Below are 57671 nucleotides of genomic sequence, written 5' to 3'. Positions count from 1 at the left end.
CGAGAGCACCTGCCCGTCCTCGATCGGGGTGTACGGCAGGTCGGTGTAGACCATCTCCCACAGCACCTGGTCGGCCGGGTGAAGCAGGATCGGCGCGCCCGTCCGAGCGGCGAGGTCGGCCGCCGCGTCGATGTGGTCGTTGTGCGCGTGGGTGCAGACGATGGCCTTGACCTTGCGGCCACCGACCCGCTCGGCGATCGCGGCGGCGTCGTGCGCGGCGTCGACGACGAGGACCTCGCTGGCCGAGCCGACGATCCAGACGTTGTTGTCGACGTCCCACGTCCCGCCGTCCAGCGAGAACGTGCCGGAGGTGACGACCCTGTCGATCACAGGACCACCACCGAGCGCAGGACCTCGCCACGGTGCATCTTGGCGAAGGCGTCCTCGACGTCGCCGATCCCGATCGTCTCGGAGACGAAGCGGTCGAGGTCGAGCCGCCCCTGGAGGTAGAGGTCGATGAGCATGGGGAAGTCGCGGCTGGGCAGGCAGTCGCCGTACCAGGAGGACTTCAGCGCGCCGCCGCGGCCGAAGACGTCGAGCAGCGGCAGCTCCAGCTTCATGTCCGGGGTGGGCACCCCGACCAGGACCACGGTCCCTGCCAGGTCGCGGGCGTAGAAGGCCTGCTCGTAGGTCTCGGGGCGGCCGACCGCCTCGATGACCACGTCGGCGCCGTTGCCGCCGGTGAGCTCCTTGACCGTCTCGACCACGTCGGAGGTGCGGGAGTTGACCGTGTGGGTGGCGCCGAAGTCCTTGGCCCAGCCGAGCTTGCGGTCGTCCACGTCCACCGCGATGATCTTCGAGGCGCCCGCCAGCCGGGCCCCCAGGATGGCCGCGTCACCGACGCCGCCGCACCCGATGACCGCCACGCTGTCACCGCGGGTCACCCCGCCGGTGTTGATCGCGGCACCGAGGCCCGCCATCACGCCGCAACCCAGCAGCCCGGCCACCTGCGCCGGCGCCGCCGGGTCGACCTTGGTGCACTGCCCGGCCGCGACCAGCGTCTTCTCGATGAAGGCGCCGATGCCCAGGGCCGGGCTGAGCGGCGTGCCGTCCTCCAGGGTCATCTTCTGGGTGGCGTTGTGGGTGTTGAAGCAGTACCAGGGACGGCCCCGCAGACACGCCCGGCAGTCGCCGCACACGGCCCGCCAGTTCAGGATCACGAAGTCACCGGGCGCCACCTCGGTGACGCCCTCACCGACCGCCTCGACCACCCCGGCCGCCTCGTGGCCGAGCAGGAAGGGGAACTCGTCGTTGATGCCGCCCTCGCGGTAGTGCAGGTCCGTATGACAGACGCCACAGGCCTGAACCGTCACCACGGCCTCGCCAGGGCCCGGATCGGGCACGATAACGGTCTCCAGCGATACGGGCTCGCACTTGCCACGCGCGACCACGCCTTGCACGGTGTACGGCATGTCCTGCACCTCATCTGTCATGGTTTCGACCCTCGCGGGCCCGCTTACCGGTTGAACGGTCCTGGGGCGCCCAGTCTCAATGATTACCAGCCCGGCGCAACACGTACGGCTGCACGACCCCCAGGCCGCGGGCCGGCCGCTGGCGGATGCGGCCGACCTCGACGCCGGGCGCGTCCTTCAGCGCCTCGGCCAGCCTGTCGTCGACGACGACGCTGCCGGGGCGGGCGATGGCCGTGAGCCTGGCCGCCAGGTTCACCGTCGTGCCGAAGACGTCGCCCATGATCGGAAGCACCGGGCCGTACGCCAGCCCGACCCGCACGTCGAGCCCGTACTGGCGGACCGCGCCGATCAGGTCCAGGGCGATCACCGCGGCCGTCCGCGGGTCGGTCGCGGTGAAGAACACCTCGTCACCGAGTGTCTTGACCATCCGCCCGCCGTGCTCGGCGACGACGTCGGAGGCCCGCGACTCGAAGCCCTCGACCAGCTCGGCCAGGCCCCGCTCGTCCAGCTCGCGGGAGACCCGGGTGAAGGAGACCAGGTCGGCGAAGCCCACCGCGAGGGTGAGCCGGGCCGGCACGATCTCGTCGGTGATGTCGGCGAGCGTCAGCAGGCGGGTCCCGGCGGCGGCGAGCTGGGCGCGCCAGACGTGGACCAGCACCCGCTCGAAGTCGGGGAGCAGCCGGCGCGAGGTCTCCATGACCGCCGCCAGGTCCTCGTCGGTGGGCCGGCGGCCGGGGTCGAGCATGGCGCCGATCATGATCTCGGCCTGCCACTGGGCGAGCCTCGCCGTCGTCTGGCCGAGTGCCCTCGCCATCCGGATGACGGTCCGGTCGTCCAGCAGGCCGCTCTCCATCATCGCCCGGACCCGTTCCAGCGCGGCCACGTCCGCGTCGGTAAAGGCCACGGTGTCGTCGGGGAGCGTGGCGAACCCCAGCGCGCGCCAGATCCGCTCGGTGAGCTCCTGCGGCAACCGGGCCAGGCTCGCCACCTGGATCCGGGTGTAGCGGGGAGAGGCGCCGACGAAGAGGTGCTCGATCTGCCCGGCCGTCGGGCGTCCGGCGGGAACCTCCGTCTCGTCCCCACCCTCCGCCGGGCCCAGGAGGTCAGGCCCCATGGGTCACCGCCCGCCGGGTTCCGAGGGCTCCCCGTCCGCCGCGTCGTCGATCGCGCGGAACAGCTCGGCCCGCACCTCCTGGATCCGGGGGATGTCCCGCAGCGTGATCCGGCCGTGGTCGCCCGCCGACTCGACGACCAGCGTGCCGCAGCCGAAGAGCCTCTCCAGGAGGGTCTGGTCGGCGCTGACCGTGTTCACCTTGGTCATCGGGATGTCGTCGACGGACGTGTTCAGCACCCCGGTGCCGATGGTGAACCGGTGCGAGGTGAGGACGTACGAGGTGTTCTTCCAGCGCAGGTACGGGATGAAAGACCACACGGTCAGCAGGCCGACGGCGACCACGGCCACCGCGACGAGCGCGTGGAACCGGTACTCGAAGTCGGGCATGAAGAAAAGAGCGGCGCCGGAACCCACGATGATCAGGATCAACGCGAGGAACGGGCCGATAAGTCGCTTCCAGTGAGGGTGGAACGACCTGATCCGTCGCTCCCCCTCCGTCATGTGATGATCGGGTAGACCCATGGGGCAAATCGTGGCACGCCCGCATGCCCCACGTCATGAGCTGTGAGGTCGAACATGCACGACGTCGCCCGCGCTGAGCGTGTGCTCCTCCCCCTTGGAGCCGACGAGCAGGCGCCCGGCGCGGTCGACACCGGTGGCGGTGCCGGTGAGCACCCGCTCGCCGGGCAGCTCCACCCTGACCTCCCGCCCGACCGTGGCGCTGACCGCGAGGTAGGCGGCCCGCAGGCCGCAGGCCTCGACGTCGCCGTTCGCCTCAGACCACTCGCGGTAGTGGGTCTCGATCTCCCGCAGCATCGCGCGCAGGATCGGATCGCGGTCGACGCAGGCGGCCTCCTCGATGGCCAGGGAGGTGGCGGTCTCCACCGGCAGTTCCTCGGGGCGCACGCTCACGTTGAGCCCGACACCCACGATCACCGCGCTGTCGATCCGCTCGGCGAGCACCCCGGCGAGCTTGCGCTCGCCGATCAGCAGGTCGTTGGGCCACTTGAGCCGTACGTCGACCTCGGCGACCTTCCGCACGGCCGACGCGACCGCCAGGCCGACGAGCAGGGGCAGCCATCCCTGCTCGGACAGGGGCGGGTCGGGGCGCAGGAGGATCGAGAACGTCAGGCCCGCGCGCGGCGGGGCGCTCCAGACGCGGCCGAGCCTGCCACGTCCGGCGAACTGGGACTCGGCGACGACGACGGCGCCCTGCCGCGCGCCGTCGCGGACGGCGTGCGCGAGGTCGGCGTTGGTCGATCCGGTCTTTTCGACCACGGAGATGCTGGACCAGAGTCCACCGGGACGGACCAGCGCGCGGGTGAGCGCCGCCTGGGAGAGCGGCGGGCGGTCGAGATCAGTGAAGGGCGAGTCGAGCACTTAGCCATCTTGCCTCCACTAACGACCCCCTGTTACCGAATTAATCCAATGACCAGGGAATACTGTTGTCGAAGTCTGGGGCGGCGGGCAAGGTTCGGCTTTCGGCCGGGGTGAGAACCCGTTCAGACGGTGTGAGAAACCGTTCAGACGGCGGCGAAAAGAGATGATGAACGCATGAGCAGACATCTCCCCGCACGGAACGGCACCGACGTGGAGGACGCCCCGGCCTCCGGGACGGACACGGGCTCCGAGGCGGACACGGGCTCGACGGTGAATCCGGGTTCACCGGTGGACCCGGGCTCAGAGGTGGACCCGGGCTCAGAGGTGGATCCGGGCTTCGAGGTGATGGAGGTCGCGCGGAGGCCGGGGCCCACCACCCGGGCGCGGGTCGGGCAGATGCGGTCGGGGACGATCCATGAGCGCCGGGACGACCTGGCCACCGAGGAGCCGCTGGAGATCCGCATCCAGGCGGGCGAGGAACGCCGCACGGTCGCGATCACCATGCGCACCCCCGGCCACGACTTCGAGCTGGCCGCCGGATTCCTGTACGGCGAGGGCGTCGCGGCACCGGCGGACATCGCCTCCATCGCCTACTGCACCGACGAGGACGTGCCGCCTGAGGCGCGCTACAACACGGTGACCGTGCGGCTGCACGGCGGCGGGCTGCCCGGCCTGCCCTCGCTCGACCGGCACTTCATGACGTCGAGCGCGTGCGGCGTCTGCGGTACCGCCAGCCTCGACGCCCTGCGCGGCCGCTGCTCGCCGCTGCCCGGCCAGGAGGAGGTGTTCGTCTCCCCCGAGGTCCTGTACGGCCTTCCCGGCAGGCTGAGAGGCTCCCAGGGGATCTTCGGCAAGACCGGCGGGCTGCACGCGGCCGGCCTGTTCACCGCCGGGGGTGAGCTTCTCGCGGTCCGCGAGGACGTGGGGCGGCACAACGCGCTGGACAAGCTGGTCGGCTGGGCCATGATGGCCGGGCGGCTGCCGCTGGGCGGGCACGTGCTCATGGTCAGCGGGCGGACCAGCTACGAGATCATGCAGAAGGCCCTCACCGCGGGCCTGCCGGTCGTCTGCGCGGTCTCGGCGCCCTCATCCCTCGCCGTCGACCTCGCCAGGGAGTTCGGGATGACACTGGTCGGGTTCCTGCGCGAGGAGCGCTTCAACGTCTACGCGGGGGCACACCGCATCGGCTGCTGAACCCCCGTTCCCCCCAGACACCTCCCACCGGCCCTGAGCCGCCCGCTCCGGCCCTTGAACGTCCTCCCTGGACGGGAAGTCCACTCGTGTCCCGAATCGCCGGTATTGGCCGCTGAGCCGTCCGCCCGCGACCGGAGGGCCCCGGGCGCCGCCGCACGGCTCGGCGGCTCGGCAACTCAGCGGCTCAGCGGCTCAGCCGGTGTTCTGCAGGCCCGCGGCGACGCCGTTGACCGACAGGAGCAGCAGCGTGGACAGGCGCTCGCGCTCCTCCTCCGACAGCCCCTCGTCGGCGCGGAGGGTGGACAGGGCGCGCAGCTGCAGGTGCGAGAGCGCGTCCACGTACGGGTCGCGGAGCTGCACCGCGCGGGACAGGACCCTGCGGTCCTCCAGAAGGCGGGTGTGGCCGGTGATCTCCAGGACCAGCCGGCGCGTCAGGTCGTACTCGGCCAGGACCTGCTCGACGAAGTCGTCCCTGGCGCCGAGCGCGAGGTAGCGGGCGGCGATGTCGCGGTCGGTCTTGGCCAGCGACATCTCCACGTTGTCCAGCAGCGAGGCGAACAGCGGCCACTCGCGGTAGGCGGCGCGCAGCTCCTCCAGGCCCGTTTCGGAGATCACCGCCTCCAGGCCGCTGCCCAGGCCGTACCAGCCCGGCAGGTTGACCCGGGTCTGGGCCCAGGCGAACACCCACGGGATGGCCCGCAGGTCGTCCAGGGACCGGGGCGCGCCGAGGCCGCGCCGGGCGGGGCGGGAGCCCAGGCGGAGTGAGCCGATCTCCTCCAGCGGGCTGACCAGGGAGAACCACTCGGGGAAGCCGGGCGCCTCGGTCAGCCGCCGGTAGGCCTTCTCCGAGGCCGAGGCGACCCGCCCGGCCACGCCGCGGAAGCGCCCCGCCGCGTCGGCCGTACGGGCCTCGATGGACGGGGTGGAGGCGAGGAGCACCGCCGAGGTGACCTGCTCCATGTGGCGGCGGGCGATGGCGTCGTGGCCGTAGCGGGCGAAGATGACCTCGCCCTGCTCGGTGACCTTGAACCTGCCGCCGACCGAGCCGGGGGCCTGCGCGAGCACGGCCCGGTTGGCCGGGCCGCCGCCCCGGCCCAGGGCGCCGCCCCGGCCGTGGAACAGCGTCAGCGGCACGCCGTGCTCGGCCGACCAGGCGGCCAGCGCCTCCTGGGCCTCGTACAGCTTCAACGTCGCGGCGGCCGGTCCGAGCTCCTTGGCGGAGTCGGAGTAGCCGAGCATGACCTCCAGGCGCCGGTCGGCGGCGAGCCTGGCCTGCACGGCCGGGATCTCCAGCATCCCCGACAGCACCGTGGGGGCGGCGGCCAGGTCGGCGCCCGACTCGAACAGCGGGACCACGTCGAGCAGCGGCGCCCGGTCGCCCAGCGCGTGAGCGGCCAGCGCGTGGACGGCGGCGATGTCGTCGGCCGAGCGGGTGAAGGAGACGACGTAGCGGGAGCAGGCGGTCACCCCGAACCGCTCCTGGATCCAGGCGATCGTGCGGATCGTGGACAGGACCTCCTCGGTCCGCTCGGAGGTGCGCCCGGCGGCGATCTCCTCCAGCGCGGCGGCGTGGACCTGCGAGTGCTGGCGGACCTCCAGCTCGGCCAGGTGGAAGCCGAACGTCTCCACCTGCCAGATGAGGTGCTGCAGCTCCCCGTACGCCTGCCGGTTCGCGCCGGCCTCGACCAGCGAGTCCTGGGCCGTCCGCAGGTCGGCCAGGAGCTGCTCCGGCGAGCGGTAGGCCAGGTCGAGGCCGCGCTGGCGGGTGGCCGCGATGCGGGCGGCGACGAACATCAGCCACTGCCGGTGCGGCTCCCTCGGGGAGCGGGTGGCCATCTCCGAGACCACGTCGGGGTGGTCGTTCACCGCGCTCGACAGCGCGGCCCGCAGCCCGGCGGAGGCGGGGGTGTAGTCGGCGGTGAGGGTGAGGGAGCGGCCGATCCTGAGCGTGGCGTTCTCCAGGGCGATCAGCACGTGCTCGGCCTGGATGAGCACGGCGTCCCTGGTCACCTTGGAGGTGACGTTCGGGTTGCCGTCGCGGTCGCCGCCGATCCAGCTGCCGTACCTGATGAAGGCGCGGGCCCGGGGCTTGCCGGTGCCGGCCCCTCCGCCGAGCGCGGCGTCCAGGGCGCGGTAGACCTGCGGGACCACCCGGAAGAGGGTCTCGTCGAAGGCCGCCATCGCGGTGCGCACCTCGTCCAGCGGGTCGAGCTTGGTGGACCGCAGCTGGGCGGTCCGCCACAGCAGGTCGATCTCCTCCAGCAGCCGCCGCCGGGTCTCCGCCCGCTCGGCCGCGCCCCTGTCGGAGCTGTTGTACGCGGCGAGCTGGCCGCTGATGCGCTGGATCGCGGTGACCACGGCGCGCCTGCGGGCCTCGGTGGGGTGCGCGGTCAGCACGGGGTGCAGGCGCAGTCCCTCGACCAGGTCGGCGACCTTGTCGTCGCCGAGCTCCTGGACGGCCTGCGCCAGGGACTCGGGCAGCGGCTCCTCGCCGGTGTCGCGGACCCGCAGGGTGCGGATCCTGAAGTGCTCCTCGGCCAGGTTCGCCAGGTGGAAGTAGCAGGTGAACGCGCGGGCGATCTGCACCGCGCGGTCGATCGGCCACTCGGCCACCATCGCGGTGATCTCGTCGACCGACACCTGCTTCCTGCGGGCCCCGATGACGGCCTTGCGCAGCCGTTCGACATCGGCGAGCAGGTCATCGCCGCCATGCTCGGCGATGACCTGCCCCAGGAGCTCACCGAGCAGTCGCACGTCCGCGCGCAGCTCGTCGGGCATCTCGGTGACAGCGGTGGAACGCTCTGCCTGATGGGACACGGTGGCGGGCATGCCCGCCAGCGTACCCAGTCCGTTTTGTCGAACGGAGACCGGTCTCACCCATTGGACTAGACCATTGGAGAGGCCGTTCACGGGCCGTCCGGACGGCTTCCGGCGGGCCGTCCGGACGGCCCGCCGGATGATCGTCAGGTGGCCGCGGAGGTCGCCTTCAGGAGGGCCGGATACCTGGCGAAGGCGATCTTCCCCGCGACCCTGCGGCCGCCCCAGGAGACCAGCAGCCCGTACGCCACCGCCGGCACGCCGACCCAGGTGAGGCCGAACAGGACCGGCAGGACGATCGGCAGCGCGAGCAGGCCGGTGCCGATCAGCGCGGCGAACGACCCCGCGAAGGCGATGCCGCCCTGCCCGGGGGCCGCGCCGGTGAAGGCGTTCAGGCGCTCGGGCACGGTGTAGGGCATCAGCACGCTGGTCAGCGCGCCCACGCCGAGCCCGGCCCCGAGGACGCCCCAGGCGGTGAGCGTGGCCGGGACCGCCCAGGCGACGTTCCCGGCCAGCAGCGCCGCGACCGTGGCGAGCACGAGCAGCAGCGGGACCGCGATCGTCGCCACGGCCAGGTGCCGCCCGGCGATGTCGGTGCGCCAGTCGCGGTCGGTGCCGTAGGCGACGGCGTTCGTCCACAGGGAGCGGCCGTCGATGCCGAAGGCGTTGCACCCCTGGATGCTGATCATCAGCGCGCCGATGCAGGCGGGGAGGATCGCCAGGAAGCTCCCGGCCGCGCCGTCGTTCTCCCCGTACATCGAGAAGGCCATGATGCCGGTGACCGCGACGGCGGCGAACCAGCCGACCCTGCCCCGCGGGTCGCGGCGGGCGTACTTGAGCTCCTTGCCCGCGACCGCGGCGAGCGGGCCGTCGGGCAGGATCCTGGCCAGCAGGCCCTGGGAGTTGCGCACCGACGCGCCCTGGGTGGAGGCGTCGGAGGAGACCAGGGCGCGGCGCAGCGCGGCGATCCACAGCCATCCGACCCCGGCGACCAGGGCGGCGAGCAGGGCCACCCCCGCGACCGCGAGGAGGCCCCCGTCGGCGATGGAGCGGGCCGCGACGCCGGAGGGGGTCCAGCTCAGCACCGAGGCGAGACCGTGCAGCACGGCCATGGGGTCGGCCGCCAGGCCGCCGTTGAGCAGCAGGTTGGGCAGCTGGGCCGCCAGGATGAAGAAGATCACCGAGACGGCGAGCACGTCGCGGCCCCTGCGGGTGCGCAGGATCCCCGACAGCGACGTGGTGATCAGCCGGGAGAGCACGACGCAGAGCGCGAAGTGGAGCAGCACCGCGACCAGGCCCAGGATCACCCCGCCGACCCCGGTGGCCAGGCCGACGACGGCCCCGGCCATCACGGCCAGCGAGGCGAGCGGCCACACGCCGGTGACCGAGGCGGCGAACATGCCGGCGGCCAGCCGGCCGGTCCCCAGCGGGAACAGCGCCAGGCGCGACGGGTCGAGCGTGTCGTCCAGCCCGAACGCCAGCAGCGGCACGACCGCCCAGCCCACCAGGAAGACGGTGAACACCACGGTCGCGACCTCAAGGGCGACGCCGGCGGGCGCGAGGCGCAGCGTGGCCGTCAGCAGGAACCCGAGGGCGCCGAAAACGAACGCGGCGATCGCCGTGAAGACGAACCCCAGCAGGCGCTGGGGGCTGCCGCTCAGGTTCCCGGCGACGAGCCGCAGCTTGAGCCGTACGAACACCATGGGCCCCACCCGCACGGCACCCGCGCCTCCCGCGCCTCTCGCGACGGCGTCTCCCCGCACGCCCGCGCTCACCCCGTCGCCCCTTCCGTCCCCCTGCCGCCCGGTCCCGTCCGGCGCGCTCACGAGGGGGTCGCGCCCAGCCACGACAGGCCCTCCCGTCCCTCCGGGCCGTCGCCGCCCCGGGCGCCGACCAGGCCGAGGAAGGCCTCGTTGAGGCCTCGGCCCGCCCTGACCTCGTCCAGCGGCCCCTGGGCGACGATCCGCCCGCGGTCCATCACCGAGACCCAGTCGCACAGGCGCTCGACGAGCTCCATGACGTGACTGGAGAAGACCACCGTCGACCCGGAGGCGGTGTAGCGCCTGAGCACCTCGACGAGCGTGTTGGCGCTGACCGGGTCGACGCCCTCGAACGGCTCGTCGAGGAAGAGCACCGCGGGGTTGTGCAGCAGCGCGGCGGCCAGGCCGATCTTCTTGCGCATGCCGGTGGAGTAGTCGACGACGAGCTTGTCGGCCGACTCGGTCAGGTCCATGACCTTCAGCAGCTCCTCCGCCCGCCGCCCCACCTCGTCCCTGGGGATGCCGCGGAGCTGGCCGTTGTAGGAGAGCAGCTCCCTGCCCGACAGCCGCTCGAACAGGCGCAGCCCCTCGGGGAGCACGCCGATGCGGCCCTTGACCGCGACCTGGTCGCGCCAGACGTCGGCGCCCCCGATGTGGACCGAGCCGTCGTCGGGGCGCAGGAGGCCGGTGACCATGCTGAGCGTGGTGGTCTTCCCGGCGCCGTTGGGGCCGACCAGCCCGGCGAAGCTGCTCTGCGGCACCACCAGGTCGACACCTCCCACGGCCACCTGCTGCCCGAACCGCTTGAGCAGCCCCCGCGTCCTTACCGCCTCCGTGACGTCCGGCATGGCGCCTCCCCTTCCGCGGCCCGCGCGATCGGCCGCCTCGCACGGGAAACGAACGATCGCCCCCGATAGTTCGCGATGTGAGACGACGGTTACCCTGCTGGGATGAGCGAGTCCCTGAGCGCCGAAGCACTGGATTCCGGACCCGACATCCACACCACGGCCGGGAAGCTGGCCGACCTGGAGCGCCGCCTGGGCGAGGCGGCCCACGCGGGTTCGGCGCGCGCCGTCGAGAAGCAGCACGCCGCGGGGAAGATGACCGCCAGGGAGCGGGTGCTCGCCCTCCTCGACGAGGACAGCTTCGTGGAGTTCGACAAGCTCGCCAGGCACCGGTCCACGAGCTTCGGACTGGAGCGCGAGCGGCCGTACGGCGACGGGGTCGTGACCGGGTACGGCACGGTCGACGGCCGCCCGGTGGCGGTGTTCGCCCAGGACTTCACCGTCTTCGGCGGCTCCCTGGGCGAGGTCTTCGGCGAGAAGATCGTCAAGGTCATGGACCACGCGCTGAAGACCGGCTGCCCGGTGATCGGGATCAACGACTCCGGAGGGGCGCGCATCCAGGAGGGCGTCGTCTCGCTGGGCCTGTACGCCGAGATCTTCAAGCGGAACGTCCACGCCTCCGGGGTGATCCCGCAGATCTCGCTGGTCATGGGCCCCTGCGCGGGCGGCGCCGTCTACTCGCCCGCGCTCACCGACTTCGTGTTGATGGTGTCGGAGAAGTCGCACATGTTCATCACCGGCCCCGACGTGATCAGGACGGTCACCGGCGAGGAGGTGACGTTCGAGGAGCTCGGCGGGGCGCACACGCACAACTCCCGCTCGGGCGTGGCCCACTACGAGGCGTCCGACGAGGCCGACTGCCTGGAGTTCGCCAGGGCGCTGCTGTCCTACCTGCCGTCCAACAACATGGACGAGGCCCCGGCGTTCGACGCCGATCCGCCGCTGGAGACCACCGACTCCGACCGCGAGCTCGACACGCTGATCCCCGACTCGGCGAACCAGCCCTACGAGATGCACACGGTTCTCGAACACGTCCTGGACGACGGCGAATTCCTGGAGGTGCACGCGCAATTCGCGCCCAACATCCTCGTGGGTTTCGGCCGGGTCGAGGGGCGCTCCGTGGGGATCGTCGCCAACCAGCCGATGAGTTTCGCCGGCACGCTGGACATCGCGGCCTCGGAGAAAGCCGCGAGATTCGTCCGTACGTGCGACGCCTTTAACATTCCCGTCCTGACATTCGTCGACGTCCCGGGATTCCTGCCGGGCACCGACCAGGAATGGAACGGGATCATCCGGCGCGGCGCCAAGCTGCTCTACGCCTACGCGGAGGCGACCGTCCCCCTGGTCACGGTCATCACCCGCAAGGCGTACGGCGGGGCGTACGACGTCATGGGGTCCAAGCACCTGGGCGCCGACGTCAACCTGGCCTGGCCGACCGCGCAGATCGCGGTGATGGGCGCGCAGGGCGCGGTCAACATCCTCTACCGGCGCGAGCTCGCCGCGGCCGAGGATCCGGACGCCCAGCGGGCCAGGTTCGTCACCGAGTACGAGGACACGCTCGCCAACCCGTATCTCGCGGCCGAACGTGGGTATGTGGACGCCGTGATCCGCCCTTCCGACACCCGGGTCCAGATCGTCAAGGCGCTGCGGACCCTGCGCAACAAGCGCGCGACCCTGCCCCCGAAGAAGCACGGGAACATCCCGCTATGAGACATTTGAAGATCATTAAAGGAGATGCGACACCCGAGGAGATCGCCGCGGTGGTGATCGCCCTCTCGACGCGCGCCGTACCGGCGAGTCCGGCGTCGAAAGCCTCGCAGACGTCGAAATCCTGGAGCAATCACTCACATCGCATGCGAAAAGCGCTTCCTGTCGGGCAAGGCGCATGGCGATCGAGCGCACTGCCGAGATAGATCCCGGGAACAGGGTGTCAAGTTGCGCGAGAGTTGGGACCATCTAAGAAATGGGCGCATATAGTCAGCCGATCAGCTAGTTCCGAGGCCTGGAGGACGACATGACCATCCTGGACCTCACGTCACGTCCCATCGCCGCGAAGTACGCCGTCCTGGTCGACGTCGGTTATCTGTACGCGGCGGCCGGGGAGGTGCTCCTGAGCGCCAAGGAGCGCAAGGAATACCGGGTGGCGGCCGACGAGCTGATCCAGGCGTTGCAGAAGCACGCGGAGGAGCGCATCCACGGCGAGCTGCTCCGGATCTACTGGTACGACGCCGCCCGCGACCGGGTGCCGACCGTGGACCAGCGGGTCATCGCCCAGCTTCCCTGGGTCAAGGTGCGCCTGGGCAACCTGAACGCGCGGGGCCAGCAGAAGGGCGTGGACGCGCAGATCAGGAGCGACCTGGAGGCGCTGGCCAGGCACCACGCGGTGAGCGACACGATACTGCTGGCCGGGGACGAGGACATGGTCCCCGCCGTCGAGGCCGCCCAGGCCTACGGGGTGCGGATCCACCTGTGGGGTGTGGAGCCCCCCTACGGCACCAACCAGGCCGAGCGCCTGGTCTGGGAGTCCGACACCGTCGAGATCATCAGCGCCGACTTCCTGCGGTCCTTCTTCAGCCGCGCCCCCGCGCCGGTGCCGGTGCCGGTCCCCCCGATCGCCCCCTCCCCCGCCCAGGTCTTCGCCGGGCGCACCGCCGCCGCCAAGCCCAAGGTCCCGGCGGGCCAGGTCACCAAGCTGGGTCCGAGCCGCCCGCGCGTCGAGGAGGTCGGCGAGCACGTGGCCCAGAAGTGGATCCTCACCCGCGGCCGCGACAACATCCGCGACCTGCTGCCGGGGCCGATCCTGCCCACGGTGATCGACACCGAGCTGCTCATCGAGGCGGAGAAGGAGCTGGGCCACTCCCTGCGCCCCTACCCCGAGGCGCGCGTCTGGCTCCGCGACGGATTCTGGGCCCGCGTCTACCGGGAGTTCGAGATCGGGGTCGGCGTCTCCTCCAAGTGAGGGTGGCGACGGCCGCCACGGCCACGTCCGATTCCCGCCAGCCGTACCCCGTGCGCCGCGGGTAACGTCGTCGGCGTGTCCGTGAAAGAGCTCGACTTCGACTCCTGTTACCGCGCGGTGGCCGCGAGGGACGCCCGGTTCGACGGGCGGTTCTACACGGCGGTCACCTCCACCCGCATCTACTGCCGGCCGATCTGCCCGGCACGCACCCCGTCCACCCGCAACGTGCGGTTCTACCGCCACGCGGCCTCCGCCGAGGCGGCCGGGTTCCGGCCGTGCAAGCGCTGCCGGCCGGAGCTGAGCCCCGGCGATCCCGGCTGGGACCACCGGGGCGACCTGGTCGGCCGGGCGCTCCGGCTGATCGACGAGGGCGTGGCGGACGACGGCGGGATGACCCGGCTGGCCGGGCGGCTGCACATCACCGGACGGCACCTGCACCGGCTGTTCACCTCGGAGATCGGCGTGGGCCCGCTGGCCGTGGCCAGGACCAAGCGCCTGCTGCTGGCCAAGCAACTGCTCACCGAGACCGGGCTGCCGATCGTCGACGTGGCGTTCGCGTCGGGCTTCGGCAGCGTCCGGCAGTTCAACGCGACCATGAAGGACACCTACGGCTTCACCCCCGGCGAGCTGCGGGCGACGACGGGGGGCAGGCCCGGGACGTGCGGCGACGCCCTGACCCTGCGGCTGCACCGCAGGGAGCCCTACGACGCCGCGACCCTGATGCGGTTCCTCGCGGCGAGGGCGATCCCCGGCCTGGAGCGCGCGGACGACACGTCCTACAGCCGGGCCGTCCCCGGCGGCACGATCACCCTCACCCCCGGGCCCGGCCACGTACGGCTGGACGTGAGCGTCGACGACACCCGCCGCCTGGCCAGGATCGTGGCCCGCTGCCGCCGCCTCCTCGACCTCGACGCGGACCCCGAGGCCATCTCCGCAGCCCTCGGCGCGACCTCGCTGGGACCGCTCGTCGCCGCCCGCCCCGGGCTGCGCGTGCCCGGCGCCTGGGACGGGTTCGAGGTGGCCGTCCGCGCCGTGATCGGCCAGCAGATCTCCGTCGCGGGCGCCCGTACCATCCTCGGCCGCGTCGCGGCCCGGGCCGGGCGCCCCACCGGCGGGCAGGAGCTGACCCACCTGTTCCCGTCGGCGGAGGAGCTCGCCGAGGCCGACCTCGACGGGCTGGGCCTGACCGGGCGGCGGGTGGCGACGCTGAAGGACCTCGCCACGAGGGTGGCGGGCGGCGAGATCGACCTGGACGGCGCCCAGGAGCCCGCGGAGGCGGTCGCCGGGCTGCTGGAGGTTCCCGGGATCGGGCCGTGGACCTCCGGCTACATCGCGCTGCGGGCGCTGCGCGACCCGGACGCCTGGCCGGGCGGAGACCTCGGCCTGCGGCGGGCCATGGCCTGCCTGGGCATCCCCGAAAGCCACATCGAGCGGTGGCGCCCCTGGCGGGCGTACGCCGCGCTGCACCTTTGGAGCTCGGAATGATAGAGGCACAGGTTCTCGACACCCCGGCCGGCCCGCTGGCCATGCTCGCCCGCGAGGGCGTGCTGCTGGCGGCGGGTTTCACCACCACGGGACCGGACGAGATGTTCGCCCGGCTCTCCCCGGAGCTGCGCGCCGAGGGGCTGACCCTCACCGACGATCTGGGCCTGCCCGCGCGGGCGGTACGCGACTACCTGGACGGCGACCTGACCGCCCTCGACGCGGTGCCGGTGGAACAGCCGGGCACGCCCGTCCGGCAGCGGCTGCTCACCGCCCTGCGCCAGGTGCCCGCGGGCGTCACGATCAGCTACGCCGAGCTCGCCGAGCGGGCGGGGCTGCCCAGGACCGCGGCCAGGGCCGCCGGGAGCGCGTGCGCGCGGAACCTGATCGCGCCGTTCGTCCCCTGCCACCGCATCCTGCCGTCCACCGGCGGGTACGGCGGCTACTACTACGGCACCCCGGTCAAGCAGTGGCTGCTCACCCACGAGGGGGCACCGGCCGCCGAACGGCTCCGGGCCCGGCGGGAGAGCCGCTGACCGGTCCTGCCGGTCCTGCTCCGCGCCTCGCCGTGGCCGGCCCCGGACGGCCGGTCCTCCTGATCGCGCTCCGCGCCTCGCCGTGGCCGGTCACGGGTCCGTGACCGGCCACGGCGGCCAGCCCCGTTTTCCGCACGTCGAAGTGATTGAAGATCGCGGGTTGCTCTCCTCCGGCATTTCGATCCTCGTTGTCCGTTTCCCTATGCTCCAGGGGAGGCTTGAGCGGATTGGAGGTCGAGGAGGCCATGACCTTGCGGTTCGAGCATCGCGACACCGAGATCGGCGCGAGCGTCGTCGACCGCGTGTGGCGCACCCGTAGCGACGCCGAGGACACGATGACGTCCGCGGCGCGCACCTGCTGGCATCTGATCCTCTCGCGGAGGCGGGGATGCCTGCTCGCCGGCCTGCGCGGGCCGGAGACGAGGGCGACCGTCGCGCCGGTTCCGCCGGACACCGAGTTCCTCGGGATCCGGTTCGCGCTCGGCACGGTTCTTCGGCCGCATCCCGCGAGCTCGATCATCAACGGGAACGTGCCGTTCCCGGTGACGGACTCGGGCAGGGTGGTCATCGGCGGCGATGACTGGGAGGTGCCGACGTACGACAACGTCGAGCACTTCGTCCGGCGACTGCAGGACGCGGGGCTGCTGGTGCGATCACGCCTCGGGGAGGAGGAGCGCGAGCGTCCCGGGGCCGACCCGACCATGCGTACCCTTCAGCGTCGCTACCGCGCGGCCACCGGCCTGTCGCGGACCGCCGTGACGCAGATCGACCGCGCGAACGCCGCGGCCACGATGCTGCTCGGCGGCCACGGCTGGCGCGCGGTCGTGGAGACGCTCGGGTACTTCGACCAGGCCCACCTCGCACACGCGCTGCGTCGCTACGTCGGGCACACCGCGCGCGAGCTGCAGGCGGGCGAGCATTCCACGCTGTCGTTCCTGTACAAGATTCCCCCTGTGCCTGGCAGCTAGCGTCTGAATGCCGGCCGACCCCGGCCGGTGTCCGACCCGAACCCCGGAGGGGAACCGTGCTGCTCAGCGTCAACATCTTCGTCAGCCTCGACGGCGTCATGCAAGGACCCGGAGCCCCCGACGAGGACCGCTCCAACGGCTTCGACCGCGGCGGGTGGCTCGTCCCGCACGCCTCGGCGCACACCAACGAGGTCGTCGAGAACTGGTTTCGTGAGGCCGGCGCGTTCCTGTTCGGCCGTACCAGCTTCGGCCTGCTCGGCGGGTACTGGCCGAAGGTCACCGAACCCGACAACCTGATCGCCACCAAGCTCAACACGCTGCCGAAATATGTTGTCAGTTCGACGCTGGCCGACGAGGAAGCCGGCTGGAGCCCCACGACGGTCCTGCGCGGTGACGTGGTCGACGAGGTACGCCGCCTCAAGGGGCTTCCCGGCAAGGAACTCCAGGTTCACGGGAGCTGGATGCTGGTGCAGACCCTGCACCGGGCAGGGCTCGTCGACGTCTACCGGCTACTCCAGTACCCGGTCGTCGTCGGGACGGGGAAGCGCCTGTTCCCGGACGGATCGACGCCCGCGACGTTCACGACCGTCGAAGAGAGCTCGCGGCTGCCCGGCGGCGTCGTCTCGCTGACGCTCGAACCCGTGAGCCTCGGCGCGATCTCCGCAGGCGAGTACACCGTGGACGAGGGACGCTCGGTGACGGTCCTCGACTGACCGCGAGGGGGCGGCGTCCGCCGCCTGGCGGTCGGCGACGATCACCGGCGGGACGCAGGGCTCGCAGAAGCTGGTCGGCCCGCAGCAGATGCTCATGACCGGTGACTCCAAGCTGATCTCGTATGCCAACCTGGCCGCCATGAAGGAGGCGGGCGTGACCTTCATCGCGCCGGCCTCCAGGAACCACGTCAGCGCCGCGACCCTGGCCGGTCAGGATCTGAAGACGGCCCCGGCGGTGGACTACGCCGCGGCCCGTGACGCGGGCAGGTTCCATCTCCTGGACCTCCTCGACATCGATCCACGAGACCTCCACTGAAGATCACTCACGTGCGGAAAACGGGGCTAGCCGGTCTTCCTGACCGTGCTCTGCACCTCGCCCACCGGTATGTCGCGGGTGGCCCCGACCTGGACCGGCTCGTAGACGAAGGGCGCCACGTCACCCCCGACACCCTCGACCCCGATGTCCCAGACCGAGGTGACCTCCAGCACGTAGACGCCGCGCGGCTGGTCGATCGAGGCCCGCCGGTAGTTCACACCGCAGGTGAACTTCTCGCCCTTCGCGTACGGCTTGCCGCTCACCCCACATCCCGTCTCCACGACATCCGCCCGCTCGCCGGTGGTGCCCGAGTCGATCTCGATGTTCCCGAGGTTGGCGGTCACGGTGGCGCTCATGATCCCGGGCAGCGTCGCGGTCACGGACCTGGTGGTCTCGCCGACATCACCCAGCCAGACCCAGGTCGGCAGGTTGACGTAGCTCTTGGCGTCCGGATTGATCTCGACCTTCGGCTCGGGCACGGTCAGCGCGGCACGGGCGATGTCGACCAACTCGGCCATGGTGATCCCGGCGGGCGGGGTCGTGCCGGGCGGCACGAACACGTAGGTGTCCATCGCCATCTGGCAGCTCACCCCGTTGGGATCGGACGCGTCGTGGGCGACCGTCCACCAGCGCCCCTCCTCGCCGAGCTTCTCCACGAACGGCTCGAGGGCCTCATGCCGGGTCTGTGGCGCGCCGGGGTCCACCCGGGTCGACCGCTGCTGGAAGTCCAGCATGTCCGAGGCGTTCTGAGCAGGTTCGTACCAGCAGGGACGCTTGAGCCGGTAGCCGTCGCTCCTCCCCCCGCGGCCGTTCCCGCTGATGATGATCTGGGAGTTCTTGAGGCTGATCCGCGCCGTGTTCCCATCCTGGCCGCCCCGGACCTGGACGTCGGAGCCACCACCGCCGCCACCGGGATTCGGAGCGAGCAGGAGCAGCCCCGCGACCACCATATTCATGATCATCGATGACATCCCTTCGAGGCTTCACTGAAAGGTTTGGCGTGCTGGAGCAGCTTGATCCGCCAGATCCCGTCGTCGCCCCGCCGGAGGCCGGCGACCTGGAGGAAGGGACGCCTGGCCCAGTCGGGCTGCCTGCGGACCGCCTTCCCGGTCTCCGCGTCCAGCAGCCGCATCCCGGTCTCGTCCACGCACGCGTTCAGCTCGGCCCCCCGGCCGGTGACCGAGACGACGTTCAGCGAGTACAGCCGGGAGATCCCGCGCACCGAGCGTCGCTGGTCCAGGAACGCCTTCACCCACGCGTACGCGTCCAGGCTCGCCCCCTCCTGGACCGTCTCGCGGTATGCGACGTCCCGGCCCCCGGTGACGACCGCCCGGAAGGACCCGGCGCGGTAGTCGCGGAAAGAATTGATCATCGCGGTGGCATCCCGGTCGGTCGTGGCCGGCCACTCCACCACCACCTGGACGTCGGGAGAGACCTGGACCGTCTCCACCTTCGGCGCCGTCGGCGTGGGGCTTGGCGAGGAGATCTCGGGGGGAAGGTCGGCGGGAGTGAACCGCTCGGCCTCCGACGGGGCGCAGGCCGCCGACAGGAGCACGACCAGCGCGATCGCGACACGCACACCGATCACGTTAGGAGCGCCCAACCGCCGAAACCACCGATATGCGCGATTCGGCATGACTCTCTCCTCGTCGTCCGCCTCCGTACGGCGACCCGCCACGCCACCGCCCTCACCAGGCCCTCCCGCGTCCCCCGCTCGGCGGTCGTCCGGCACGGCACCCGCCCACCACCGCGTGACGTCCGCCGCGCGGGCCGGGTCCGTCCGGCCCGTCATGCCGTCGGGGCCGAGCGCATCCGCCACGAGGGCAGCAGCTCGTCGATGAGGGCCTCGGTCTCGGGGGCCATCCCGCCGCCGTAGGGGTGGGAGGCGGCCCGCCGGTGCAGGGCGTCGACCACCGCGCGCAGGCGGACGGGGTCGGCGGTGAGGTGGGTGGCCCGCAGCAGGTCGCGCCAGAGCCCCTCGTCGTCGGCGGCCAGCAGCAGCCCGGCGCGCACCGCCGCCACGGCCTGGTCGGTCTCGCCGCGGGCCAGCCGCACCTCGCAGAGCCGGTGCGCGGCGTCCGCGACGCCCGCGGTCACGTTGTACTCCAGGTCGTCGGCGGCCAGCCAGGCGTAGCGGCCACGCGGGCGGCCGTTCAGCAGCGGACCCCGTACCAGGCTCAGCGCCCGCTCGAGGAGCGCGGGGCGCCCGGCGGGGTTGGCGTGCGACCGGCGGACGAGGTCGCGGAAGAGCATCCAGTCGGTACGCACCTCGGGGCCGAACCGGAGCCGCCCGGACTCGTCGGCGTAGAGGTTGGGCCGCCCCTGGCTGTCGGTGCCCAGCCAGGCGACGACCCTGGCGATCGTGGCGTCCCTGACCACCGGCTGCACGCCCCGCGGCCAGAGGATGCCGCCGAGCACCACGGGGTGGACGCCGCCGGGGTGCGTCGCCAGGTAGACGGCCATCTCGACGGCGATCACGGCCCGCCCCTCCTCCATGGGCGGGGGGCCGACGACCTCCGCGGGGCCGAGGACGCGTACCTCGACCGAGGGCGTGTGCGTGACCGGCTCCGGCTCGTCGGGAAGCGGCTCTCCATCCAGCCGCTCGGTCGCCAGGAACAGGTCGACCAGCGCCCGGTACTGGCGGCGGGGCAGCAGCTGCGCGGCCACGTCGAAGCCGAGCGCGTCGATCTCGGCGCGGCCCTCCTCGGTGATCGTCCAGTTCCAGGTGGCGTGCGGCACGTCGCCCGCGATGACGTATCCGGCGGCCGTCCTGACGCCCTTCCTGGCGAGCAGCGCCAACCGGCGGCCCTCCTCGGGGGTGGGGGCGATCGCGGACAGCAGGTAGTGCGGGGTGCAGGCCGGGTCGGCGGCGCGCCCGTGGATCCGGCCGGTGAGCACCTCACCGCCGTGGGCGCGCCCCCCGGCCGCGGCCTCCAGCTCGGGCAGGATCTCCGCCAGGCCGCCCACGTATCTGATCCGGTCGGAGGCGATCACGGTCAGCTCCTCGCCGAAGCCGACCAGGGTGACGCGCATCCGGTCCGACCAGCGGTTGGTGGCAAGCTCCACGGCGAGCGCGGCCAGGGCAGCGGTGGCCTGCGGGCCGTTGATGCCGATCGGCCCGTGGGCGGCCTCCAGGTCGACGAGCACCCGGCCCTCCCCGTTGGAACCGAGCGAGACCAGCCCCGGGTACGGGGCGGGCGCGTCGGCGAGCGCCCGCTCGTCGAGCATCCGGCCCTCGTGCGCGGGAAGCCGCCAGACCTGGCCGCCGTCGTGGGCGGTCCAGGGGGCGGGGGCGTCGGGGTCGGGCGGGTGGATCCACAGGTCGAGGGTCTGCGGCGACAGGTGGGCGGCGTAGATCGTGGGCGGGACGCGGTTCTGGGCGGCGAGGGACCTGCCGAGGAGCCGGAGCCCGACGTCGAGCATCCGGCTGCCGGGTGCGTCGGCACCGAGCCTGAGCGCGAGCTCGGCCTGGGCGGCGTCGTCCCTGGGCCGGGTGATCCGATGCCCGAACGCCCGGTGCCAGAGCTGCTGCCTGCGCCTGCGTCCGAGCGCCGCCAGCAGCCCGGCCGCCGCGAGCGAGGCCCCCGCCAGGTAGTCGAGCATCCCCAGCCCGGCCTCCTGCCCCGCGTCCTGCCCGCTGCCGGGGGGTTCGGCCACCGCCGCCGGGTCCCGCCGCTCCACCTGTCCGGGGTCCTGCCGCCCGCTGTCGGGCACGGTCTGCGACGGGCGCTCGGTCGTGTCGTGGCGCGCCTGTCCAGGACCGGTCTCCCGCGTCCCGCCGGAACCGGCCCTGTCACCGGCCCTGTCACCGGCTCTGTCACCGGCTCTGTCACCGGCTCTGTCACCGGCGCTGTCGCGGGGGTCGGCGACCTCGGGCGCGGGCTCCGCCGGGAGGTCGGCGCGGCCGGGGGTGAAGGTCTGGGTACGGCCGTCCAGCTCCACCGGCTTGTCCCGGTGGTCCTTGAGGGTGTCGTCGCGCGGCTGGGAGGCCGGGACGAGGTGGATGTTGCGCGCGTCGGCCGGCATGTCCAGGACCCAGCCGGGCCTGATCAGGTCGGCCATGTGGAGACGGCTGCCGTCGGGCTGTTCCTTGTGCTGGTTGAGCCGGTAGATCTCCGGGTAGCGGCGCCCGTCGCCGAGGCACTTCTCGGCGATCTCCCACAGGCTCTCGTGGTGGCGCCCGTGCGGCGGTTGCACCACGTAGACCTTCTTGGCCTTCTGCACCGGCTCCAGCTCGGCCCGCTCGTCGGCGGCCGGGCCGGACGTCGCGGAGAGCCCGGTGGAGACGATGCCGGGAGCGGCGGGCGGCAGGCTGGTCAGCTTCGCGACCGGCAGGGCCACCGCCGAGACGGTGAACAGCAGCATGGCCGCCGAGACCAGCCGGTTGGCGAACATCTGCGTGCCGCCGGAGAGCGGCACCCGGGCCGGCATGCCGACCCGGCGCAGCCCGGCGTAGATCTCGACCAGCACGCAGACGACCAGCTGCAGCCACGCGAGCCAGACCAGCAGCACGAGGATCGCGACGATCGTGCTCGTGCCCACCTGGCTGGTCAGCAGGTCGAGGTCGAGCAGCTCGGGCGGGAGCGGCGGCCCGGCCAGCCGGAACAGGGCGTAGGGGACCCCCGCGATGAGCGCGACCAGGACGACCAGCGCGCCGAGACCCGCAAGCAGGTCTCCCGGTGTGCGCCTGGCCTTGATGCGCGCGGGCTGTCGCGTGGGCATTCGTCTCCCTCCCCGTCCAGATTCGTCGTCGGTCAACCGGTGGGCCAGCGATTCACGGCAATTGGTCTTCCCCGATGTCCGGCCCGGCCGTGGCCTCGGCCTTCATGTCCGAGCCGGGGAAGCCGAAGGCGGCCAGGAAGAACGCCTTCCAGGTGACGGAGACGTTCACGGTGACCTCGGCCTGGTCACCGCCGAGCGTGCACTCCGTGAGCTGTACGTCGTCGCCGCCGTGGGCGGAGACGATCTCCTCGGCCTTCCCGCAGGTCTCCCCCTCCCCCAGCAGCCGGGCCTCGCCGGTGGCGCGCAGGTGCTCGACGTCGATCTGGTCGGCGGCGGCCCTGGCGGCCTGCTCGGCGACGTCGGCCGCGCGCAGCCGGGCGTTGATCGCGGCCCCTCCGTCGACGAGCAGCCCGGCCAGCAGGAACACCACCACCGAGAAGATCACTGTGAAGATCGACATCGACCCCCGCTCGCCGAGCCCGCCCGGCCGCGCGCGGCGCCCCTCCCCGCCGGCCGAACGCGCCCGATGCCCGGCCGGACGCACCGGGCTCCCGGCCGTCCGGCACGCCGCCGGCGAGCGCGGGAGCCTCCGTCGCGCCACCGGGCGCGGGAGTCCTCGCCACGCCGGCGGGCGCGGGAGCCTCCGCCACGCCGGCGGGCGCGCGGGTCCGCTCCGCGCGGCGGCCCGGAGTGCGGGGCTCCGGTGCGTCCCGACGGTGGAAGGGGGCGGGTCGACGGGGTTCACTCCTCCACCTCGATCCTCCGGTACCGCTCCAGCGGGACCACCGAGTCGCCCTTCATCTCCTTGGCCGCGCCGAAGCCCAGGAACTCCAGGTCCAGGGAGCAGGTCACCTCGACGCGGACCTGGCCCTCGCCTTCCTCCGTGACCCACTTCGTACCGGACAGGCTGACCTCCGGCTCGCACTCTCCCGACAGGGCGCCGCGGGCCGCCTCGTCCGCCGCGGCCTCGGCGTCGGACAGGGTGCGCTCGACGGAGGCGGCCCTGGCGGCGTCCCTGGCGGCGCCGTTGACCTCGCCCTGGGCCTCCACCACCCTTCCCGCGCCCACCAGGAACAGCAGGAACAGCAGGAAGACCGGGGCGAGCAGCACCGTCTCGGTGCTGAGCGACCCGCGGTCGCCGCCGGTCTTGGAGATCAAGGGGATCACTCGCACCCTTCGCTCCCGTCGTCGGGCCGGAAGCACTCAATGGGACCGCCGAAGCGCGCGGTGACGGTGAACGTGGTGGACGGCAGCAGCGGAACGACCTGGACCGCCGAGGCGGTCACCTCGACACCCCGCCGGTCGCCCTCCTCCCAGGCCGTGACCGTGGCGCCCTCGAGGAGTTTCGGGCCGACGGTCCTGATCAGCTCCTGGGCGCGGGACTCTGCGTCCTGCTGCCAGGACTCGGTGTCGACCCGGGCGAGCCGCGCACCCTCCCTGGCCGCGGCGTCGGCGATCTGGCGTCCGTGAAACCACAGGGCGGTCTGCACGATGAGCAGGATGACGACCAGCAGCACCGGCATGATGATCGCCAGCTCGACGACCGTGGCGCCGCGCTCGCCGCCACGGTCTCCGGCGCCGCGGCGCCCGCGGCGCCTCAGTCTTGCCGCCCGATCGCGCTGGCCGTCCCTCTCCCGGTTCTCCCGGTCGCGGTGCCGCGAACGATCACGGGTCGCCAAGTTCGCCGCCCCCGCCCCCGCCTCCGCCGCCCCCGCCGAACTGGTTGGAGATCTCGGCCTGCTTCCCTTCGACGAGGGTCTTGATGAGGGTGGCGAGCCCGAGCGCCACCCCGGCGATGATGGCCGTGATGATGACCCATTCGACGGCGGAGGCCCCCCGGGTGGGGGCGCTGCGCGCCTTCTCGATCCGGACGCTCAGGACGGCGGCCGCGTAGACGATCCACGGATGGCTCAGCATGGTCAGGACCCCAACATCTTCATAGCGGCAGGGAAACTCAGAAAGATCACGAAGCCCGCGCAGAGCAGGAGCTGGGCGACGAGCATCGACTGGGAGCGCTCGCCCGCCTGCCCCTCGATCTCGGCGAGCTCCCGGCGCCGCATGGTCGCGGCGCGGGCGGTGAGGGAGGAGCGGACCTTGGCGCCGTCGTCGGCGACGAGCCCGAGCGCGGCGGACAGGTCGCGCAGCTCGTCGACGTTGATCTCGTCACCGAGCTGGCCGAGGGCCTGCCAGGGGGTGATGCCGACGATCCTGGCGTTGCCGAGCGCCTCACGGATGCGGGACATCGCCCAGTTGGCCCCCTCCTCGTCGGGGCCGGGGCTGCCCACGGAGACCGCCATCATCAGCGCCTCGGGCACCCCCCGCCCGCCCGCCAGGTTCATCGCGACGAGATCGAGGAAGGAGCCGACGACGTGCCGGAAGTCGCGGCGCATCCGCGCGGCGTCCCGCTTGACCTGCAGGTCGGGCAGGACGAAGAAGAGCCCGGCGACTATGAGCGCCGCCCACAGCGGGACGGTGAGGGAGACGCCCCACTCCATCAGCACCAGCCAGCCGACCAGCAGCGGGAACGCCAGCAGCCCGGAGACCGCGAGCAGCACCTTGGTGGCGAGGAAACCCTCGAACGACCTGCCGAGCAGCGCGAGGTCGGCCCTGGCCGAGCGCGCCTCCCAGCCCCTGGCGGCGTAGAAGCGGGCCATCCGCTCGCCCAGGCCACGACGGAAGGCGCTGACCTCCTCGTCGGGCAGGATGAGCCGGGCCCGGGGCGCGTCGGTGCCCTCCCTGGCGGCGTCGAGTGCCAGCAGTCGTGTCACCAGCCCGGGACGGGCCGGGAACAACGCCCGCAGCAGCAGGAACAGGCCTATCCCGAGCACCGAGCCGGCGAGCAGCGCCTCAGTCATCGCGTACCTCACCTCCGGAGGGCAGGCCGAGCAGGCGGGCGGGCTTGTCGAAGCGGGCCAGGCGGCGCATCCAGGCGAACCCGGCGCCGAAGAACCCGGCGACCACCACGAGCACGGCCTGGCCGAGCGTGTTGTCGTACTCCTCGACGTAGGAGGGGTTGAACACGACGAGCATCACGGCGAAGGCGACGGCCGTACCGACCACGATCTGCACGCTGCGGCGGGTGGAGCGGCGCTCGGCCTCGACCCGGCGGCGCATGTCGAGCTCCTCGCGCGCCGACACCGCCAGCGCGCCGAGGACGTCGCGCAGGCCGGGGCCGCGCAGCTTGGAGTTGAGGATGAGGGCGGCCACGACCAGGTCGGCGGAGGGATCGTCGAGCTCGTCGGCGAACAGCCTGAGCGCGTCGGGCAGCGCCATCCTGGTGTGCAGGCGGTCGACCATGGACCGCAGGTGCGGGCGGAGCGTGGGGGCCGCCGCCCGGATCGAGGAGGGGATCGCCTGCTCCAGCCCGGCCGCTCCGGCGATGGTGTCGCGGAGCGACTCGGTCCAGGCGGCCAGGGCCTCCAGCCGCCGCATCGCGGTCCGCTCCTCCGCGGCGCCGCCGGACAGGCCCCGCCAGGCCATCGCGAGGAGCACGGCTCCCACCGCCATGACCGGCCACCCGGTCACCACGAGCACGACCACCCCGGCGATGGCCCCCACTGCGGTCCGGGTGGACAGGGCGCGCAGGAACTCGCGCCTGCCCGCCGTCCTGCCGGGGGTGGACGGCTTGACGGGCACCCCGTACAGGGAGAGGAAGAGCAGGAACAGCCCGGCGCCGAGCGCGAGGCCGGAGAGCAGCACCAGCGGGTCGAACAGGCCCGGCGGAAGGGAGGTCATGCCCAGCCTCCCGGGTCGTAGCCGAAGTGGGCCAGCTCCTCCAGGCACGACAGCGGCGCGTGCGGGACCACCCGGCCGTCCGGCGCCATCGCGAACACCTCGGAGGAGAGCACCCTGCCGTCCACCCCGGCCACCTCGCGCACGCTCGACACGAAGCGGCGCAGCCTGCCGCCCACCGCGTAGTCGTTGCGCTTCTCGATGAACACCACGAAGTCGATCGCGCCCGCGATGAGCATGTGGGTGGCCTCGATCGGCAGGCGCTCGGTGGCCTGGAGCGCGTAGGTGGCGATGCGGTTGAAGACCTCCATCGAGGAGTTGGCGTGGATGGTCGACAGCGAGCCGTCGTTGCCCTGGGTCATCGCGTTGAGCATGGTGACGATCTCGTCGCCGAGGACCTCGCCGACGATCACCCGGGACGGGTTCATGCGCAGGGAGCGGCGGACCAGCTCCGCCATGGTGATCTCGCCCTGTCCCTCGGAGTTGGGGAGCCTCTGTTCGAAGGCGACCACGTTGGGATGGAGTTCGGGAAACTGGTCGAGGCCGAGTTCCAGGGCGCGCTCGACGGTGATGAGCCGTTCGGACGGTGGAATCTCATTGGCGAGCGCGCGCAACAGCGTCGTTTTCCCGGCGTTGGTCGAACCGGAAATCATGATGTTCTTCCTCGCCGCCACCGCGGCCGCGAGAAAACGACCCAATTCCGGGGTCAGGCTGCCGTTTCCCACGAGATCGGTGAGAAACACCTTGCCCAGCCGGGAACGGCGGATGGAGATGGACGGGCGCACCGTCACGTCCATCACGGCCGAGAGACGGGAGCCGTCGGGAAGACGCAGATCGAGCTGGGGGTTGGCGGTGTCGAACGGCCTGCTGGACAGGCCGCTGTAGGCGGCGAGGATCTGGATCAGCTCGACCAGCTCCTCGTCGGACTCGGCCACCGGGTCGCGCATGAGCTCCTGGCCGTCGGCGTAGCCGACGAACACCCGGTCGCAGCCGTTGATGTCGATGTTCTCGACCTCGGGGTCGTCGAGCAGCGGCTGGAGGCGGCCGACGCCGAACAGGGCGGCGTGGATCCCCGCGGCCAGCGCCTCCTCCTCCTCGGCGGTCGGCGGCGTCCTGCCGACGCCGATCTCGCCGCGGGCGAACTCCTCCAGGATCTGGGCGATCAGGGCACGGGCGAACTGGCGCTCGTCCTCGCCGGTCATCGGCAGCAGGCCGCTGGCCTGGTCGAGGCGGCGCTGGTGGGCCAGCCTGTCGCCGACGTCCTGCCGGAAGCGTTTCACCAGCGTGTGGTCGATGGTCACGGCCTCGCCCCCTGCCGTGAGCGCCTCGCCGGCGTGTGGTCGATGGTCACGGCCTCGCCCCGCCCGACGGCTCGACGGGCGAGCGGGACGGCTCGGCGGGCAGGCGGGCGGCCTGCTCCCGGGCGCGATAGGCCGACTCCGCCGACTCCTGGGCGCGGAGCTGGGCGTCGAGACGACCGCCCAGCTCCCTGGCGGTGCGGATCAGCAGGGAGCGGTCCAGCCGCCCGCCCCACTGGCCGCGCAGCAGCTCCGCGCCCTTGGGGTCGTGCGCGAGCCCGCTCACGAAGGCGACGTGCCTGCCGGTGCCCGTGACGATCCGGCGCACCTCTTCGATGGTCGTGCGGTACTGGCGGGGGTCGGCGATCACGACCACGCCCACCTGGGGCTCGCGCGGCATGATCTGCAGGCGTTCGCGCAGGTGGGCGACGTGGTCGAGGCTGGCCCTGGTGAACAGCACGACCAGCGAGGCCTCGGTGGTCAGCTCGGCGAGCTGGGGGTGCCCGCCGATGCGCCCGCAGTCGGCCAGCACGTCGGCGTCGGGCATCGTGGCCAGCGCCCGGCCGAGCGGGCCCCAGAGCCAGGTCAGCCCGGCCGCCTGCTCGCCGTGGGTCAGCCCGGCCAGCACGTCCAGGCCGCCGATGATCTTCTGGGTGTGCTCGTGGATCTGGTCGGGGTGCAGGCCCCGGCGGGCCGTGGCCCCCAGGGTGAGCAGGCCCCTGGCGGGGTTGAGCACGCCGCCGTCGGCGGCGGGCAGGCGGTAGGCGAGGTCGCCGCCCGCCGGGTCGCACTCGGCGAGCAGCACCGGGCGCGGCCAGATCGCGCCGAGCGCGGTCGCCGCCGTCGTCACGCCGGGTGCGCCCTTGTCGGCGGCCAGCACGATGAGCGCCACGTCAGCGCGCTCCCGGCAGCTCGGCGAGGGCGATCTCGCCGGTGGAGGCGTACGCGACGATCTCCGGCGAGATGGTGCTGTCCACGATGATGGTGACCAGGCCGTTCGCCCCGGTCCTGCCCGGCGTGCCGATCTGGTGGACCAGGGCGCTCTGCGCCAGCACGCGGCTCTCCCGGTCGCCGCCCGCGCCCCTGCTCGGCACGTGGACGACCTGGACCCGGTCCCCGCGCTCCAGGGTGCCCGGCGTCTGGCCGGGTTTGAGCGACAGGCCGACCTGCGCCTTGCCGGGGCCGAGCTCCCTGCTGGCGGAGACCACCATGTCGCGGGTGAGAAGCGTGCCGGGGATGAGGGTGACGCGCGCGAAGTTCTCGGTGACGCGGGCGCGCTGGGACCAGGCCACGTAGCCGATGCCGGTGTCGGCGATCTGGACCTCCCTCAGCATCGCCTCGGTGAAGGGCTGTCCGGCGCCGACCTGCTGGGAGACGGCGATCGCCGAGACGCGGTCGCCGCTGCGCAGGACGAGCAGCGTGGTGGCGAGGGCGCCGCCCAGGATGAGGAGGACGGCGAGGGCGGCGAGGGCTGGTTTGCGCTCGCGTGGGGGCACGGGAAGTTTGCGCGACGCCGGGCCCGACAGGGTGCCCGCCGAGGTCTGACGCTCGGCGTTGACCGGGACGCGGCCCGTTGGCTTCTCACTGGTCCTCATGGGTAGGGGGACTCCCAGAGTGATCATAAATATGGGGAACTACTGGTCGAATTTACGCCATTATGCGCACCATGCCGACGGGCTGTCGGACAAAAGCCAGGACCCATGCTCGTTTGATAGGAACACGTCTGTCAACGCCACTTCAGAAGAAAATGGCCGTTTGGCTAGATGACGGGAGACTTATCTGGGTGATAAGGACGGTAATTAACTCTCGCACCAATCACCCCACCTTTTTCACACCTCATTCGCGTGTCCGGCTCCGGCCGTCTTCATCCACCCCCTTGGCCCGTCCCCGACTTCCTTCGCCCGCTTCCCCCGCCCGATTCCCTCGCGCACCCTCCCCGCCCGCGCTGCCCGCCCGTCGGCATCCCCATCGCCGTTCCCATCGCCTTCGCGTGCCGCTCCAGCCCGTCACCGGAACGTCGGACATCGAAACATCGGACATCGAAACGTCGGACACCGGAAGGTCAGGCCTGCGCGCTCAGGACGCGGGCCGGAATCCGCCGTTCCCCCCGGTTCTCCGAACAGGTTTTCCACAGCCCGGCGTCGCGGGCAGCCCACCGCCCGCACGCCCTCGCATCCCCAAATGCCCACCTGGGGCGGCATAACCGGTCAACACCCCCGGACAGTTATCCACAGGTTTTGCCGTTTTCCACATACCGGTCGCGAGTCAGGACATTGCCGCGAACACTCTCTCGGGGACGGTTTTCACTCTGTACGGTGGATCCGGGGCCTGACCCGAGGAGAGCGGCGATGCGGATCATGCTCACCGTGCTCGACGAGCACGCCGACCGCGATGTCGTGGTCGAGGGCGACGAGACGACCACGGTGGCACGACTCGCGGAGTCCCTGGCGGGCCAGGGAGGCGAGCGGCCGAGCAACGTGGTGCGGCTGACGCGCAGCAAGGCCCCGTACGGGCTGGATCGCGACTCCGCCGGGGCCGAGCCTCCGACGCTCTGGATGGACGGCCGCCCCCTCGACCCGGCCGCCCCCGCGCTCGGCCTGCTCCGCGACGGCGACCTCGTCACCCTCGACCGCTCCCTCGCGGTGGCCACGCTGGCCGAGGAGCCCGGCGGGATCGTGGAGATCAGGGTGGTCGGCGGGCCCGCCGCCGGGTCGGTGCACCGCCTCAGCCTGGGTGTGCACACCATCGGCTCCGACCCCGCCTGCTCGGTGGCCGTGACCGACCCCCGGCTGCCCGCGCGGGCCGCGGTGGTGCGGCTCACCCCGGACGCCATCACCGTGGAACCCGGGGAGGGTACGACCCCCCTGCTGGACCGCGACCCCCTGGAGGGTCCGCTGCCCTGGCCCGAGCACGCCCTGCTGAGCTGCGGCGGGACCGTGCTCACCCTCAAGGCGGTGGAGCCGCCCGACGCCCACCTGGACGCGCAGCCCGACGGCGGGCTGGCCTACAACCGGCCGCCCAGGTTCCGGCCGCCGGGCGGCGCGCGGCGCTTCGAGGTCCCGGCCGAGCCCAAGCGGGCCGAGACCATGCGGCTGCAGCTGCTCACCGCCTTCCTGCCCGCCGCGCTGGGGGTGGGCCTGGCCATCGCCCTCAAATCGCCGTACTTCCTGCTGTTCGCGTTCATGACGCCACTGATCATGATCGGCCAGTGGTGGAGCGACAGGCGGCACGGCCGCAAGCAGTACCGCCAGCAGCTCAAGGAGTACAAAGCGCGGCTGAAGATCTTCGAGGCGGCCGTGGAGCGCGCCCGCGCCGACGACGAGACCGCCCGCCGCGCCGCCGCGCCCGACCCCGCCGAGGTGCTGCTCACCGTGACCGGCCCCCGGCGGCGGCTCTGGGAACGACGCGATCACGACCCCGACGCGCTGCGGCTGCGGGTCGGCCTCGCCGACCTCCCCGCCGACCTGGAGTTCGCCCCCGAGCGCTCCGCGCCGGTCGACGCCCCGCTGCCCGTCCCGCCCACCTGCCAGGCGGTGCCGGTGGCGCTGGCCATGCGCCGCCTGGGCGTCGCCGGTCTGACCGGGCCCAGGAACACGGCGGCCGGGGTGGCGCGCTGGCTGGTCGGCCAGGCCGCCGCCCTGCACAGCCCGCGCGACCTGGCGATCGTCGTCCTGTCCGCGCACGGCGACGGTGAGGAGCGCTGGAACTGGGTCCGCTGGCTGCCGCACTGCGCCCCGCGCGGCGGCGAGGACTGCGTGGCCCTGGTCGGCGCCGACCCGGACACCGCGGCCCGCCGGGTGAGCGAGCTCGCCGCGCTGATCGACGAGCGCCTCGGCGACGACGCCGCCGCGGGCCCCGCGGCCAAGCTGGGCCGCATCCCGGCCGGCTGGGGCGACCTGGGCGGAGCCACGGGTACGGGTGCCGAGCAGCCGTACGCCGCCCCCGTCTACGACGAGCGCCCCTACGACGTGCTGGTCGTGCTCGACGGCGCGCAGGTGCTGCGCGCCCTGCCGGGCATGCCCCAGGTGCTGCGCCAGGGGCCCAGGGCGGGCGTCTACACCCTGGCGATCGACGGCGACCAGCGGTTGCTGCCCGAGGAGTGCGCCACCGTCGCCGCCGTGGAGGCCGACGGCACGGTGCGGCTGCGCGGCGGCGGACTGGACGACCTCGGGGAGATCCTGGCCGACCAGGTGACGGCCGCCTGGTGCGACAGGCTGGCCCGTTCGCTGGCGCCGATCCGCGATGTCAGCCGCGACGACGCCGGGGTCGCCCTGCCGGACTCCGCGCGGCTGCTGGACCTGCTGGAGCTGCCGTCGGTCTCCGGCGCGGCCCTGACCAAGCGCTGGGGCCGGGCCACCGAGGCCGTGGTGGGAGTGGGCCCCGAGGGGCCGTTCTCCATCGACCTGCGCAGGGACGGGCCGCACGCGCTCATCGCGGGCACCACGGGCGCGGGCAAGTCGGAGCTGCTGCAGACCCTGATCTGCTCGCTGGCGGTGGCCAACCGGCCGGACGAGATGACGTTCGTGCTGATCGACTACAAGGGCGGCGCCGCGTTCAAGGAGTGCGTGCGGCTGCCGCACACGGTGGGCATGGTCAGCGACCTCGACGGCCACCTGACCCAGCGGGCGCTGGCCTCGCTGGCCGCGGAGATCCGCCGCCGCGAGCGCCTGCTGCTGGCCGCGGGGGCCAAGGACATCGAGGACTACCACGAGCTGCGCGACGCCCGTACGGCCCGCGCCTCCCGCGACCTGCTCGTCGCCGGAGGCGGCCCGCAGGGCAGGCCGCCGCGCGGGCGCGCAGCGTCCTCGGCGTCCTCGGCGTCCCTGGAGCCCCCGGCCCCGCTGCCCCGGCTGGTGCTGGTCATCGACGAGTTCGCGGCCATGGTCAGCGAGCTGCCCGACTTCATGACCGGGCTGGTCGACATCGCCAGGCGGGGACGCTCGCTCGGCATCCACCTCATCCTCGCCACCCAGCGGCCAGGCGGCGTGGTGACCGCCGACATCCAGGCCAACACCTCCCTGCGGATCGCCCTGCGGGTCACCGAGGCGTCGGAGTCGGCCGACGTCATCGGCCGCCCCGACGCCTCGTACATCCCCAAGTCCGCTCCCGGCCGGTGCTACGTGAAGTCGGGCGCGGGGGCGGCGACGGCCGTGCAGACCGCGCGGATCGGCGGCCGGAGCCCCGGCGCCTCGGGCGGCGAGGTGAGGGTACGGGTGACGGAGGTCGGGTGGCAGGCCCTGGGGCACCCCAGGGCGGTCCACGCCGGAGCCGAGAGCGGCCACGTCACCGACCTGTCCCTGCTCGCCGACGCCATGGTCGAGGCGGCCCGCCTCGCCGGGGTCGCGGAGCAGCCGAGTCCCTGGCTCGATCCGCTTCCCGACCTCGTGACCGTCCCCGTCCTCCCGGCGCCGCCCGTGCTGCCCGGCGACGCGTCCGGCGTGCTGCCGTACCGGGCGGGGGTCGAGGAGGTGCCGCCGCTGGCCTTCGGGATCACCGACCTGCCCTGGGCGCAGGACCGGCGGGCGCTGGCGCTCGACCTCGCCCACGGGGGGCACCTGCTCGTCGCGGGCGCCTCGCGCAGCGGGCGGTCCACCGCGCTGCGCACGCTGGCGGGGGCGATCGCCGCCGGAGCCTCCCCCGACGACGTGCACGTGCACGCGATCGACTGCGGCTCGGGCTCGCTGCTGCCGCTGATGGCGATGCCGCACTGCGGGGCGGTGGTCACCCGCGACCAGCTCGACCGGGTGGAGCGGCTGCTGAACCGGCTGCGCGAGGAGGTGGGGCGGCGCCAGCAGCTCCTCGCCGAGGCCGGGTACGCCTCGCTGGCCGAGCTGCGCGCCGCCGCGGACGGGCCGCGGCTGCCGTGGCTGGTCCTGATGCTCGACCGGTGGGAGGGGTTCGTCGCCGCGTTCGAGGCGTACGACTACGGGCGGCTGATCGAGTCGCTGATGCAGCTGCTGCGCGAGGGGCCCGCGGTCGGGCTGCGGGCCGTGCTGACCGGCGACAGGTCCGCGCTGATCGGGCAGATCTCCACGGTCTTCGACGACCGGCTGATCCTGCGGCTGGCCGACCCCTCCGACTACGGCCTGGCCGGACTGCCCCTCAAGGACCTTCCGGCGACCCTCGCACCGGGCCGCGCGCTGTCGACCGGCGAGCACGGCATGACCGAGAGCCAGATCGCGCTGCTGTGCGACGACCCCTCGGGTCCCGCGCAGGTCGCCGCGCTCCAGGCGCTGGCCCGCTCGGCGCCGGAGATCGCCGCCGACCCGCCGCTGCGGGTGGACGCGCTGCCGATGCGCGTCACCGCGGCGCAGGTCCTGGATCTGGTGCCCTCCTTCCGGCCCCCGTCCCCGCTGTGGGCGCTGCTCGGCGCCGGAGGCGACTCGCTGGCGCCGCTCGGCGTCGACCTGCTCGCCCACGGTCCCGCCGCGGTCGTCGCGGGCCCGCCCAGGTCGGGCAGGTCCACGGCACTGCTGACCGCCACCCACTCGCTGCTCTCCCACGGCACCCCCACGGTCCTGGTGACCCCCCGGCGCAGCCCGCTGTGCACGCTGGTGGACACCCCGGGCGTGCTGGCCGTGCTGGACGCGGGCGGCGACCTGCACGAGGCCGTCGCGGGGCAGGACCGCTACGTCGTGATCGTCGACGACGCGGAGCTGATCTCCGCGGACTCCCCCCTGGGCGGCGCGCTGGAGCAGGTGCTGCGGAGCGGCAGGGACGGCGAGCACGGCATGATCATCGGTGGCACCACCGGGGACCTGACCACCGCCTACCGCGGTTTCGCGGCCGAGGCGCGCAAGGGCCGCACGGGTCTGCTGCTGTCGGTCCAGAGCCCCGCCGACGGCGACCTGTTCACCGTCCGCCTGCCGCGCGGCGCGGTCGGCGGCCCCCCCGGCCGCGGCCTGCTGGTGACCCTGGGCTCGGTGATCCCCGTCCAGGCCGCCGTCACGTGAGGGCTGTGGTCACGTAGGGCCCGCCGTCACGTGAGGGCTGTGGTCACGTGAGGGCTGTGGTCACGTGAGGGCTGTGGTCAGGTATGGCCCGCCGTCGCATGAGGACCACCGCCGCACGAGGGCCGCCGTCACCCGCCACACGCCGTCCCGTACGCCTTGCGTGTCTCCTGTGCGACCGCGCCTTGCGCGTCTTGCGCGCCTTGCGCGTCTTGTGTGCTTCGCGCGCCCCGCGCCGCCCATGCCGCCCATGCCGCCTGTGCCGCCTGTGCCGATCCCCGCCGATCCCCGCCGATCCGTGCCGTCAATGAGAAATGCCCCGGCCCTTGCGGGCCGGGGCATTTCGGCGGGCCGTTTCCTATCGCGTGGCGGACTCGATATTGCCGCGATAGGTGTTGATGACCCGGGAGGCCTCGGCGAGTTCCTCGGACATGCGCTGGAAAGCGGCCCGGTAGTTCTGCCAGGCCTCGCTGAAACGCTGGGCACCGGGCCCCGTCCAGGCGGTGCCGACTTTCGCGGCCTCCCGGTCGAGGGCGGCCACGGTGGCCCTGACCTGGTCGGCCTGCTGGGTGAACTGGGTGGCCATCTGCTGCATTTCCGCGGGATTGCCGCCGAGCAAGTTCTGGCTCATGCCAGTCTCCTTTGGATCGGTGTCGGGAGGAGTCGCCAAACGAAATCACGATAGGCGTAAGGATCACAGAGGTATCCGGGTTATGCCGAGCGGCTATGGACGTTCCCTCAGTCGCCAAGAGGCTAAACGTTGTCCATTGTCTTGATTTCCAGTAATTCAAGGAGCCGTAGGCGGACGGGGGGCACCGCTGCGAGGGCTGGACCGTCCAGGAAAGGACCGGAGGCGCACCGGGAGCGAACCGGAGGCGGACCGGGGGCGACCAGGGCGGGAATCTCCCGCGGTCTCGCCGGGACGGCGAAGGCGAATGAGACCCCCGCTCCCTCACGACCGAGGAGGAACAACCCACCACTCCCTCACGATCAAAGGACGCCTACACTCCGTTGAAGGCCCGCCAGTCCTTCGTCCGCACGTACTGGCACACGTACTGAAGGGAAAGACGTCGGTGCACAAGGTCCTGATCGCCAATCGTGGTGAGATCGCGGTGCGGATCGCCCGCGCCTGCAAGGACGCCGGGCTGGCCAGCGTCGCCGTCTACGCCGACCAGGACCTGGACGCCCTCCATGTCCGGGTCGCGGACGAGGCCCGCGCGCTCGGCGGCGAGACTCCCGCGGAGACCTACCTCGACGTCGACAAGCTGCTGGGCGTCGCCGCCGAGGCCGGGGCCGACGCCGTGCACCCCGGCTACGGCTTCCTGGCCGAGAACGCCGGCTTCGCCCAGGCCGTGATCGACGCGGGACTGACCTGGATCGGCCCGCCGCCGGCCGCGATCACCGCGCTCGGCGACAAGGTGCAGGCCCGCCACATCGCCCAGAAGGTCGGCGCGCCGCTCGTGGCCGGCACCAAGGATCCGGTCTCGGGGAGCGAGGAGGTCGTCGCCTTCGCCGCCGAGCACGGACTGCCGATCGCGATCAAGGCCGCGTACGGCGGCGGCGGGCGCGGGCTGAAGGTCGCGCGCACCCTGGAGGAGATCCCCGAGCTGTACGACAGCGCCGTCCGGGAGGCCGTCACCGCGTTCGGCAGGGGCGAGTGCTTCGTCGAGCGCTACCTGGACCGTCCCCGGCACGTGGAGACCCAGTGCCTGGCCGACGCCCACGGCACCGTGGTCGTGGTGTCCACCCGCGACTGCTCGCTGCAGCGCCGCCACCAGAAGCTGGTGGAGGAGGCCCCGGCCCCGTTCCTGTCGCCCGAGCAGCTGGACCTGCTCTACACCAGCTCCAAGGCGATCCTGCGCGAGGCGGGCTACGTCGGCGCCGGCACGTGCGAGTTCCTGGTGGGCCAGGACGGCACGATCTCCTTCCTGGAGGTCAACACCCGCCTGCAGGTCGAGCACCCGGTGACCGAGGAGGTCGCGGGCGTCGATCTCGTACGGGAGATGTTCCGCGTCGCCGACGGTGAGGAGCTCGGCTACGGCGACCCCGTGCTGCGCGGCCACTCGATCGAGTTCCGGATCAACGCCGAGGACGCCGGGCGCGGCTTCCTGCCCGCCCCCGGCACGATCACGCGCATGAGCGCCCCCTCGGGGCCCGGGGTGCGCCTGGACGCCGGCTACGAGGCGGGCATGACCGTCCCGCAGTCCTTCGACTCTCTGATCGCCAAGCTGGTGGTGACCGGGGCCACCCGGGCACAGGCCCTGGAGCGCTCGCGCAGGGCCCTGGCCGAGTTCGAGATCGGCGGCATGCCGACCGTGCTGCCCTTCCACCGGGCCGTGGTGGCCGACCCGGCGTTCACCGGCGACCCGTTCTCGGTGCACACCCGGTGGATCGAGACCGAGTTCGACAACACGATCACGCCGTACGAGGGAGAGCCGGACACGGCCGAGGAGCCGGGCGAGCGGGAGCGGATCACCGTCGAGGTGGGCGGCAAGCGGCTGGAGGTGGTGCTGCCCCCGGGATTCGCCGCCGGAGCCGCCGGGAACGCCGGAGCCGCCGGGAACGCGGGCGCGGGCCGCGCCTCGAAGGCGCCGCGCCGGGGCGGCGGGGTGGCCAGGAAGGCCGCGAGCGGCGACTCGCTGGTCAGCCCGATGCAGGGCACGATCGTCAAGGTCGTGGCCGCCGACGGCGACACCGTCGCGGCCGGTGACACGATCGTCGTGCTGGAGGCGATGAAGATGGAGCAGCCTCTCGCCGCCCACAAGGCGGGCGTCGTCACGGGACTGGCCGCGTCGGTCGGCCAGAGCATCACCTCGGGCGCCACGATCTGCGAGATCAAGGACGCCTGAGCCCGCGAGATCGGGGACGCCCGAGCGCGCCCGCTGCGCGGCGGGCGGTGGCGGCGGGTACGGCGCTCACACGCCGGGTGCCCGAGGGGTGCCTGACGCGGGCCGTGAGGGGATACGGTCGAGGGGTAGGGAACTCTGTCGCCCGCTCATTCGTCTTCAGGACGAAGGAGGCTTTCTGCCGTGACCATCACAAAAGCCGCGCCAGGTCGTTTCGGTGCCACGATCATGGCACTGTTCGCCGGGCTACTGGCCATGTTCATGATCGCCCCGGCGGCCAATGCCGCGGCGCCAGACCCAAGTGCGATCGTCTCGGAGCTGAAGGACGGGGACAACTTCTACGTTGATCCCGCGGCGGGGCTGCCCCCCAACGCCGTCGACGCCATGCGCGGCGCGGCCGACCAGACTTCCTCCGTCTACGTGGCGATGCTGCCCCAGGGCTCGATCAGCAGCCAGTCCCAGGCGAGGACCCTGCTGAGCTCGCTCCTCAAGGGCGTCGGGTCGAAGTCCACCGTTCTGGTGATGAGCGGCAAGACCCCGTTCGGCGTCACCAACATCAGGGGCGTCGACGTCGACGAGCTGCTCGGACGGGCCAAGACCACCGGCAGCCCGACCGACAACGTGATCAACTTCGTCAAGCTCGCCGACGAGGCGGCCGTCGGCGCCGGTGCCCCGTCCGGTTCCTCCGGCTCCTCCGGCGGCTCCAGCGGGGGCGTGCTGGTCGGCATCCTGGTGCTGGCCCTGGCCGGCGGCGCGGGCATCTTCCTCTACTCGCGCAAGAAGAAGAAGCAGCGCGAGGAGCGCGAGGCCGCCGAGCTGGCCGCGGTCAAGCAGACCGTGGACGAGGACGTCACCAAGTTCGGTGAGGAGATCACCGACCTCGACACCGACGTGAAGCTGCTCAACGACGGCGGCGACCACCAGCAGGACTGGCAGCGCGCCCTCGACTCCTACGAGCGGGCCAAGGTGGAGCTCGCGGCGGTCAAGCGCCCCGACGAGTTCCGCGGCGTGACCACCGCGCTGGAGGAGGGCCGCTACGCCCTCGCCTGCGTGAAGGCGCGCGTCAACCACCAGCCGGTGCCCGAGCGGCGCTCCCCGTGCTTCTTCAACCCGCAGCACGGCCCCTCCGCCCGCGACGTGCGCTGGGCCCCGCCCGGCGGCGCGCTGCGCGACGTGCCCGCCTGCGCGGCCGACGCCGAGGCCGTCGAGCGCGGCTTCGAGCCGCAGACCCGCGAGGTCATGGTCAACGGCCAGCGCCGCCCGTACTACGACGCGGGACCGGCCTACCAGCCCTACGCCTACGGCTACTACGGCGGCTTCGGCGACGTCATGACCGGCATGCTCGTCGGCACGATGATGGGCAGCATGATGAGCGGCGGCTTCGGCTACGGCGGCTACGGCGGCGGCGCCGAGAGCGGCACCGACTTCGGCGGCGGAGGCGACTTCGGCGGCGGGGGCTGGGGTGACTTCGGCGGCGGAGGCGACTTCGGCGGCGGAGACTTCGGCGGGGGCGACTGGTAGCCGTCCACGGCGAAACGGACCGGCAGGACAGGTAAGGCAGAACGAGCGGAACCCAGACGGGCGCGTCTCCCCTTCCGGGGGAGCGCGCCCTTCGGCGTCGTGGGCGCCTCCCGGTCAGGTGCTGTCGCGGACGGTGAGCCTCGGCTGGAGGAGGGTGCCGTCGGGGACGGCGCGGCCTTCGAGCTTCTCCATGAGCAGCCGGACCGCCTGGCGGCCCACCTCCTCGGCCGGGATCAGCACCGAGGTGAGCGGCGGGCTGGCGCGTTCCGCGATGTCGTCGGGGCAGATCGCCACCACGGCGATGTCGCCGGGCACCCGCCTGCCGTACTGGCGCAGCGCCCCCAGCACGTGGCCCACCGCCGCCTCGTTGTGCACGACCAGGCCGGACAGGCCCGGCCTGGCGTCGAGGAGCCCGGCGATCGCGGTGGACACCTGGTCGAAGTTCTCCTCGCACGGCAGGGCCACCCCGGTCAGGCCGGTCTCTGCCACGGCCGCGGCGAAGCCCTCCCGGGTGCGGCGGGCGAAGCCGGTGCCCCGGTCGTAGACGACCGAGGGCGCGCCGAGCAGCGCGACCTCCCGGTGCCCGCGCTCGGCCAGGTGCTCCACGCAGAGCGCGCCCGCCCGCGCGAAGTCGAGGTCGACGCAGGTCAGACCGGCCGAGTCGGCGGGGAATCCGATCAGCACGCTGGGTTCGGCGAGCTCCCGCAGCAGCGGTACCCGGCTGTCGTGGAGCTCCACGTCCATCAGCACCAGCCCGTCGACCAGCGCGCTCGCCGCCGCCCTGCGGAGCCCGTCGGAGCCCTCGTCCGCGGTGAGCAGCAGCACGTCGTGGTCGTAGCGCCGCGCGGCGGTGACCACCGAGGTGGCGAACTGCATCAGCACCGGGACGTGCACCCCGGCCCGCAGGGGCAGGACCAGCGCGATGACGTTGGCGCGCCTGCTGGCCAGGGCCCTCGCCCCGGCGTTGGGGTGGTATCCCAGGACCCGCACGCTGTCGAGCACCCGGCGCCGGGTGTCGGCCGAGATCGCGCGCTTCCCGCTGAGCACGTACGACACCGTGCTCACCGCGACCCCCGCGTGCCTGGCGACCTCGCTGATGGTCACCGCCCGCCCGCTCACCCGGCCTCGCCGAAGCTCAGGGAGGCGACGGTGATCCCCGCATTCTCGAACACCACATAAAGATCGTGGACTCCCCTCGCCTCCACAAGCCCGGTGCGCACCTCGACGAGGTCGTGGCGGCCCGCGCGGGGGACGGGGAGGTCGCCGGCGACGGGCCCGTAGAGGGGGTCGTCCAGGCGCAGGGTGATCACCCCGCCCTCCTCTCCGGCGGCGACGGCGGCGCAGGAGGCGGCTCCCTCCCCCAGGTCGACCGCGCGGAACACGATCCAGGCCCCCTCGGCGGTGGACCGCACGGCGTCGCCGGAGACCCTGGCCGCGTCCACGAACGTCACCGAGTCGTACTCGTCGTGGTCCACGGCGGCGATCGGGCCCGCGAGGGCGTCGCGCGGCGGGATCCGCTCGCCGTCGACGTGGAAGGGTGCGCACAGCCGGATGTCCCGCGAGGAGCGGCCGACCATGAGCTTGTGGGGGGCGTCCTCGACGACGAACCGGCCTCTGGTGACGTCCCAGAAGGCGAGTTCCGCGACGTCAAGGCCCCAGTCGACCCGGGTGCTCTCGCCGGGGGCGAGGCGCACCTTGACGAAGCCGCGCAGGCGGCGCAGCGCCTGCTTGACCCGGGAGCGCCGCTGGCGGGTGTAGATCTGGACGACCTCCACCCCCTCGCGGGAACCGGTGTTGGTGACGGTGACCGAGGCGGTGACCCTGCCGCCGTCGCCGCCGTCGCCGCCCTCCACCGAGACGGCCAGGTCGGCGTACTCGAAGGTGGTGTAGCCGAGGCCGTGTCCGAAGGGGTAGAGCGGGGTTCCCCTGAAGTACTGGTAGGTCGCGTCCGAGGCGATGATGTCGTAGTCGAACAGGTCGGGCAGCTCGCACGCCGAGCGGTACCAGGTCTGGGTGAGCCTCCCCTCGGGGGCGGCGTCGCCGAACAGCACCTCGGCCAGCGCGTGGCCGTACTCCTGGCCGCCGTGCGAGGACCACAGCACCGCGGGCGGGTCGTCGATGTCCCAGGTCACCGGGTAGCCGCTGCTGATCACCATGACGGTTCTCGGGTTGGCCCCGCGCACCGCCGCGACCACGGCCTGCTGCGCGGCGGGCAGCGCGAGGTCGAGGCGGTCCTCGGTCTCCCTGCCGTTGACCAGCGGGTGGTCGCCGACGACCACCACGGCCACGTCCGCGGTCGCGGCGAGCGCGGCGGCGGCCTCGGCGCCGCTCACGACCCGGTCCACGGTGAACCAGGCGGCGGCGTCGGCGTCGTCGGCCAGGCGGAAGACCTCGCCGTCCAGGGCGAGGTAGCGGCCGGTGGAGATGTGCCGGAGCGCGAGCGCGCCACGGGGGCGGTCCTCGATGCGGAAGGTCTGGCGCACCTCCCAGCCGTTGGGACCCGGCTGGTCGTTGACCAGCACCCCGTCGTCGTCGACAGACAGGTGGCGGCCGGTCGCCACGGCGCGCAGGGCGTAGCAGCCGCCGCCCCAGTCGAACAGGTCGAACAGGCCGGGCTCGTCGCCGACCCCGAGCGGCCCCCCGTCGGGGTCGGCGACGACGTGACGGCCGTCCGTTCCCTCGACCGCGAGGGTGATCCGGTCCACGGCCTCGCAGAAGACGGTCTCGCACCGCTCGGCGAGCCCGGCGCGGGCGGTGACGGCGTACGGGAGGGTCCCGGAGTACCAGTCCTCCATGAGCGTGTCGCCGAGCTGGCCGATGACCGCGATCCTGCGTACCGAGGCGTCCAGCGGCAGGACGCCGTCGTTGCGCAGCAGCACGATGGAGCGCCGGGCGGCCTCGCGGGCCAGGCTCTGGTGCTCGGGGCAGTTGACGACCGCCTCGGTGATGTCGTCGTACGGGGTGGAGGGGTCGAACTCGCCCAGCCGGAAGCGGACCGACAGCGTGTGCCGGACGGCGGCGTCGACGTCCGCCTCGGTGAGCAGGCCGCGCTCCAGCGCGGCGCGGAGGTGGCCGAGGGTGGCCTCTGGGCGGTCGTCGTCCTGGGTGAAGCTGTCGAGCCCCGCCCTGATCGCGTGGGCGTACGCCTCGGGGAGGTCGTCGTGGTAGCCCTGCAGGCCGGTGAGGTTGGCGGGCGCGTACGCGTCGCTGACCACGAGGAGGTCGTCGGGCGCCCAGGCCCGCAGCACCTCGCCGATCAGCGGGCTGAGGTGGGCCGGGCGGCCGTTGACCAGGTTGTAGGAGGGCATCACGGCGACCGCGGCGCCGCTCTCCAGGGCGGGCCGGTAGGCCGGGAGCTCGTACTCGCGCAGCACCCGGGGCGGCAGGTCGCTGGAGGTGACGCAGCGGTCGGTCTCGTTGTTGTAGCCGAGGAAGTGCTTGAGGGTGGGCGCGGTCTTCAGCACCGTGGGATCGCTTCCGCGGAGGCCGGAGGCGTACGCCGTCGCCATGACACCGGTCAGCCACGGGTCCTCGGAGTAGCCCTCCTCGTTGCGGCCCCAGCGGGGGTCGCGCAGCGGGTTGACGACCGGGGCCCAGACGTTGAGTCCCGCCCCCGACGGATCCTTGTGGTGGAAGGCCAGGACCTCGTCGCTCGTCGCCTCGCCGACCCGCCGGACGAGGTCGGGGTCCCAGGTGCTGGCCAGCCCGACCGCCTGCGGGAACACCGTCGCCGGGCCGAGCCAGGCGAGGCCGTGCAGCGCCTCGGTGCCGGTACGGAACGGGCCGAGCCCGAGGCGCTCCACCGGCCGCTGGTACTGGTGCAGCAGCCCGATCTTCTCCTCCAGGGTCAGCCGGCCCTGCAGGTCCGCGACGCGCCGCGCGAGGGGGAGTTCCGGGTCACGGAACGGTTCGTTCATCGGGGACCATCCCTTTGAGAGCGTCGAAGCGCTTCGATTCCGACGTGGTTCCAACGGGTTCAAGCAGGGTTCCGACAGGGCTCCGACCTGGAAGGACGCCTCAGTCGAAGCGCTTCGACACTCGGTCAGGGAAAACTCCGTCACCACCCGCGCGCTCCGGCGTTCGTTGCGCGCGTGTTTCGAACGGAGCTTCCCTGAAGGGTGCACTTCTGTGCGGCCAAGGTCAATAGGCGGGCGGCAAACGGTTGCGGGCCACCGGGAAACCGGAGCGGAAGACCGCCTGCGAGTGACCCGGACCCTCGGGATCCGGGCCAGGAGATCCGCCGGGGACATCATGAAATTAACTGAAAACAGGGTGAATCCCAGGCGGCGTCCACCGCCGCGTCAGCGAGACGCGGATCGGCGGATCACGGGACCCGCGGCAGGCGTCCGGAGTCCACCGAGTCGAGCACCCGGGCGGCGCCTCCCAGCGCGGCGGCCCCGTACCCGAGCGTGGAGGCCACGACCCGGCAGCCCCCGGTGTCCGGGGCGATCGTGCGCCCGCGGGTCTCGGTCTCCACCGAGGGCAGCAGCCACGGGGCGAGCGGCACGTAGTAGCCGCCCAGGATGACCACCTCGGGGTTGAGCAGGTTGGTCATCAGGGCCACGCCCTTGCCGAGGTTGTGGCCCACGGAACTCAGGAGGGCGAGCGTGCGCGCGTCGCCCGCGCGGGCCAGCCGCACCACCTCCTCGATCTCGATCTCGACCTCGGCGGGCGAGATCGCGGTGTGTTCCAGCACGGCGCCGATCCCGGCGACGGCCTCCAGGCAGCCCAGGCGCCCGCAGCGGCACTCGGCGCCGAAGGGGTCGAGCTGGATGTGGCCGATCTCGCCGCCGTACCCCTGGCCGCCGCGGCGCAGTCGCCCGTCGAGGATGACCCCGGCCCCGACGCCGATCTCGCCGGTGAGGTAGACCAGGTTGGCCGTCCCGGCGTGCGGGCCGAAGCGGTGCTCGGCCAGGGCCGCCAGGTTGGCGTCGTTGTCGACCTGGACGGGGAAGCCCGGATCGCGCAGGGCCTTGGTGAGGTCGCCGCAGAGGTCGGCGTCGCGCCAGCCGAGGTTGGGCGCGATGCGCACGGTGCCGTCGGTGCCGATCAGTCCCGGCACGCCCACGGTCAGCCCCAGGACCTGGCGCTCCTCCTTGGCCATCCGGGTCACGACGCGGCGGACGATCCCCGCGACGGTGGCCATGGCCTGGCCCGCCGTGCCGGCCGCGCCGGAGAAGGACCTGCGCCAGGACAGCAGCCTCTCCCCCGACAGGTCCACCGCGACCGCGGTGACGTAGTCGACGTTGACCTCGATGCCGATCGCCGCGTACGGCGAGCCGTCGAGCACGAGCATCGTGGCGGGGCGGCCGACGCGGTTCTCGGTCAGGCCGGTCTCCCTGACCAGGCGGCGGTCGATCAGATCGGCGACCAGGCTCGACACGGTGGCCTTGTTGAGACCGGTGGACGCCGCGATGTCGGCCCGCGAGCACGGCGCGTGCTCGCGCACGAACCTCAGCACGACGGCGAGGTTGGTGGCCCGCACGTCGGCGAAGTCGGCCGGACGCGGGTCAGTCGTAGATGTGATCAAGGTGAGTCCCGCTCCCGCTCGGCCAGGCTGGCCCCATCATGCCCCATCGTTCACCAATCCGTGACCGCTCCCCGGCGCCCCGCGATCGGCGGTCCCTTGTGGCGGCGGCCACCCTCGACTAATTTGTTTGGTCGAAAGACTAACTAATTCTACCCCGGAGCCGTCCCCCACGACACCCCGGACCCGTCTCGAAACAACGAAGGGAGCGCCCCGTGAAAAATCTTCCCCCGGGCGCGATGACCAGCCGCCGTGGATTCCTCGGGCTGGTGGGACTGAGCGCCGCGATGGTCGCGGGCGGCGGTCTGCTGGGCGCGTGTTCCGCCCCGAGCGGCCCCCGGCCCGGCAGCGGGGGCGCCACGGCCGCCGCGGCGGACAAGCTGACGTCCCTCACCCCCACCTACACCGCCTTCCCCGGCATCAAGCCTGACATCCCCGGCACGGTCTCCACCCTTCCGGGGGTCCCCGACGTCAGCGGCGGCTTCACCTCCTACCCGGCCACCCCCACCGCCGCGCTCTCCCAGAAGGCGGGCAGGGGCGGCACCTACAAGGCCATGACCCCGCTGTGGGGTCCGCCGCCGCCCGGACTGGCGAGCAACTCCTACTTCCAGGCCGTCAACGCCGACATCGGCGCGACCGTGGAGTTCCAGATCACCGACGGCACCGTCTACGCCGACAAGGCCATCGCCAGGCTCGCCTCCGGGGACATCCCGGAGATCATGGTCATCCCGAGCTGGGAGATCGACAAGATGGCGGACTTCAACACCGCCGTCGACAAGACCTTCGAGGACCTCACCCCGTACCTGCAGGGCGACAAGGTCAAGCCCTACCCGCTGCTGGCCAACCTGCCGACAGCCGCGTGGCAGTGGTCGGTCTGGAACGACAAGCTCATGGCGGTGCCGTTCCCGACCGAGCCGTATCCCCTCGCGCTGCTCTACCGCAAGGACCTGTTCGACAAGAACGGCTGGAACACCAACCCCAAGACCGCCGACGAGCTGTTCGAGCTCGGCAAGGAGATCACCGACGCCAAGGCCAAGCGCTGGGCGTTCGGCAGCATCCACGAGATGATGTGGCCGACCTTCCGCATCCCGCAGGAGTGGCGGTACGAGGGCGGCAAGCTCGTCCACAAGTACGAGACCCCCGAGTTCGAGCTGATGCTGGAGTTCATGCGGAAGGTCTTCAAGGAGGGGCTGGTCCACCCGACCGTCGCCGGCAGCAAGGGCGCCAACGAGAAGGAGCTGATCGGGGCCGGGCAGATCCTCGTCTACCGCGACGGGCTGGGCGGCTGGAAGGAGCTCCTGCAGCAGCACCGCGGCAAGAACCCCGACTTCGGCCTGAACGCCTTCCCGCTCTTCTCCCACGACGGCGGCAGCCCGCTGATGTACCACAACAACGCGGCCGGCCTCTTCACGTTCGTCAAGAAGGGCCTGCCGAAGGAGAAGGTGGAGGAGATCCTCTCCATCCTCAACTGGTGCGCGGCGCCGTACGGGACCAAGGAGTACGAGCTCTCCAACTTCGGCGTGGAGGGCAAGCACTTCACCCGGGGCGAGGACAACATCCCGGTGCAGACCGACCTCAACCGCAAGGAGGTCGCCTACACCTACGGCTTCCTCGGCGGGCGTCCGCAGTACGTGGACTGGCCTTTCCCCGACGCGGTCAAGCTCAACATGGAGTGGCAGAACGCGAGCTTCCAGTATCTGGAGAAGGGCCCGTTCGACGGGATCAGGATCCAGCGGCCGTCGAAGTTCTCCGGGCTGCAGGTCCCCACCGAGGACAAGTTCACCGACATCATGCGCGGCCGGCGGCCGGTGAGCGACGCCAAGCAGATCGCCGCGGAGTGGCGGCGGGACGGCGGGGACGAGGCCCGCGACTTCTACATGAAGGTCCTGCGGGACAACGGCCGTGCTTAGGACGACGCCCGGGGACAGCGAGAAGACCGGGCCGGCGGGTGACCTGACCTCACCCGCCGGCGCCGGCACCTCCAAGGATGTCCGCAAAAGGGGTCCGAGGACAAGCCGGGCGCGCCCGCGATCCTTCCGCGCGCGCCTGAGACGTGACTGGCAGCTGCTGCTCATGGCCCTTCCCGCGATCGGGCTGCTCGTCCTGTTCCACTACGTCCCCCTGCTCGGCAACGTGATCGCGTTCCAGGACTACTCGCCGTACGTGGGCATCGGGGACAGCCCGTGGGTGGGGCTCGCCAACTTCCACTGGCTGGCGTTCGACGCGAGCTTCTGGGACGCGACGATCAACACCCTGACGATCACCGCGTTCCAGCTGGTCTTCTACTTCCCCATACCGATCATGCTGGCCGTGCTCCTGGACAGCGTGGTGCGGCCCCGGCTGCGCCTGTTCATCCAGGGCATCGTCTACATGCCGCACTTCTTCTCGTGGGTGCTGGTGGTCACGCTGTTCCAGCAGATGTTCGGGGGTGCGGGCCTGCTCTCGCAGGTGCTGCGTGACCACGGGTACGACGGCATCGACATCATGACAAATCCGGATACGTTCATCGTGCTGGTGACGGCGGAGACGGTCTGGAAGGACGCCGGCTGGGGAACGATCATCTTCCTGGCCGCGCTGGCGGCCATCAACCAGAACCTCTACGAGGCCGCCGCCGTCGACGGCGCGAGCCGCTGGCGACGGCTGTGGCACATCACCCTGCCGGGCCTGCGCCCGGTCATCGTGCTGCTGCTGATCCTGCGCCTGGGCGAGGCGCTGAACGTCGGGTTCGAGCAGTTCTTCCTGCAGCGCGACGCGGTCGGCAGGGACGCCGCCGAGGTGCTGGACACCTTCGTGTACTGGCGCACGCTGCTGACCGGCGAGTGGAGCTACGGCGCGGCGGCCGGCCTGGTGAAGGGCCTCGTGGGGCTGGTGCTGATCCTGGTGGCCAACAAGGTCGCCCACCGATTCGGCGAGCAGGGGATCTACAAACGATCATGACGACTCTTCCCCCCTGGGCCGAGCGGCCCAGCCGCGCCGGCGGGCTCCTGAAGGGGCTCGTCCTGACGCTCATCGTCGCGTGCGTGCTCTTCCCCATCTACATGGTCGTGCTGACCAGCCTGTCCACCCAGGAGGCGGTGACGGAGGCCGGCGGCCTGGTCACCGTGCCGGGCGGGCTGTCCCTCGCCGCGTACGAGGAGCTGTTCTCCGGCGGCGTGGTGACCCGGGCGGTCGGGGTCAGCCTCGGCGTGACCGTCGTCGGCACGGCGATCAGCCTGACCGTCACCGTGCTGGCCGCCTACGGGCTGTCGCGGCCGGGGTCGCTGCTGCACCGGCCGATGCTGTTCCTGATCCTGCTGACGTTCCTGTTCGGCCCGGGGCTGATCCCCAACTACCTGCTGGTCAGCTCGCTGGGGCTGATCGACACGTACTGGTCGCTGATCCTGCCCGGGGCGGTCACCGCGTTCAACCTCGTGGTGATGCGGGCGTTCTTCATGAACATCCCCGAGGAGGTGACCGACAGCGCCCGCATCGACGGCGCGAGCGAGTTCCGCATCCTGCGCACCATCGTGCTGCCCATGTCGAAGGGCGTCACGGCCGTCATCGGCATGTTCTACGCGGTCGGCTACTGGAACTCGTTCTTCAACGCCGTCCTCTACCTGAACGACAACGCCAAGTGGCCGCTGCAGGTGGTGCTGCGGCAGTACGTGCTCCAGGGCCAGTCGCTGATCGTCGGCCAGACCGGCGTCGGCACCGTCGCCGGGCAGGCCCCGCCACCGAGCCTGGCCATCCAGATGGCCATCATCGTCGTCGCGCTGCTCCCGGTGCTGTTCCTCTACCCGTTCGTCCAGCGGCACTTCACCAAGGGGGTGATCATCGGGGCCGTCAAGGGGTGAGCGGTCCCTTGAAGGGCGGGTCCTCCCGCCGGAGGGCCCGCTCCCTGGCGAGCTCCTCCTGCAGGTCGCGGACCTGCTGCTGCAGGGTGAAGATCCGGCGTACGGCGGCGAGGGTCATGCCCTCGCCCACGAGCCGGATGGCGTCCTGAAGGTCGCCGATCTCGTGGCGGGTGTAGCGCCGCTGGCCGCCGGTGGAGCGGGCGGGGCTGACCACGTCGTGCTCGTCGAGCCGGCGCAGGAACGCCTGCTCGACGTCGAGCATGTCGGCGACCTGGCCGACGGAGTACAGCGGGGCGTGCTCGTCGTCGAAGGGCAACCGGGCCATCACCGCTCCTTTCCCGTACGGGTTCGTGGGGGTTCGCTGGAGTTCATGGGAGGTCCGTGACGGTGAAGGGGTGGGAAACGCGCGGGGGTGGGCGCCGGAACCCGGCACCCACCCCGAGGAGGTTCGTCGGTCAGATCCTGGACCTCACGCCTTGATGGACCTCTGGTCGGACGTGTTCTCGGCCTTCTGGATCTCGACCTTGCGGGGCTTGGCCCGCTCGATGACCGGGATGCGCACCGCAAGGACGCCGTTGGAGTAGGCGGCGTCGATCTTGTCGCTGTCGAGGTGCTCGGACAGGTAGACGCGTCGGGTGAAGGTGCCCATCGGACGCTCCCGGACGAACAGGCGGTCCTCCTCGCCGTACTCCTCCTCGCGACCGGCGCTCACCGAGAGCACCCCGCGGTCGACGGTCACCTCGATGGTGTCGGGGTCGATGCCCGGGAGGTCGAACTTCAGGAGGACGTCGTCCTTGCGCCGCACACCGTCCAGCGGCATGGCCCCACGGGCGGCACTCTCGCCGGATCCCAGGGCCTGACGCGCGAGCCGGTCGAACTGGCGGTCGAACTCCTGGATGAACGGGTCGATCGACGTCAGCAGCATCGGTAACCACCTCCGTTTGGACTGGCAGGTATCCTCAAGCCTGCCTTCTCGAAAACCTCTTAGTTCAGTTATAGGTTATCGGTGCGCCGGTTTGCAAGTAGTCTCACGAGAAATTTCCAGACCTCCCCGGCGGGCCGCCGGCCCGGGCGTGGTCCGCGCCTTCACCGTGACTTCGCCTCATGTAAGGGGTATGTTTTCTTTTTATCGGTTACATGGAAGGTGGCGGGGCATGCGGATCTCCATCGCCGGCTACGTGGTGGGGGCGACCATGGCCGGCGACCTGGCCAACACCTCTCCCACCGTGCAGACGGCCGGGGACGCCCTGCCGACCCCGGAGGCGTTGACGCGCTTCCTCGCGGAGCACGGGCTGCGGCTCGACGCCCTGGCCGACGGGCGGTCGCCGACCGGCGACGACGTCCGCGAGGTCCACCTGCTGCGCCGGGAGGCGCGTGGCGTCGTGGAGACCGAGACGGAGGACCAGGCCGTCGCGGGCGCCGCCGTGCTGGCCGGGCGGGCCGGTCTCAGCCCGGCGCTGGACCGCGATCCCGGTGGGCGGTGGCAGTGGTACGTCCCGACCGCGCCGGGCGCGTCGCTCGCCGAGGAGTTGGCCGCGCTCATCGGCGTCGGGCTGCTCGGCGCCGTCCGCGCCCTCGGCCACGGCCGGTTCCGCGCCTGTGCCGCCCCGGGCTGCCGCGGCGTGTTCGTCGACACCAGCCGCGGAGGACGCCGCGTCTACTGCATGCCCGACCGGTGCGGCAACCGGCTCAATGTCGCCAATCACCGCGCACGGCATCGACTCGGCGGCGTCCGGTGAGCGTCCGGTGAGAGACACCGCCCAGTGAGAGACACAGGGAGAACACGATGCAGGACCCCAGGGACGACGCGGCGACCGGCCCGGCCGGCGAGCCTGTGAGCGGGCCTGTGAGCGGCCCGGCCCGCGGACCGGTGAGCGGGTTGACCGGCGGACCTGTGAGCGGGCCGCCGCTCGTGGGCGCCGTCCAGCTGCCGGACGGCTCCTGGATCCGCGGCCGCGGCCTGCGCCGTCCGCCGCCGGAAGGGCCGCTGCCCGGCTTCGGCCTGTACCTCGGCTCCGACCGGCTCCGCCGTCGCCGGGAGAGCGGGCTGCGGTGGCCACACGAGTGGATCCGGTGGCCCGACTTCCTGCTGCCCCACGACCACGATCTGGCCGTGCGACGGATCCGCGCGCTGCACGAGCGGGCCCGGGCGGGCACCGCGGTGGAGGTCGCCTGCGGGGGCGGCGTCGGGCGCACCGGCACGGTCGTCGCCTGCCTCGCCGTCCTGGCGGGCCTGGCCCCGGCCGACGCCGTCGCCTGGGCGCGCGAGCACCACCACCCCCGGGCCGTCGAGACCCCGTGGCAGCGCCGCTGGGTACTGCGCTTCCCACCGCCCCCTCGCCAGGATCCGGGCGACCACGGTGCCGCCCCCGGGACATCGCGCTGAGCCGCATCGCGGCCGGCGTGGAACCGAGCGGCCACGGCCTCCTCGACGGACGCTCTCCCGGATTCCCGCGAGACCCCCGTGACGGGCCCGTCTCCCCTCAGGCGGCCCTGGTCAGGGCGTCGAACTCGGTGTCGGTCAGCTGGACGGTCGCGGCGGCGACGTTGTCCTCCAGGTGGGCGACCGTCGAGGTGCCGGGGATGGGCAGCATCACCGGGGAACGGCGCAGCAGCCACGCCAGCGCCAGCTGCGACGGGGTGGCGCCGTGCTCCTTGGCCGCCGCGGCCAGCGGGCCGCCCTCCGCCGCGAGTTCGCCGGTGGCGAGCGGGAACCAGGGGATGAAGGCGATGTTGTTGGCCTCGGAGTACTCGAGCAGGGGCTCGGCGTCGCGGTGCGCGAGGTTGTAGAGGTTCTGCACCGAGACGATCGTCGCGGACCTGCCCGCCTCCTCGACGTCCTCGACGCTGACCTCGCTGAGGCCGATGTGCCGGATCTTGCCCTCCCGCTGCATCAGCGCGAGCTCCCCGACCTGGTCGGCGACGGGGACGGCCGGGTCGATGCGGTGCAGCTGCAACAGGTCGATCCGCTCGACGCCCAGATGGCGCAGGCTCAGCTCGACCTGCTGGCGCAGGTACTCGGGGCGGCCCACCGGCGTCCAGAGCCCGGGACCCTGCCGGGTGAACCCCGCCTTGGTCGCGATGACCAGGTCGTCGGCGTAGGGGCGCAGCGCCTTCTTGATGAGCAGCTCGGCGACGAACGGGCCGTAGGAGTCGGCGGTGTCGAAGAAGTTCACGCCGAGCTCGACGGCCCTGCGCAGGACGCGGACCGCCTCCTCGGGATCGCGCGGATCCCCCCACACGCCCTCGCCGGTGAGCTGCATCGTCCCGTAACCCAGGCGGTTGACGGTGAGGTCTCCCCCTATGGCGAACTGGCCCGACGCCTCCGCGGGACGAGTCGTGGTCGTCATGGTTGTCCTCCTAGGACTCGGCCTGACGTTCATGATTCAGAACAGCGTGCCGACGGGGCCGATTCCCCCTTCCGAGGCCCATACTCGTAAACCTTGCGGCACGTACTCGCAAAGCAGCCCGAACGGCCCGCCCCAGGTGCGGAGGGTCCCCTGTTCGCCATGTCAGAAGTAGACCGTCACCCGCGCGCGAGGGGAAGCAGACGAGTCAGACGATCCGCGAAAAGTCAGACGACCTGAGAACACGTCCGGCCGGTGGGCGCGGGGACCCTCGCCGTCGCGACGCCGGTCCGCCGCCGTGGCGTGCGGCGATTTTGTCGGTGGGCTGTCGTAGCGTCGGTGTCCACGGCCGTGGCGGACATGTCGTGGACGAAATCGGCTCCGAGCCCGGTCGGACGATCAGGAGCGTGGCCGCAGTGTCGACCCAGATCGGCACCGGCTCGGAAAGGAACGCCGATGAGTGGTGTACGGGTGCTGGTTGGCACGCGCAAGGGCGCGTTCATCCTCACGTCGGACGGCAGGCGCGAGCGGTGGGACATCAGCGGTCCCCACTTCGGGGGCTGGGAGGTCTACCACGTCGCCGGATCTCCCGCCGACCCGTCCCGCCTCTACATGTCGCAGTCCGGCGGCTGGTTCGGGCAGGTGATCCAGCGGTCCGACGACGGCGGCGCGACGTGGGAGGCGGTCGGCAACCGGTTCCAGTACGACGGTGTCCCCGGCACCCACCAGTGGTACGACGGCACGCCGCACCCGTGGGAGTTCGCCCGGGTCTGGCATCTGGAGCCGTCACCGACCGACCCGGACACGGTGTACGCCGGGGTCGAGGACGCCGCCCTGTTCCGCACGGTGGACGGCGGGCAGAGCTGGCAGGAGCTGCCCGGGCTGCGCGAGCATCCCTCCGGGCCCTCCTGGCAGCCGGGTGCCGGGGGGATGTGCCTGCACACGATCGTTCCCGACCCGCGCGATCCCGCCCGCATCACCGTGGCGATCTCGGCGGCGGGCGTGTTCAGGACGGAGGACTCCGGCAAGAGCTGGCAGCCCGCGAACCGCGGCCTGCGGTCCGAGGGCATCCCCGACCAGGACGCCGAGGTCGGCCACTGCGTCCATCACATCGCGATGCACCCGTCGCGTCCCGAGGTGCTCTTCATGCAGAAGCACTGGGACGTCATGCGCAGCGACGACGCCGGCGATTCGTGGTACGAGATCAGCGGTGACCTGCCCAGCGACTTCGGTTTCCCGATCGCCGTGCACGCGCACGAGCCGGACACCGTCTACGTCGTGCCGATCAAGAGCGACTCGGAGCACTACCCGCCGGAGGGGAAGCTGCGGGTGTACCGCAGCCGGACGGGCGGAAACGAGTGGGAGCCGCTCACCAGGGGGCTGCCTCAGAGCCACTGCTACGTCAACGTGCTGCGGGACGCGATGGCCGTCGACACGCTGGATTCGTGCGGCGTCTACTTCGGCACCACCGGCGGGCAGGTGTACGCCTCGGCCGACGCCGGCGACAGCTGGGCGCCCATCGCCCGGGACCTTCCTGCCGTCCTGTCCGTCGAAGTCCAGACGCTGCCATGATCCGCGTGGTGCTTCCGGCACATCTGCGCAACCTCGCGAGCGTCGAGGGCGAGGTGGAGCTCCACGTTCGGGGGCAGGCCACGCAGCGCTCGGTCCTCGACGCGCTCGAGGACCGCTACCCGATGCTGCGCGGGACGATCCGCGATCACGCCACGCAGCGGCGCCGCCCGTTCGTGCGGTTCTTCGCCTGCGAGCAGGACCTGTCCCACGAGCCGCCCGACACCCCGTTGCCCGAGCCGGTCGCGACGGGGGCCGAGCCGTTCATGGTCGTGGGGGCGATGGCGGGCGGGTAGCCCCCCGAGCAGGGACGAGCGGCCCGGGCGACGGAGTGTCGGGCCGCTCGCGAACGGCTCAGGCCGTATCGCGCGGCGGGTGGTCCGGCCGCTCGGCCGGCGCACGCAGCCACGGGGTGAGCGCCACGTCGGTCGCCCGCCGGACGGCCGCCTGCACCTCGGCCGGGTCCCTCATCCGGTCGGGGTCCTCGAGCAGCACCTGCAGCGCGCTCGTGACCGCGCCGACGAACGCTCCGGTGAGCGCCGCCGCGCTCACCTCGTCGAGTTGCTCGGGGAACGCCGCGGCCAGATGCCTGGCGATCTCGCGCTGCGCGTCGAACTGCATCTGGAGCGCACGCCCGCGTACCACCGGCACGGTCCGCACCAGCCTCAGCCGCAGCGCGGCGAGCCGGCCCGCCAGGTCGTCGCTGTCGTCGCCGACCTTGCGCAGCGCGCGCAACAACACCTCGGCCGGTCCGTCGTCCGGGCCGCGTGACGCGATGGCCTCGATCGCCGCCCGCACCCGCGCGTCGCTCTCCGGGAAGAGCAGCTCCTCCTTGCTGGCGAAGTAGCTGAAGAACGTGCGCGTGCCGATGTCGGCCGCGGCGGCGATGTCGGCGATGGTCGTCTCGTCGTAGCCGTCGCGCTCGAACAGGTCCGTCGCGGCGTCGACGAGGGTCTGGCGGGTGCGAGCCCGCTTGCGGTCGCGAAGAGACACGCGGCCCAGCGTACGGCACCCGACGCGGATACGCATTCGGCGCAGATAGGCACTCGATGTCTATAAGCATTCAGCGCGAGTTGGCATCCATTGCAAATATGCACTGAGTGCGGTTACGGTGTGGACATGTCCCCTCGCAACGTGCTGATCTCCGGCGGCGGCATCGCCGGCCCGACCCTGTCCTACTGGCTGGCCCGCCACGGGTTCCGGCCCACCGTCGTGGAGCGGGCGCGGGGCCTGCGCTCCAGCGGCAACCCCGTCGACGTGCGCGGCCCCGCCCTGCCCGTGGCCGAGGAGATGGGCATCATGCCCCGCCTGCGCGATCTCGCCACCCGGACGACCGCGATGAGCGTCGTCGACGCCTCCGGACGGCAGATCGCCCGCGTGGCCATGCCCGCCACCCGCAGCGCCGCCGGCAACCGGGAGGTCGAGCTCCCGCGCGGCGACCTGGCCGCCGCCCTCTACGAGACCGCCCGCGACGACGCCGAATTCCTGTTCGACGACACGATCGTCACCCTGCGGCAGGACGAGCACGGCGTCGACGTCACCTTCGACCGCGCCGGACCGCGCCGCTTCGACCTGGTCATCGGCACCGACGGGCTCCACTCCACGGTACGGCGGCTGGCGTTCGGCCCGGAGTCCGGCTTCGTACGGCACATGGGCGTCTACGTCGCGACCCTGCCCCTCGACGGCCCGGTCGACCACCCGCACGACGTGCTCATGTACAACACCCCCGGCAGGCTGGTCTCCATCCACCCGGCACGGGGCCACGCCGTGGCCGCCTTCATCTTCCGCGGCCCGGCGATCGGCGGCTTCGACCACCGCGACACCGAGCAGCACCGGCGGATCGTCGCCGACGCCTACGCGGGCGTCGGCTGGCGGGTGCCGGAACTGCTCGAACGGCTCAGGAAGACCGAGGACCTGTACTTCGACTCGGTCAGCCACGTGCGCCTGCCCACCTGGGCGCGGGGCCGCGTCGCGCTGCTCGGCGACGCGGCGTCGTGCGTGTCGCTGTTCGGCGACGGCTCCAGCCTCGCCATCGCCGGCGCCCGCACCCTCGCCAAGGCGCTCGCCACGCACCCGGCCGACCACGCGGGGGCGTTCCGCCGCTACGAGGCCGAGCACCGCGCCCTGGTCGACCCGAAGCAGCGCAACGTCGGCCGGGCCACGGCACTGCTCGTCCCCAGGACACGGCTCGGGATCGCCGCCCGCAACCTCGCCGCGCGGGCCTGGCCCGGCCGGCGGTGACCCAGAAAGGCCGCTTCGTGGTATCACCTTCAAACGCCGTGTCCGGCCACGAATTCGCCGTGAAACCGGGCTCCGAATCCCCGTTCCCCCCATACCCGGCACACCGGGAAAACCCTCGCCTCCAATCCGGAGGCGTCACTCCGGGAGCGGTGGCGTGAAACGCTCTGCTTTCGTCCGGGAAAATACTCCATCCGATGACCGATCGCCGGGCGGAAAGAATTCCGCTCGGCGATCGGCCCGATTGCCCGGCGCTATGTTCGCCCGGCCGATTTCACGGCACTCATCGAATGGTGACGCGGTCCCCCGCCGGCGGGCTCACCGGCGAGTTCTTCACGAGGTAGGACGCCAGCGCCGCCATGTCGTCCGGACCGCCGTGATAGACGCCGGTGGTCCCCGTCCATTGCGGGAAACCCTGCCAGCCGCCCATCAGGATGTAGTTGGCCGCGATCTTGATCACCTGGGTGTCGGTCACCGGGACACCGTTCAGCGTCATCTCGGTGACGGCCCCTCCTCGCCCGGCGACCCGCACTTGAAGTAGTGGAGGACGTTGGACACCAGACCGTCCGGCTGCTTGATCTCGATCTGGACCGACGTCTCCTCCGTCTCCCAGTCCCAGTTGAACGTCTGCAGGACGGTGGTGAACGCGCCACCGTGGTTGGCCGGGACCTTGACGCTCCGCCACTTCCCGGTGCCGACGACGCGGTATCCGATGAGCTGCGCGCCGTCCGGGAGTCCCTCGAAGGAACCGTGGACCCTGAAGGTCACCGGGCACTTCGACGCGGTGGTCCGCTCGAAGAGGATGGTGGCCTTCCGCACGGGATTCCGAACCGGATCGTCCTGCGCGAGCGCGGTGGAGGCCGTGTCGAGAACGGCCTGTCCCGGTGCGGCGTGCACCGCCGGGACAAAGGCGCCGGATACCATGGCGACAACGGCCACCAGCCATCCGATTCGGTGCCCGGCCCTACTGAACGATTTCACAGAAATCCTATCCGCCGATCCATGAAAAGGAATAACGGAAAAACCCCGTTCCTTTGGACGAGCAGATGCTAACCGGACCGGCCGACAATTCCGCGGCAGAAGTGCTCGCCCGGCGGTCATCGGAAAAGCCATCGGGCACGGACCATGAAAACAGGCCGGCCGGAAAACGGAGTCCGGGAGATTCTCCTGTTCGCGCGGGAGGGAGTCACCACACACGCCGTACGGCCCGCCCCCCGGCAAGAGGAGGCGGGCCGCGCGAGAGGAGCGGTCAGCGGGTGAAGGTCACGTCCTTGATCCGCAGGGCGCCCCGGAAGACCAGGTAGACGTCCTGCCCGCCGCGCACGCCCGAGACGGGGGCGGTGGCCGTGGCCCACGAGTAGGTCCCGCCGGTGGCGGCCGCCGGCACGGTCCCGGCGAGCCTGCCGGTCGGGGAGCCGAGGCGGATCTCGACGGAGGAGGCGGCGGTGGCCGCGACCCCGAGCCGCACGCCGGTGACCCCGGCGCGGAGATCGGCGTCCTCGAAGGAGATCCACTCACCCGCCGTGGCCCCGACCGCGTCGCCGCGGACCTTGGTCTCGTCGACCAGCTCGACGCCCCCGTGGTCGTCGAAGTCGGCGGCGCGCGTGACGCGGGTGAGGTCGCGGGCCGGGATGCGCTCGCCGTCCACCCGTACGGTCACCCGCTGCCGGATCCGGTCGGACGACGAGCCGACCATGACGTCGTGGGTGGACGGCTCCACCGCGAAGCGGCCCCTGGTCACGTCCCACAGCGCCAGGTCCGCGGTCCTGAGCGTGAACCTCACGACCTTCGACTCCCCGGGGGCCAGGCTCACCCGCCGGAAGCCGCGCAACTGCCTGACCGGCTGCTCCACCCGGGACGCGTGCTGGTGGGTGTAGAGCTGGACGACCTCGTCGCCCGCCCGGGAGCCGGTGTTGGTGACGCGGACGCTCACCTCGTGCCCGTCCCCCTTCGCCACGGCCTTGAGTCCCTGGTAGCCGAAGGTGGTGTAGCTCAGCCCGTGGCCGAAGGCGTACAGCGGGCTCCGCTTCGAATACAGGTAGGTCGAGCCGGTCTTGACGATGTCGTAGTCGAGGATGTCCGGCAGGGGCGTGCCGGCCCGGGGCCAGGTCTGGGTGAGGCGTCCGGCCGGGTTCGCGTCGCCGTACAGCAGGTCGGCCAGGGCGTGGCCGGTCTCGGCTCCGGCGTGGGTGGTCCACAGGATCGCCGGGACCTTCTCCTGGAGGCGGTCGATCGTGGTCGGGTAGCTGTTCTCCAGGATCACGACCGTGTTCGGATTGGCGGCGTGCACCGCCTCCACGAGCGCCCGCTGCCCCTCGGCGAGGCCGAGGTCGGTCCTGTCGTGGTCCTCGCGGCCGTTGATGAACGGCATGCTGCCGACCACGACCACCGCCACGTCGGCGCTCCTCGCCGCCGCGGCGGCCTCGGCGACGCCGCTGCGCACGACCTCCTTCTCGAAGCGGGTGGCGTTCTCGGCGACGGTGAGGCCGAGCGTGCCGTCGGGGGCCGCCCTGACGTACTTGTCGGGGCCGAACCAGTCGAAGGCGGTCTCGTAGCCCGCGTAGCGCAGCAGCGTCGTGCCGTCGGCCTGCG

51 protein-coding genes (2 of these 51 cut by a window edge) are annotated in these 57671 nt (G+C 72.1%); 20 read left to right on the top strand and 31 right to left on the bottom strand.

Going from position 1 to position 57671, the window contains the following annotated elements:
- The 5 genes from AB0F88_RS08450 to AB0F88_RS08430 form a co-directional block, all read right to left on the bottom strand.
- Positions 1-330 carry the 5' portion of an MBL fold metallo-hydrolase gene (locus AB0F88_RS08450; RefSeq protein ID WP_362679004.1) on the bottom strand. Its footprint begins 288 nt before the window's first position, so only the first 330 of its 618 coding nucleotides appear in the window; it begins with the start codon at positions 328-330; the stop codon falls past the left edge of the window.
- Positions 327-1412: an S-(hydroxymethyl)mycothiol dehydrogenase gene (locus AB0F88_RS08445; RefSeq protein WP_362680587.1), complete on the bottom strand. Its 1086-nt coding sequence runs from the start codon at positions 1410-1412 to the stop codon at positions 327-329. Before AB0F88_RS08445 ends, AB0F88_RS08450 begins: the two co-directional genes overlap by 4 nt.
- 76 nt (positions 1413-1488) lie before the next feature.
- Positions 1489-2526 (bottom strand): adenylate/guanylate cyclase domain-containing protein, encoded by a 1038-nt coding sequence (locus AB0F88_RS08440; RefSeq protein WP_362679001.1) that lies wholly within the window; start codon positions 2524-2526, stop codon positions 1489-1491.
- A 3-nt stretch (positions 2527-2529) separates the two neighbouring features.
- Positions 2530-3048, bottom strand: coding sequence for a PH domain-containing protein (locus AB0F88_RS08435; protein ID WP_362678998.1), 519 nt, complete (start codon positions 3046-3048; stop codon positions 2530-2532).
- Positions 3049-3081: 33 nt separating this feature from the next.
- Entirely contained in the window at positions 3082-3906 is an 825-nt protein-coding gene (locus AB0F88_RS08430) for a biotin--[acetyl-CoA-carboxylase] ligase (RefSeq protein WP_362678995.1), read from the bottom strand.
- A 174-nt stretch (positions 3907-4080) separates the two neighbouring features.
- Here AB0F88_RS08430 and fdhD point away from each other — a divergent pair, with 174 nt between their 5' ends.
- On the top strand, positions 4081-5100 hold the full coding sequence (fdhD, locus tag AB0F88_RS08425; RefSeq protein ID WP_362678992.1) for a formate dehydrogenase accessory sulfurtransferase FdhD: 1020 nt from the start codon (positions 4081-4083) through the stop codon (positions 5098-5100).
- Positions 5101-5292: 192 nt separating this feature from the next.
- Here fdhD and AB0F88_RS08420 read toward each other — a convergent pair whose 3' ends face one another.
- The 3 genes from AB0F88_RS08420 to AB0F88_RS08410 form a co-directional block, all read right to left on the bottom strand.
- Positions 5293-7929, bottom strand: coding sequence for a phosphoenolpyruvate carboxylase (locus AB0F88_RS08420; RefSeq protein WP_362678989.1), 2637 nt, complete (start codon positions 7927-7929; stop codon positions 5293-5295).
- A 134-nt stretch (positions 7930-8063) separates the two neighbouring features.
- On the bottom strand, positions 8064-9692 hold the full coding sequence (locus AB0F88_RS08415; RefSeq protein ID WP_362678986.1) for a hypothetical protein: 1629 nt from the start codon (positions 9690-9692) through the stop codon (positions 8064-8066).
- Positions 9693-9739: 47 nt separating this feature from the next.
- Complete coding sequence (locus AB0F88_RS08410) at positions 9740-10525, bottom strand: ABC transporter ATP-binding protein (protein WP_362678983.1); 786 nt, start codon at positions 10523-10525, stop codon at positions 9740-9742.
- Positions 10526-10627: 102 nt separating this feature from the next.
- Here AB0F88_RS08410 and AB0F88_RS08405 point away from each other — a divergent pair, with 102 nt between their 5' ends.
- From AB0F88_RS08405 to AB0F88_RS08370, 8 genes are all read left to right on the top strand, one after another.
- Positions 10628-12232 (top strand): acyl-CoA carboxylase subunit beta, encoded by a 1605-nt coding sequence (locus tag AB0F88_RS08405; protein WP_362678980.1) that lies wholly within the window; start codon positions 10628-10630, stop codon positions 12230-12232.
- Positions 12229-12435, top strand: coding sequence for an acyl-CoA carboxylase subunit epsilon (locus AB0F88_RS08400; RefSeq protein ID WP_362678978.1), 207 nt, complete (start codon positions 12229-12231; stop codon positions 12433-12435). The genes AB0F88_RS08405 and AB0F88_RS08400 overlap by 4 nt, the downstream gene beginning before the upstream one ends.
- A 101-nt stretch (positions 12436-12536) precedes the next feature.
- The gene (locus AB0F88_RS08395; RefSeq protein WP_362678975.1) at positions 12537-13481 is read left to right on the top strand and encodes an NYN domain-containing protein; all 945 of its coding nucleotides are present in this window, start codon (positions 12537-12539) and stop codon (positions 13479-13481) included.
- A 75-nt stretch (positions 13482-13556) separates the two neighbouring features.
- A complete protein-coding gene (locus tag AB0F88_RS08390) occupies positions 13557-14966 on the top strand; it encodes an AlkA N-terminal domain-containing protein (protein WP_362678972.1) in 1410 nt (469 codons plus the stop codon).
- Positions 14963-15499: a methylated-DNA--[protein]-cysteine S-methyltransferase gene (locus tag AB0F88_RS08385; protein ID WP_362678969.1), complete on the top strand. Its 537-nt coding sequence runs from the start codon at positions 14963-14965 to the stop codon at positions 15497-15499. Before AB0F88_RS08390 ends, AB0F88_RS08385 begins: the two co-directional genes overlap by 4 nt.
- A 218-nt stretch (positions 15500-15717) precedes the next feature.
- Positions 15718-16467 (top strand): hypothetical protein, encoded by a 750-nt coding sequence (locus AB0F88_RS08380; protein ID WP_362678966.1) that lies wholly within the window; start codon positions 15718-15720, stop codon positions 16465-16467.
- A gap of 56 nt (positions 16468-16523) precedes the next feature.
- Positions 16524-17180, top strand: coding sequence for a dihydrofolate reductase family protein (locus tag AB0F88_RS08375; RefSeq protein WP_362678963.1), 657 nt, complete (start codon positions 16524-16526; stop codon positions 17178-17180).
- 94 nt (positions 17181-17274) lie between these two features.
- The gene (locus tag AB0F88_RS08370; protein ID WP_362678960.1) at positions 17275-17496 is read left to right on the top strand and encodes a hypothetical protein; all 222 of its coding nucleotides are present in this window, start codon (positions 17275-17277) and stop codon (positions 17494-17496) included.
- 26 nt (positions 17497-17522) lie between these two features.
- Here AB0F88_RS08370 and AB0F88_RS08365 read toward each other — a convergent pair whose 3' ends face one another.
- The 12 genes from AB0F88_RS08365 to AB0F88_RS08310 form a co-directional block, all read right to left on the bottom strand.
- A complete protein-coding gene (locus tag AB0F88_RS08365; RefSeq protein WP_362678957.1) occupies positions 17523-18458 on the bottom strand; it encodes a hypothetical protein in 936 nt (311 codons plus the stop codon).
- On the bottom strand, positions 18455-19075 hold the full coding sequence (locus AB0F88_RS08360; protein WP_362678954.1) for a hypothetical protein: 621 nt from the start codon (positions 19073-19075) through the stop codon (positions 18455-18457). The genes AB0F88_RS08365 and AB0F88_RS08360 overlap by 4 nt, the downstream gene beginning before the upstream one ends.
- A 209-nt stretch (positions 19076-19284) precedes the next feature.
- Positions 19285-22218 (bottom strand): hypothetical protein, encoded by a 2934-nt coding sequence (locus AB0F88_RS08355; protein WP_362678951.1) that lies wholly within the window; start codon positions 22216-22218, stop codon positions 19285-19287.
- A gap of 52 nt (positions 22219-22270) precedes the next feature.
- On the bottom strand, positions 22271-22678 hold the full coding sequence (locus AB0F88_RS08350) for a pilus assembly protein TadG-related protein (protein WP_362678948.1): 408 nt from the start codon (positions 22676-22678) through the stop codon (positions 22271-22273).
- Between the two features lie 281 nt (positions 22679-22959).
- Positions 22960-23391, bottom strand: coding sequence for a TadE/TadG family type IV pilus assembly protein (locus AB0F88_RS08345; RefSeq protein WP_362678945.1), 432 nt, complete (start codon positions 23389-23391; stop codon positions 22960-22962).
- On the bottom strand, positions 23382-23897 hold the full coding sequence (locus tag AB0F88_RS08340; protein WP_362678942.1) for a TadE family protein: 516 nt from the start codon (positions 23895-23897) through the stop codon (positions 23382-23384). The genes AB0F88_RS08345 and AB0F88_RS08340 overlap by 10 nt, the downstream gene beginning before the upstream one ends.
- The gene (locus AB0F88_RS08335; protein ID WP_344750273.1) at positions 23884-24135 is read right to left on the bottom strand and encodes a hypothetical protein; all 252 of its coding nucleotides are present in this window, start codon (positions 24133-24135) and stop codon (positions 23884-23886) included. Before AB0F88_RS08335 ends, AB0F88_RS08340 begins: the two co-directional genes overlap by 14 nt.
- A 2-nt stretch (positions 24136-24137) precedes the next feature.
- Positions 24138-25073: a type II secretion system protein gene (locus tag AB0F88_RS08330; protein WP_362678938.1), complete on the bottom strand. Its 936-nt coding sequence runs from the start codon at positions 25071-25073 to the stop codon at positions 24138-24140.
- Positions 25066-25953 (bottom strand): type II secretion system F family protein, encoded by an 888-nt coding sequence (locus AB0F88_RS08325; RefSeq protein WP_362678935.1) that lies wholly within the window; start codon positions 25951-25953, stop codon positions 25066-25068. The genes AB0F88_RS08330 and AB0F88_RS08325 overlap by 8 nt, the downstream gene beginning before the upstream one ends.
- Positions 25950-27251: an ATPase, T2SS/T4P/T4SS family gene (locus AB0F88_RS08320; RefSeq protein WP_362678932.1), complete on the bottom strand. Its 1302-nt coding sequence runs from the start codon at positions 27249-27251 to the stop codon at positions 25950-25952. The genes AB0F88_RS08325 and AB0F88_RS08320 overlap by 4 nt, the downstream gene beginning before the upstream one ends.
- Positions 27252-27297: 46 nt before the next feature.
- A complete protein-coding gene (locus AB0F88_RS08315; RefSeq protein ID WP_362678929.1) occupies positions 27298-28140 on the bottom strand; it encodes a hypothetical protein in 843 nt (280 codons plus the stop codon).
- A gap of 1 nt (position 28141) precedes the next feature.
- Complete coding sequence (locus tag AB0F88_RS08310; protein ID WP_362678927.1) at positions 28142-28843, bottom strand: hypothetical protein; 702 nt, start codon at positions 28841-28843, stop codon at positions 28142-28144.
- Between the two features lie 753 nt (positions 28844-29596).
- Between AB0F88_RS08310 and AB0F88_RS08305 the strand changes: the two genes are divergently transcribed.
- The gene (locus AB0F88_RS08305) at positions 29597-34201 is read left to right on the top strand and encodes an FtsK/SpoIIIE domain-containing protein (RefSeq protein WP_362678925.1); all 4605 of its coding nucleotides are present in this window, start codon (positions 29597-29599) and stop codon (positions 34199-34201) included.
- Between the two features lie 355 nt (positions 34202-34556).
- Here the strand turns inward: AB0F88_RS08305 and AB0F88_RS08300 are convergent, their stop codons facing one another.
- The gene (locus tag AB0F88_RS08300; RefSeq protein ID WP_329090315.1) at positions 34557-34829 is read right to left on the bottom strand and encodes a WXG100 family type VII secretion target; all 273 of its coding nucleotides are present in this window, start codon (positions 34827-34829) and stop codon (positions 34557-34559) included.
- Between the two features lie 442 nt (positions 34830-35271).
- Between AB0F88_RS08300 and AB0F88_RS08295 the strand changes: the two genes are divergently transcribed.
- Both AB0F88_RS08295 and AB0F88_RS08290 read left to right on the top strand, forming a co-directional pair.
- Positions 35272-37047 (top strand): biotin carboxylase N-terminal domain-containing protein, encoded by a 1776-nt coding sequence (locus AB0F88_RS08295; RefSeq protein WP_362678921.1) that lies wholly within the window; start codon positions 35272-35274, stop codon positions 37045-37047.
- Between the two features lie 180 nt (positions 37048-37227).
- Positions 37228-38565 carry a hypothetical protein gene (locus tag AB0F88_RS08290; RefSeq protein WP_362678918.1) on the top strand — a complete coding sequence of 446 codons (1338 nt, stop codon included), beginning with the start codon at positions 37228-37230 and terminating at the stop codon, positions 38563-38565.
- Positions 38566-38679: 114 nt separating this feature from the next.
- Here AB0F88_RS08290 and AB0F88_RS08285 read toward each other — a convergent pair whose 3' ends face one another.
- The 3 genes from AB0F88_RS08285 to AB0F88_RS08275 form a co-directional block, all read right to left on the bottom strand.
- Positions 38680-39669: a LacI family DNA-binding transcriptional regulator gene (locus AB0F88_RS08285; RefSeq protein WP_362678915.1), complete on the bottom strand. Its 990-nt coding sequence runs from the start codon at positions 39667-39669 to the stop codon at positions 38680-38682.
- 11 nt (positions 39670-39680) lie between these two features.
- Entirely contained in the window at positions 39681-42482 is a 2802-nt protein-coding gene (locus tag AB0F88_RS08280) for a glycoside hydrolase family 3 C-terminal domain-containing protein (protein WP_362678912.1), read from the bottom strand.
- Positions 42483-42889: 407 nt separating this feature from the next.
- Positions 42890-44095 carry an ROK family transcriptional regulator gene (locus AB0F88_RS08275; RefSeq protein ID WP_362678909.1) on the bottom strand — a complete coding sequence of 402 codons (1206 nt, stop codon included), beginning with the start codon at positions 44093-44095 and terminating at the stop codon, positions 42890-42892.
- Between the two features lie 212 nt (positions 44096-44307).
- Here AB0F88_RS08275 and AB0F88_RS08270 point away from each other — a divergent pair, with 212 nt between their 5' ends.
- The 3 genes from AB0F88_RS08270 to AB0F88_RS08260 are packed head-to-tail and all read left to right on the top strand — an operon-like array spanning position 44308 to position 47925.
- Complete coding sequence (locus AB0F88_RS08270) at positions 44308-46002, top strand: extracellular solute-binding protein (RefSeq protein WP_362678906.1); 1695 nt, start codon at positions 44308-44310, stop codon at positions 46000-46002.
- Between the two features lie 43 nt (positions 46003-46045).
- Positions 46046-47029, top strand: a complete 984-nt coding sequence (locus tag AB0F88_RS08265; protein ID WP_362680584.1) for an ABC transporter permease subunit — start codon at positions 46046-46048, stop codon at positions 47027-47029.
- Complete coding sequence (locus AB0F88_RS08260) at positions 47026-47925, top strand: carbohydrate ABC transporter permease (protein ID WP_362678903.1); 900 nt, start codon at positions 47026-47028, stop codon at positions 47923-47925. The genes AB0F88_RS08265 and AB0F88_RS08260 overlap by 4 nt, the downstream gene beginning before the upstream one ends.
- Here the strand turns inward: AB0F88_RS08260 and AB0F88_RS08255 are convergent.
- Both AB0F88_RS08255 and AB0F88_RS08250 read right to left on the bottom strand, forming a co-directional pair.
- Positions 47915-48250, bottom strand: coding sequence for a MerR family transcriptional regulator (locus AB0F88_RS08255; RefSeq protein ID WP_362678900.1), 336 nt, complete (start codon positions 48248-48250; stop codon positions 47915-47917). The two genes, AB0F88_RS08260 and AB0F88_RS08255, sit on opposite strands and share 11 nt — an antisense overlap.
- Positions 48251-48394: 144 nt before the next feature.
- A complete protein-coding gene (locus tag AB0F88_RS08250; RefSeq protein ID WP_362678897.1) occupies positions 48395-48850 on the bottom strand; it encodes an Hsp20/alpha crystallin family protein in 456 nt (151 codons plus the stop codon).
- 229 nt (positions 48851-49079) lie between these two features.
- Here AB0F88_RS08250 and AB0F88_RS08245 point away from each other — a divergent pair, with 229 nt between their 5' ends.
- Positions 49080-49664 (top strand): CGNR zinc finger domain-containing protein, encoded by a 585-nt coding sequence (locus AB0F88_RS08245; protein ID WP_362678894.1) that lies wholly within the window; start codon positions 49080-49082, stop codon positions 49662-49664.
- Between the two features lie 47 nt (positions 49665-49711).
- Positions 49712-50311: a protein-tyrosine phosphatase family protein gene (locus AB0F88_RS08240; RefSeq protein ID WP_362678891.1), complete on the top strand. Its 600-nt coding sequence runs from the start codon at positions 49712-49714 to the stop codon at positions 50309-50311.
- A gap of 97 nt (positions 50312-50408) precedes the next feature.
- On the opposite strand, the gene AB0F88_RS08235 is transcribed toward AB0F88_RS08240, so the two are convergent.
- Complete coding sequence (locus AB0F88_RS08235; protein ID WP_362678888.1) at positions 50409-51275, bottom strand: aldo/keto reductase; 867 nt, start codon at positions 51273-51275, stop codon at positions 50409-50411.
- Between the two features lie 453 nt (positions 51276-51728).
- Here AB0F88_RS08235 and AB0F88_RS08230 point away from each other — a divergent pair, with 453 nt between their 5' ends.
- On the top strand, positions 51729-52844 hold the full coding sequence (locus AB0F88_RS08230; protein ID WP_362678885.1) for an exo-alpha-sialidase: 1116 nt from the start codon (positions 51729-51731) through the stop codon (positions 52842-52844).
- A gap of 8 nt (positions 52845-52852) precedes the next feature.
- Positions 52853-53137, top strand: a complete 285-nt coding sequence (locus AB0F88_RS08225; protein WP_362678882.1) for a MoaD/ThiS family protein — start codon at positions 52853-52855, stop codon at positions 53135-53137.
- Positions 53138-53195: 58 nt separating this feature from the next.
- Here the strand turns inward: AB0F88_RS08225 and AB0F88_RS08220 are convergent, their stop codons facing one another.
- Complete coding sequence (locus AB0F88_RS08220; protein WP_362678879.1) at positions 53196-53834, bottom strand: TetR/AcrR family transcriptional regulator; 639 nt, start codon at positions 53832-53834, stop codon at positions 53196-53198.
- 126 nt (positions 53835-53960) lie between these two features.
- On the opposite strand from AB0F88_RS08220, the gene AB0F88_RS08215 reads away from it, so the two are divergent.
- Positions 53961-55082, top strand: coding sequence for an FAD-dependent monooxygenase (locus AB0F88_RS08215; protein ID WP_362678876.1), 1122 nt, complete (start codon positions 53961-53963; stop codon positions 55080-55082).
- A 280-nt stretch (positions 55083-55362) separates the two neighbouring features.
- On the opposite strand, the gene AB0F88_RS08210 is transcribed toward AB0F88_RS08215, so the two are convergent.
- From AB0F88_RS08210 to AB0F88_RS08200, 3 genes are all read right to left on the bottom strand, one after another.
- Positions 55363-55554 carry a hypothetical protein gene (locus AB0F88_RS08210; RefSeq protein WP_362678873.1) on the bottom strand — a complete coding sequence of 64 codons (192 nt, stop codon included), beginning with the start codon at positions 55552-55554 and terminating at the stop codon, positions 55363-55365.
- Between the two features lie 17 nt (positions 55555-55571).
- Positions 55572-55976 (bottom strand): hypothetical protein, encoded by a 405-nt coding sequence (locus AB0F88_RS08205; RefSeq protein WP_362678870.1) that lies wholly within the window; start codon positions 55974-55976, stop codon positions 55572-55574.
- A gap of 352 nt (positions 55977-56328) precedes the next feature.
- Positions 56329-57671 carry the 3' end of a glycoside hydrolase family 3 C-terminal domain-containing protein gene (locus AB0F88_RS08200; RefSeq protein ID WP_362678867.1) on the bottom strand. It continues 1618 nt past the right edge of the window, so 1343 of the gene's 2961 nt are visible here — the last part of the coding sequence; the start codon falls outside the window, past its right edge — the gene reads right to left on this strand; its stop codon occupies positions 56329-56331.

This window comes from Streptosporangium sp. NPDC023963 (assembly GCF_040639135.1).
Taxonomy (GTDB): domain Bacteria; phylum Actinomycetota; class Actinomycetes; order Streptosporangiales; family Streptosporangiaceae; genus Streptosporangium.
The sequence above is the reverse complement of the archived record's forward strand: the minus strand, read 5'-3'. Positions and strand labels throughout refer to the sequence as shown.

Coding starts and splice junctions, on each gene's coding strand:
- AB0F88_RS08445 (WP_362680587.1), bottom strand. CDS start 1,412: ATGCCGTACACCGTGCAAGGCGTGGTCGCGCGTGGCAAGTGCGAGCCC.
- AB0F88_RS08440 (WP_362679001.1), bottom strand. CDS start 2,526: ATGGGGCCTGACCTCCTGGGCCCGGCGGAGGGTGGGGACGAGACGGAG.
- AB0F88_RS08435 (WP_362678998.1), bottom strand. CDS start 3,048: ATGGGTCTACCCGATCATCACATGACGGAGGGGGAGCGACGGATCAGG.
- fdhD (WP_362678992.1), top strand. CDS start 4,081: ATGAGCAGACATCTCCCCGCACGGAACGGCACCGACGTGGAGGACGCC.
- AB0F88_RS08420 (WP_362678989.1), bottom strand. CDS start 7,929: ATGCCCGCCACCGTGTCCCATCAGGCAGAGCGTTCCACCGCTGTCACC.
- AB0F88_RS08410 (WP_362678983.1), bottom strand. CDS start 10,525: ATGCCGGACGTCACGGAGGCGGTAAGGACGCGGGGGCTGCTCAAGCGG.
- AB0F88_RS08405 (WP_362678980.1), top strand. CDS start 10,628: ATGAGCGAGTCCCTGAGCGCCGAAGCACTGGATTCCGGACCCGACATC.
- AB0F88_RS08400 (WP_362678978.1), top strand. CDS start 12,229: ATGAGACATTTGAAGATCATTAAAGGAGATGCGACACCCGAGGAGATC.
- AB0F88_RS08395 (WP_362678975.1), top strand. CDS start 12,537: ATGACCATCCTGGACCTCACGTCACGTCCCATCGCCGCGAAGTACGCC.
- AB0F88_RS08385 (WP_362678969.1), top strand. CDS start 14,963: ATGATAGAGGCACAGGTTCTCGACACCCCGGCCGGCCCGCTGGCCATG.
- AB0F88_RS08370 (WP_362678960.1), top strand. CDS start 17,275: ATGACCGGTGACTCCAAGCTGATCTCGTATGCCAACCTGGCCGCCATG.
- AB0F88_RS08365 (WP_362678957.1), bottom strand. CDS start 18,458: ATGATCATGAATATGGTGGTCGCGGGGCTGCTCCTGCTCGCTCCGAAT.
- AB0F88_RS08355 (WP_362678951.1), bottom strand. CDS start 22,218: ATGCCCACGCGACAGCCCGCGCGCATCAAGGCCAGGCGCACACCGGGA.
- AB0F88_RS08350 (WP_362678948.1), bottom strand. CDS start 22,678: ATGTCGATCTTCACAGTGATCTTCTCGGTGGTGGTGTTCCTGCTGGCC.
- AB0F88_RS08335 (WP_344750273.1), bottom strand. CDS start 24,135: ATGCTGAGCCATCCGTGGATCGTCTACGCGGCCGCCGTCCTGAGCGTC.
- AB0F88_RS08330 (WP_362678938.1), bottom strand. CDS start 25,073: ATGACTGAGGCGCTGCTCGCCGGCTCGGTGCTCGGGATAGGCCTGTTC.
- AB0F88_RS08325 (WP_362678935.1), bottom strand. CDS start 25,953: ATGACCTCCCTTCCGCCGGGCCTGTTCGACCCGCTGGTGCTGCTCTCC.
- AB0F88_RS08310 (WP_362678927.1), bottom strand. CDS start 28,843: ATGAGGACCAGTGAGAAGCCAACGGGCCGCGTCCCGGTCAACGCCGAG.
- AB0F88_RS08305 (WP_362678925.1), top strand. CDS start 29,597: ATGCGGATCATGCTCACCGTGCTCGACGAGCACGCCGACCGCGATGTC.
- AB0F88_RS08300 (WP_329090315.1), bottom strand. CDS start 34,829: ATGAGCCAGAACTTGCTCGGCGGCAATCCCGCGGAAATGCAGCAGATG.
- AB0F88_RS08280 (WP_362678912.1), bottom strand. CDS start 42,482: ATGAACGAACCGTTCCGTGACCCGGAACTCCCCCTCGCGCGGCGCGTC.
- AB0F88_RS08260 (WP_362678903.1), top strand. CDS start 47,026: ATGACGACTCTTCCCCCCTGGGCCGAGCGGCCCAGCCGCGCCGGCGGG.
- AB0F88_RS08255 (WP_362678900.1), bottom strand. CDS start 48,250: ATGGCCCGGTTGCCCTTCGACGACGAGCACGCCCCGCTGTACTCCGTC.
- AB0F88_RS08250 (WP_362678897.1), bottom strand. CDS start 48,850: ATGCTGCTGACGTCGATCGACCCGTTCATCCAGGAGTTCGACCGCCAG.
- AB0F88_RS08245 (WP_362678894.1), top strand. CDS start 49,080: ATGCGGATCTCCATCGCCGGCTACGTGGTGGGGGCGACCATGGCCGGC.
- AB0F88_RS08240 (WP_362678891.1), top strand. CDS start 49,712: ATGCAGGACCCCAGGGACGACGCGGCGACCGGCCCGGCCGGCGAGCCT.
- AB0F88_RS08235 (WP_362678888.1), bottom strand. CDS start 51,275: ATGACGACCACGACTCGTCCCGCGGAGGCGTCGGGCCAGTTCGCCATA.
- AB0F88_RS08230 (WP_362678885.1), top strand. CDS start 51,729: ATGAGTGGTGTACGGGTGCTGGTTGGCACGCGCAAGGGCGCGTTCATC.
- AB0F88_RS08215 (WP_362678876.1), top strand. CDS start 53,961: ATGTCCCCTCGCAACGTGCTGATCTCCGGCGGCGGCATCGCCGGCCCG.